We start from the raw sequence: 55,565 nt of genomic DNA, 5'->3' as shown, positions 1-55,565 counted from the left end.
CCGTTCGACCTGACGATGATCCAGATCGGGGCGTACTCCGAATTCTGGACCGACATCCACATGACGCCCGAAGAGGGCATGCGGGCGCATCTCGACCTGCAGGGCGGTCCCGGCGGGGTGATGCTGCCCATCCACTGGGGCACGTTCAACCTGGCACTGCACGCTTGGGCGGAGCCGGGGGAGTGGACGAAGGACGCGGCAGGGGAGGCCGGCCAGGCGGTGGCCCTTCCTCGGCCGGGTGAGCCGTTCGAGCCGACGGGAAAGCTTCCCGTGGAAGCGTGGTGGCGGTCGGTGTCGCAGCCGATCCCGCGACCCTGGCGGCGTCCCCGGACCACTGAGGGTGCGGCCGGGACGAGCAAGAGGGATCTCGACCTCGCCGGCGAGCGGTGACGTCGGTCTGCCGATCCCCTGGGAAACGGGCACCGCTCTCGGCGCCCGAGGGATGAGCGGAGAGGGTCTGTTCGTCGTGCTCGTGCAGCAGGCCCGTTCCGTCCCGGCGTCCCCGAGGCGGGGCACGTCCACGGGCGGACGTGACCGAGCTCGGGACCGCCGGGCGGCAGGGGCGGCGTCGGCGCACTCCGTGGACGACCGGCAGCGGCGACGAGCCGGCGGGGCGGCGCCCGTCGCGGAAGCCGCCGCCGTGCGACCCGGCCGGCAAGCCGTTCGGCGACCAGGTCACCGCGCTGCTGCGCGCTCGGTCCGTGGCGGGACGGGAGCGAGGGCTTCCGCCCCGCCACGGACTCGTCGCTCAGGACCGCTCGCGCCGCCGCCCGTGACCGCCCGCGGCCGTGTCGGCTGCCGGCCCGTGGGACCGAGGGAGACGGGCAGGATCTCGAGGTGGTCGCACCGGGTCCGTCGCGGCCCCTGTCAGATCAGGCCCATGAACTGCAGGGCCAGTGGCTGCATGCCGCTCTGCGGCAGGTTGTGGCCGACTCCCTGGACGCTGATCGCCTCTACGGGGGCGGTGGTGCCGGTGCCGCCGTACCGGGTGCGGGTCCAGGCCGACTTGGGGTGGTCGGTGAGGGCCGGCGTCTGGCTCACCCCGAGAACGTCGGTCCACTGCTTGATCTCCTCACCGAATTCGACGTAGCTCAGTGTGGTGTCCTGCGTGCCGTGCCACACCTGCATGCGCGGGCGGGGCCCGGTGTAACCCGGGTAGGCGGCGCGCACGAGATTGCCCCACTGCTGGGGCGTCTTGGTGATCCTGCCGCCCGAGCAGTCGCTGTTCCACTCCGAGCCGTTCGTGGTGGCGAAGCAGCCGAACGGCACGCCCGAGAACGCCGCGCCGGCCTTGAACACGTCGGGGTAGTCCCCGAGCAGCACGTTCGTCTCCATCGCTCCGGAGGAGAAGCCGGTGGCGTAGACCCGGTTCGGGTCGGCGCCCCGGTGCTGCTGCTCCCACCGCACCATCGACACGATGCCCGCCGGGTCACTGCTGCCGTTGTGGGTCAGGGCGCGCGGTGACGACACGTCGAAGCACTTGCTGCTGCGGGTGACCGACGGGTACACGACGATGAACCCGTGCTGGTCGGCCAGCGAGGCGAACTCGCTGCCCGAGTACATGGCCGGTCCGGAGCCTCCGCAGTAGTGGTTGGCGACCAGGATCGCCGGGTGCGCACCGGCGTTCCGCGGGACGTACTCGTACATCTTCAGGTTGGACGGGTTGTAGCCGAAGCCGGTGACTTCGGTCAGTGCCGCCGCGGCCGGCGTCGCCGCCGAGGCCGGCACGGGCACCGCCGCCGCCGTGGCCGCCGTCAGAAACGCGGCGGCGATTCCGGTCAGCGCCGAACGTAACCTCTTCATGGGTGTCTTGCCTCCCTTTCCTTTTCGACAGGTCCGTGCGCCGGGCCTTGGGCCCGGCCTCTCGGGGTCTACCGGGCCGGGCCGGTCGCCCGGCCGCAGGAACTCCTGGGAACGGTGGCCGCGTTCCCGGTCACCGCGGCCGGTCCGGCGCCGGTGAGCACGCCGACGCCGAGCGGGCCGGCCGCGCCTCTTGCCGGCAGCGCGCGCTGAACGGGGCCCGGGGGGCGCAGCCGTGGCCGGAGGGACATGAGCGAGCTCCTGGCCGACGGGGTCGGTCTCACCCGGCACGGTGGGACGGGATGCCTCAGAACTGTGTGAAGAACTTCCAGACTTCGGCCGGCGCCCAGGTCCTGGAGCCGCTGTCACCGCCGGCGCCGTCCTGTGGCGCGGCGATGTGGCCCTCGTCGAACGCTGCCCACTCCACGGGGTGTCCCGCGGAGCATCCGGAGTAGGTGGTGATGCGGTGGGTCCGGCTGCCCTGTGCGGGCTCGGGCGGGTTCTGGGCGGCGCAGCCGTTGTTGCGGACGAACCGGTCGCGCAGGCCGCGTCCGCCGGAAATGCCCAGGACGTTGTCGCGGATACCGTGGATGCCGAGGTACGCGATGGGCTGGGAGCCGCCGCTGCAGCCGCTGAGCTGCCCACCGGACTGGACCGCGACCGCGCGGAACACCGTCGCCCGGGTGCACGCGAGCGCGTAGGACATGGCGGCGCCGTAACTGAAGCCGACGGAGAACAGCCGGGTGGTGTCGACGCACAGCGCGCCCTCGACCTGGCTGATCATGGCGTCGGTGAACGCCACGTCCTCACCGCCGGAGTTGGCCCAGCCGTTGTTGAGGCCCTGGGGCGCGACGAAGACGGTGCTGTTGTTCGCCAGCCGCTGGAGCCCGTAGTAGGCCCAGGCGCCGTTCTCCACCGTGCGGCCCGTGGCCACGTCGGTGGAGGTGCCGCCCAGCCAGTGGAAACCGAAGACCAACCGGTAGGCGTGGTTCCTGTCGTAGTTGTCCGGCACCTTCAGGATGTAGCTGCGGCTCTTGCCGTTGACCTGGAGGGTGTGGGTGCCGCTCGCCAGCCCGGGGGCCTTGCCGCACCCGGCGGTCGCCGTGGCGGAGTGGGCGGCCGTCAGGGACGTGTGCTGCTCGCCTGCGCCCCCGCGCAGCGCCGCGCCGCCGGTCGCCATGACCAGGGCGAGAAGGGCCGCGACCAGGGCGGGCCATAACTTGGGTTTGGGCATCTTGCACTCCTTCGTCTGTCCGACTTGGTGTGACACAAGGGGTGTTCGCCGGCCCGTGCTCAGCGGTGACGGGCCGCGGCGATCCCGGCCCGTACGGTGTCCTCCGTGGCGTCGCAGGGGTGACCGGCGACGACGGCTCCCTCGTGGAACGTGCCGACGCCGAGGCCGGCGTCGCCGTTGCGACGGTCCCCGCCGCTGCCGAGGATGATCGCTCCCTGCTTCTTCACCGGGTCGTAGCCGCGGGGGAGCGGGCGTCGGCGTGGGGATGCTGCAGGCATACCGAACTCCAAGACTGGTCAGCGGCCTTGCCCGCACGTCAGGAGACACCGGTCGTGCTCGCCGGCGGGAAGCAAGGGCCGTACCGGTACGGACCGTACGGGTGCGGTGGGGGAGCCTTCGCTTGAGTTGCCGCGCGAGAGCCGGAGCGGTCGGCGCCCCGGACCCTTGTGTAATTCGTTCGATATTCCGAACTGTGGTCGTCCATTCGACTCTCTGGATGATAGGCATCCCGTCGCGATCGTCAATGCCTGTCACACGGACGTCGGTAGCCGCAGCGACGCGCGGTCGGTCGTCCGGATGCCGTCGATCGGCCATCAGGCCGGCCGGGCGCAAAGCGAACGCCTGACACGTGGGCGGGCGTGCGCCGGGAGAGGGCGCGCAGCGGCGGCCAGGCGGCGAACCGCTGCTGGAGTGCCGACCGGACGACGCCACCCGTGGCTCGGGCCGTGCTCGCTCGAGCCGCTGGACGGCACGACAACCAAGGCCAACGCCGATACGGATCGTGACATTTAGCGGCAGCGTCGAGGGGAGGGCGAGGCGTCGGAGGCGGTCCCGGCGGGCCGACGGGGACGACCGGACGCTCGGCCGTGCGGATCGTGCGGTCCGGAGAGCGAGGAGCGCTCCGGACCGCACGGTCGTTTTCCGATCGCTCCTGACCAGGCATGATCGTTCCTTTTCCTCGCCACGTCCAGGATCGCGCGGGCTTATCGGTCTGTCGTACGAAGCCTCATACCAGAGCGGGACGCTGAGTGCGGGACTTTGTCAACTGCCCACCGCACATGATGGAGTGCCGACTACTGTGAGTGGTCGTCGGGCGGCATCGGGCCGAATTCCCCGGTTCCCGCGACCGACGGCACTTCCGACCGACGACCCGGCTCGACGGACCAGTACGAGGACACCGATGTCTCACCTCCGCGCATCCGCCGCACGCGCAGACCGCCGTGAGGGCGGGCGGCACGGGCGGCCCGCCCCCCGCACCGCACCGGCGCCGGCCGAGACACCCATACGGCCCCAGCTGCTGCGGCTCGCCGTGCTGCCCCCGACCGCGGTCGCCCTCAGCGCCTGCGCGGTCGTCCTGTTCACCGTGCGCTCCTCCGGCGTCCGGCTGGGACCGGTCCTGTGGGCGGTCCTCGCCGGCGGAGCCGCGGTGACCGGCGCCGCCCTGGTGATCGCCGCCGTGGCCGCGGACCGCGCCGCCCGCTCCGTCGGCGACCGCGTGGCCGCCCTGCGCCGAAGCAGCGCACGCGGCGAGGCCGAGCTGCTCGGCGTCATCGAAGCGCTGCGCCGCGGCGACGCCCCGCCGCCGCGCAGGGCGCGGGGCGGCCCGCCCGCCGACGCCGACGACTTCGAGCTGCTCGCCGCCGACCTGGCCCGCGCCCACGACGGGGCCGTCACCGCCGTCGTGCAGGCAGCACAGCTGTCCAGCCAGACCGGCAGCGAACAGAAACTGGAGGTGTTCGTCAACCTCGCGCGGCGCCTGCAGTCCCTGGTGCACCGTGAGATCTCGATCCTCGACGAGCTGGAGAACGAGATCGAGGACCCCGACCTGCTCAAGGGGCTCTTCCACGTCGACCATCTCGCCACCCGCATCCGCCGCCACGCGGAGAACCTCGCCGTCCTCGGCGGGGCCGTCTCCCGGCGGCAGTGGAGCAACCCGGTCTCCATGACCGAGGTGCTGCGTTCGGCGATCGCCGAGGTGGAGCAGTACTCGCGGGTCAAGCTCGTGCCCCCCGTCGACGGTGAACTGCGCGGCCATGCCGTCGCCGACGTCATCCACCTGCTCGCCGAACTGGTCGAGAACGCCACGGTGTTCTCCGCCCCGCACACCCAGGTGCTGCTGCGGACCAACCTCGTCACCTCGGGGCTGGCCGTCGAGGTCGAGGACCGCGGCCTCGGCCTGCTCGCCGAGGAGGCGAGCCGGATGAACGCGCTGCTCGCCGACCCTGACCAGGTCAACGTCGGCCGTCTGCTCGCCGACGGCCGGATCGGTCTGTTCGTCGTCTCCCAGCTGGCCCGGCGGCACGGCATCCGGGTCCGGCTGCAGAGCAACATCTACGGCGGTGTCCAGGCGGTCCTCGTCGTCCCGCAGGCGCTGCTGGGCTCCGCGCCAGGTCTCCCCGGGGCCGTGTCCCGGGGGACGGACACCGACGGCGGCGGCCTGCCTCTCGTGCCCGTCCCGAGTCCCGTCGCCGCCGGACCGGTCCGGCCCAAGCTGCCCCCGGCCCCCCGGCCCCAGACGGCCGGCACCGCGCCGCACGCCATGACCGGGACGATCGGGGGCGGCCACGCCCCGGCCGCCACACGCGCGCACCTCCCGCAGCACACCGGCGCGGGCCGCCACCCCGCCCCGGCGTACCGGCCCCCGGGGGATCTGTCCGCACCGGTCGGCCGGCAGGGGAGCGGGGACACCGACGGCGCGGGCCGGCCCTCGGCCGCGGCGACCGAAGACGCGCCACCGCCACCGGCACCGGGACCGGCGCAGGTGCAGGTGCGGGACGGCAGCGACGGCGCCGGTCGCCCGTTCGGCGCCGCGCACGTGCCGCACACCAGGCCGCCCGCCCCCTCCGGCGGACCGCCGCCCGCCCATGACACCGCCGACGCCGCCCCCTCGTCCGCCCCCTCGTCCGGCTCCGCGCGAGCCTCCGTGCCGCACGGTGGTCCCGCCACGGGGGCGCCGCTGCCCTCGCGGACGCAGGGCGCTCCGGACCCCGCCGACCCCGGTCCGCGGCCGCCGGACGGGGCGCGCGCGAACGACCGTCGGCCGGCGCCGCTGCCCGTCCGCGAGGCGCACGAGCCGCGGCTCAACCCGGCCGAGGCCGCCCCCGGCATCCGGCAGGGCGACCGGCCCGTCGTCGAGGAACACGCGGGCCTGCCGCCCATCCCGCGCGTCGGCCCGGTGCGCGGCACGATGGGCAGGCCCCGACTGCCCCGCCGCCGGGCTCAGGAGCACCTCGTGCCCCAGCTGCGCGGCGGTCCGGCCCCGCGTCAGGACACCGAGCAGCCCGCCGGACACGACCCCGGCCTGATGGCGGCCTTCCAACGGGGCATCGGCCGGGCCGAGGCCCAGCAGAGCCGGGAACCGGACGCCATGGAGGCGGCCCCGCACCCGTGGCCCGACGACCCGTCGGACACCACGCGACCGGCGTCCCCCTCGTTCCCGTCCCCGGCTCCGTTCCCGTCCCCGGCTCCGGTCCCGAACTCGCCCTCGCCGTCCGCCTCGTCGTCGTGGTCCCCGGGCCCGGAGGCGGTCGCCCGGGGGTACGGCTCCGCCGGTGGCGACGACGACCCGGCCGACGTCTCGGAAGGCGTCCGGCTCCTGTCGCCCCTGCCGTCTTCCGACGTCCCCGGGCCGCCGCACCGGACCGGGATATCCGCCCCGCCTCCCCCGCACGCGGCCGCGCCGCCCGAGGCGTACGGCGCCCGCGACGGCCTGGACCGGCCCGGCCCCGACCGGACCACCGCCCGGCACGACGGGAGCGCACCGGCCGGATGACCACCGCGAGGATCCCCACCCCCACCTCCACCCCCAGCGCTCCCGCAGACCTTCGTACCCCAAGGAGTCGATCCACCATGGCGAGCGATGCGCCGACAGGCCATGCATCCGATCTCGACTGGCTGATGAGCGGCCTCGTGCAGCGCGTACCGCACACCACGAGCGCGGTCCTGCTCTCCTGCGACGGACTCGTGAAGTCGGTCCACGGCCTGGACCCCGACAGCGCCGACCACATGGCCGCGCTGGCCTCCGGCCTGTACTCCCTCGGCCGCAGCGCCGGCGTCCGGTTCGGCGACGGCGGGGACGTACGGCAGGTCGTCGTCGAGCTCGACTCGACGCTGCTCTTCGTCACCACCGCCGGGTCCGGCACGTGTCTCGCGGTGCTCGCCGGGCGCGAGGCCGACGCGGCCGTGCTCGGGTACGAGATGTCGATGCTGGTCAAGAGCGTCCGGCCGTATCTGATGACCGCGCCCCGGCAGCATGCCGAACCGTCGGTGACGGGACTTTGAGCGTGGCGGCGGCCGGCGACGGGCCCTGGCTCGACGACGCGGCCGGACGGCTGGTGCGCCCGTTCACGGTCAGCAACGGCCGGACCAGGCCCAGCGTCGCCCTGGATCTCATGTCACAGGTGAGGGCCACCGGAGCGACCCCCCTCGGCTATCTCGGCCCCGAGCACGCGCAGGCGCTCGACCTGAGCGGCGCGCCTGTGTCGGTCGCCGAGATCGCGGCCTGCCTGAAGCTGCCGGCGGCGGTCACCAAGGTGCTGCTCTCCGACCTCCTCGACTGCGGGGCGCTGACCACCAAGCCCCCCGAGTTCCACCACACCCCCACCGACCGGGCCCTACTGGAGGCAGTGCTCGATGGACTACGACGACAGCTCTGACCGCGACACATATGACGGGCACGGCGACAGCCGTGCCCGTGGAGGACCCGACGACGCCGGCCCCGACCCCTTTCCCACAGCCCTGAAGATCCTGGTCGCGGGCGGGTTCGGGGTGGGCAAGACGACCTTCGTCGGGGCCGTGAGCGAGATCGCGCCCCTCAGCACGGAGGAGCTGCTCACCACCGTCAGCGCCGCCACCGACAACCTCGACGGCATCGAGAACAAGGTCGAGACGACCGTCGCCATGGACTTCGGCCGCATCACCCTCGACCCCCGTCATGTGCTCTACCTGTTCGGCACCCCCGGCCAGGAGCGCTTCTGGTTCATGTGGGACGAGCTGTCCGAGGGCGCCCTCGGCGCGGTCATCCTCGCGGACACCCGCCGGCTGGAGGAGTGCTTCGCCGCCGTCGACTTCTTCGAGGAGCGCGGGCTCGCCTTCATCGTCGCCGTCAACGAGTTCGACGGATCCCACCGCTACGACCCCGAGGAGGTGCGCGCCGCCATCGACCTGGACCCCTCCGTCCCCGTCGTGCGCTGCGACGCGCGGATCTCCGCCTCCGGCGTCCAGACCCTGCTCACCCTCGTCAAACACCTCATCGCCCATGCGCCGGCCGCACCCCAGCCGAGCCGCGGCGCCCACATGTGACGCCCGCACCCGACGCCCCCCGGAGCCGCAGAATGACGCACGCCCACAGCGACGGAGCCCGGCCATGAGCTACGACCCGCCCCGTCCGGCCGGTCGTCTGCTGCTCACGCCGGAGGACAAGGAGGCTCCCGCCCGTGCGCGCCGGCTGCGCGGACTCGGCCTCGGGGAATGGCCGGAGGCCGCCCTGGACGCCTTCGCGGACCGTCTCGCCGAGGTGACCGGAGCGCCGTACGCCATGGTCAACTTCCTGGACGAGGAACGGCAGTTCTTCGCCGGACTGCACACCCCGCAGGGCGGTCGGGCCGCCCGGGGAGGCAAGCCCGAGATGGGGCGTCGGCTGCCCCGCGAGTACGGCTACTGCCCGCACGTCGTGGTGCGGCGCAGAGCGCTGGTCCTGGAGGACGTCGCCGACTACCCGCGCTTCGCGGGCAACCCGGTCGTCGACGAGTACGGCATCCGCAGCTACCTCGGCGCCCCGCTCGTCGACTCGACCGGTATGGCGCTGGGCACCGTGTGCGTCGCCGATCTCGCGCCCCGGCGCTGGGGCAGGGCGGGCCTGGAGACCATCAAGGCGACGGCCGCCGACCTCTCGGGACAGCTGCACCGCCGGGAGCGCGAACAGGCGCTGTGAGCGCGGGAGGCCGCGCCCGGACCGCGGGCGGACCCGGCCGCGTCAGAGGGCCTGCCACATGTTGTCGAAGCCCGCGTCCTCGATGGACCGTCGTTGCCGCACGGCCTCCAGTTCCGCCAGCGCGTCGCCGGCCGACGCCAGCACCGTCACGACCGCGTCGTCCAGCGGCCCCGGAAACCCCTCGGCCGGCTCCTCGCGCAGACCGACGGCCGTGGCCAGCGTGGCGAGGACCGGCTCGTCCGACGCCCAGCGCGCGGTCGCGCGGCGACGCGCGGGCGAGTCCACGGGCACGGCCGGCGCGGACCGGGCGAGCAGCCGGCCGCGCGGCCGGACGACCAGCCCGTCCGCCGCCAGCCGCGCGGCGTAGGCGGCCGCCAGATCGCGGCCCCGCCGCCACAGCCAGTCCTCGACCGACTCGTACGGCTCCGTCCGCACGAACGAGGCCTCGGCCTCGGCCAGAAGGCGGTCCTGCGGCGCCGTCGGCGGGCCGGGCACGATGAGGTCGCCGTCCAGGACGAACGCCCCCGCCCTGACCAGATCGACCGCCTCCGCGCCCGCGAGCGCGAGCGACAGGTCCCCCTGCCCGACATCGCGCACGGGCGGCACGTCCAACGCGACGATCATCAGATCCCGTGCTGTCGTCATCGGGGGCTCCCCATCGGTCGGTGCGAGGCCGCTGCCGCGGACAGGCCGTCAGCCGGCCGGCCCGGTGCGGGTTGCGGTCAAGGGTGACACGGCCCACCGTGGTGTGCGAGAAGCCCGCCCCGGCAGCGAAGCCACCCGTGTGAAGCAGAGCTGTGGCGGCGCTTAAGAAAAGCTCGATGGACCCGGCCGGGTCGAGTGCGGCAGATTGCTCGACGAAACCACACCTCTTCCCGGATGCGGGGGCCCTTCGGCCTGCTCGCGCCCGGGCCCTCACCTCAGGAGCCGTTGCGTTGAAGGCGCTCGTCAAGGAGAAGGCGGAACCCGGGCTGTGGCTCGCGGACGTCCCGGAGCCCGCCGTCGGCCCCGGCGACGTGCTGATCAAGGTGCTGCGCACCGGCATCTGCGGCACCGACCTGCACATCCGGTCCTGGGACGGCTGGGCGCAGCAGACGATCAGCACGCCGCTGGTGCTCGGGCACGAGTTCGTCGGCGAGGTCGTCGACACCGGCCGGGACGTCTCGGACATCGCCGTGGGGGACCGGGTCAGCGGCGAGGGGCACCTCGTGTGCGGCAAGTGCCGCAACTGTCTCGCCGGGCGCCGCCACCTGTGCCGGGCCACCGTCGGTCTCGGCGTCGGGCGCGACGGCGCCTTCGCGGAGTACGTCGCCCTGCCCGCGTCCAACGTGTGGGTGCACCGGGTCCCGGTGGACCTCGACGTGGCGGCGATCTTCGACCCGTTCGGCAACGCCGTGCACACCGCGCTGTCCTTCCCGCTCGTCGGCGAGGACGTCCTGATCACCGGCGCCGGGCCGATCGGGCTGATGGCCGCCGCCGTGGCCCGGCACGCCGGGGCCCGCAACGTCATGGTCACCGACGTCAGCGAGGAGCGGCTGGAGCTGGCCCGCAAGATCGGCGCGAGTCTCGCGCTGAACGTCTCGCAGGCGTCCATCGGCGACGGGCAGCGGGAGCTGGGGCTGCGCGAGGGCTTCGACATCGGCCTGGAGATGTCCGGCAGGCCGGAGGCGATGCGCGACATGATCGCCAACATGACGCACGGCGGCCGGATCGCGATGCTGGGGCTGCCCGCCGAGGAGTTCCCGGTCGACTGGTCCCGGATCGTCACCTCGATGATCACGATCAAGGGCATCTACGGCCGGGAGATGTTCGAGACCTGGTACGCGATGTCGGTGCTGCTGGAGGGCGGCCTCGACCTCGCCCCCGTGATCACCGGCCGGTACGGCCACCGCGACTTCGAGGCGGCCTTCGCCGACGCGGCGAGCGGCCGCGGCGGCAAGGTCATCCTCGACTGGACCGCGTAAGCGACCCGCGTCTTCCGCGCTCACCGCGTCTCCCGCGTTTCCCGCACCTCCTGCGTTTCCTGCATGTCTTAGGAGCTCCTGATGTTCGACTCCGTGCGCGACGATCTGCGCGCCACCCTCGACGAGATCCGCGCCGCCGGGCTGCACAAGCCCGAGCGCGTCATCGGCAGCCCGCAGTCGGCCACCGTCGCCGTCACCGCCGGCGGGCGGCCGGGCGAGGTCCTCAACTTCTGCGCCAACAACTACCTCGGCCTCGCCGACCATCCCGAGGTGATCGCCGCCGCGCACGAGGCCCTCGACCGCTGGGGCTACGGCATGGCGTCCGTGCGCTTCATCTGCGGGACGCAGGAGGTGCACAAGGAGCTGGAGGCGCGGCTCGCGGCCTTCCTCGGCCAGGAGGACACGATCCTGTACTCCTCCTGCTTCGACGCCAACGGAGGCGTCTTCGAGACGCTCCTCGGCCCCGAGGACGCGGTCATCTCCGACGCCCTCAACCACGCCTCCATCATCGACGGCATCCGGCTGTCCAAAGCCCGCCGCTTCCGCTACGCCAACCGCGACCTGGCCGACCTGGAACGGCAGTTGAAGGACGCGTCCGACGCACGTCGCCGGCTGGTCGTCACCGACGGCGTGTTCTCCATGGACGGCTACGTGGCGCCCCTCGCCGAGATCTGCGACCTCGCCGAGCGCTACGACGCGATGGTCATGGTCGACGACTCGCACGCGGTCGGCTTCGTCGGCCCCGGCGGCCGGGGCACGCCCGAGCTGCACGGCGTGATGGACCGCGTCGACATCATCACCGGCACCCTGGGCAAGGCGCTCGGCGGCGCGTCCGGCGGTTATGTCGCCGCCCGCGCGGAGATCGTCGCCCTGCTGCGCCAGCGCTCGCGGCCCTACCTGTTCTCCAACACCCTCGCCCCGGTCATCGCGGCGGCCTCGCTCAAGGTCCTCGACCTGCTGGAGTCGGCCGACGACCTGCGCGTGCGCCTGCGGGAGAACACGGCCCTGTTCCGCCGCCGGATGACGGACGAGGGCTTCGACGTCCTGCCCGGCGACCACGCCATCGCCCCCGTGATGATCGGCGACGCGGCGAAGGCGGGCCGGATGGCCGAGCTGTTGCTGGAGCGCGGGGTGTACGTGATCGGGTTCTCGTACCCGGTGGTCCCGCAGGGGCAGGCGCGCATCCGCGTCCAGCTGTCCGCCGCGCACTCCACGGACGACGTGAACCGGGCCGTGGACGCCTTCGTCGCGGCGCGGGCGGAGCTGGGGGAGACGGAGCCGGCGGCGGTCTGAACCGGCGGCCGTCCGAGCGGCCCGGACATATTGCGATAATCGGTCCCATGATCGAAGCACGGCGGCTCCACATCCTGCGTGCGGTGGCCGACCACCGCACCGTGACGGCGGCTGCCGCCGCGCTGTACCTCACCCCGTCCGCGGTCTCCCAGCAGCTGACGGCCCTGGAGCAGGAGACCGGCCACCGGCTCGTCGAGCGCGGCGCCAAGGGCGTACGGCTCACCCCGGCCGGGGAGATCCTGCTCGCGCACGCCCACGCCGTCCTGGCCCAGCTGGAGCGGGCCGAGGCCGAGCTGGCCGCCTACAGCTCCGGTGCGGCCGGCACGGTCACGGTGGCCGCCTTCGCGACCGGCATCGCGCTGGTCGTGGCGCCCGCGGTGGCCCGGCTCGCCGGGACCGCCCCGGGGATCAGGATCCGCGTCCAGGACGCCGAGGGCGACGCGAGCCTGCCGATGGTGCTCGACCGGCAGGTCGACGTCGCCGTGGCGGTCGAGTACCGCGGCGCCCCGGCCGCCGACGACCCGCGCCTCGCGCACGTCCCGCTCTACGCCGAGCCCTTCGACGCGGTGGTGCCCGTCACGCACCGGCTCGCCGACGCTCCCGAGGTCCCCCTCGCCGAGCTGGCCAAGGACTGCTGGATCGGCCCCTACCCCGGCAACCCCTGCCATGACGTGGTCGTCCTGGCCTGCGAGAGCGCCGGCTTCCAGCCCCGGCTGGAGCACTCCTCGGACGACTTCCGCGCGGTCGTCGCCCTGGCCTCGGCGGACGCGGGCGTGGCGCTCGTGCCGCGTTCGGCGCTGCGCGGCATGGACCTCACCGGCGTGGTGGTGCGCCCCGTCGACGGCGTGGCGCCGACCCGGCGCGTCTTCGCCGCCGTACGCCGGGGCGCCGAGGGGCACCCGCTGATCCGGCCGGTGCTCGAGGCGCTGCGCGAGGCGGCCCGGGTGTGAGACCTGCGCGCCGCTGCCGTCTCATTTGCGGAGGCGGCCGCGGGGCGGCTCGCCGTCCGGCGGCCCGGGACGGCGACGGGCAGGGGCAGGCGTCGGGGGCCTGTCCTTCCCGGACAAGCCCGGCAGCCGCCGTCGCGCCGAACGCGTCGAGTCGAGGGTCCAGCGGGACGCCCGCGTGCGTGTTCGCGGCCGCGCCAGGCCTCCGCCCTGCCCGCGACGGCGGGCAGCCCCGCCGAACGCCTCCACCGCACCGCCGGCCGGACCCGGACGGGCATGATCCCCGGCTGCGCGGCCGACGGGCTGCGCGGCCGGGTGGGTGTCAGTGGCAGCCGCTACCGTGCGGAGCATGCCGGACGCCGAAGACGTACGCCGTATCGCCCTGTCCCTGCCGGACACCACGGAGAAGACCGCCTGGAGCATGCCCACCTTCCGGGTAGCGGGGAAGATGTTCGCCACCCTGCCGGAGGAGGAGACCTCCCTGGCCGTGCGCTGCCCCAAGGAGGAACGCGACGAACTGGCCCTCGCCGAGCCCGGCAAGTTCTGGATCGCCGGCCACGAGGCCCAGTTCGCCTGGGTGAGGGCCCGGCTGTCCGCCCTGGAGGACGAGGACGAACTGCGGGACATCCTCGCCGACTCCTGGCGGCAGGCGGCCCCGCCGCACCTGCTGGAGGCGTACCCGGAACTGGGGCGTCCCCCCGGCGAATGACGGTGTCCCGGCGGCCGGGTGAGGGGAGAAACGGGTGCGCGACCACCGACCCGAGTGCGGTATGGTTTCCCTGCACGTTCGGCCAGGGGAAACCCCAGGTCAGGCGGGCACCGGGACGTGGCGCAGCTTGGTAGCGCACTTGACTGGGGGTCAAGGGGTCGCAGGTTCAAATCCTGTCGTCCCGACTGGAGACAGTCGCACATCAGGGCCGGTTTCGGAGGAATCCGAAACCGGCCCTTGATCATTCTTGGGGACCAGTCGGGGACCGGTGCCCCTGACCGGGGTCAGCGGGTCACGACGATCGGGCTCGGCAGCGAGCGAGGTGCGCGGAGCACGCTGAGGTGTGCGGAGAGCGCCGCCCCGGTGGCCGTGATCTTGTGTACGTCGGGGTGCAGGTAGCGCTGTCCGGCAAGCGGCGACGTGCCTTCACCATCGCTGTCTCTCGCGGTCAAAGTGGGCCCGGAGGCGCACTCCCGCTCCGCTCACCGCCATCTCAGTGAATCTCGGGGCGGCCATCGGCACCGTGGACTGCCGAGAAACCATGATCAGCGAGTATGCGTTCATCGGCCCCTCAGACATCGGGCCTCAATCATTGTGGAGTGGTGATGAGGCGTTTCCGCCTGGCCGTCGTGGGCACGGCCGCGTTTGTGGCGATTGCTGCCGTGAGTGGGTGTTCCAATGGCGGCGGAGGTTCCTCGAACTCGACGACAGTGACGCCGTCAAAGGTCACCCCGACCAGCACGCCGACCGGTGCTCAGGCCATGGTGAAGACTGCCTCGTCCGGCAAGCTCGGCACCATTCTGGTCAGCGGGACGGGCCGCACCCTGTACCTGTTCGAGGCCGACAAGTCGACGACTTCGACCTGTAACGGGGCGTGCGCCGCGGCCTGGCCGCCGCTGCTGACGTCAGGGTCACCGTCGACCGGCGGCTCGGCGCAGTCCAAACTGCTGGGCACGTCGAAGCGGTCCGACGGCAAGACGCAGGTCACCTACAACGGGCACCCGCTCTACCTTTACGCGGGAGACTCCAAGGCGGGCGACACGAACGGCCAGGCTCTCAACCAGTTCGGCGCCGAGTGGTACGTACTCGACGCCGGCGGCAACAAGGTCGACCGGAGCTGACCGGTGACGACCGAATGAACAGGCTGTCGACGTGATGTCGAGGAACGGTCGGCGAGCCCACCGTCGGCCCACTCCATCGCGGGCCGTCGCTGTCGCGCTCGTCGTCGCCCTGCCGGTGGCTACGGCGGTGGCGATCTGGGTGACCGGCCGGCATCACAGCCCTCAGTACACAACGAGTCTCTTCGGCGCTCAGGGCGCCGACGCGGTCACTCTCAAGGCCCGCCTGGGCTCAGCTCTGTTCGGCCTTGCGATCGTCCAACTTCTGCTGGCCCTCTGGATGTACGGGCGGCTCCCCGCCCTCACTGCCGCGCCCCGCCGCGTCCGCACCGTGCACCGCGTGGTGGGATGGGCGGCCTTCCTGCTGTCTGTGCCCATCGCCCTCCACTGCGTCCGCACCTACGGCGTGGAGACCACGAGCACCCGGGTCTTCATGCACTCGGTCGCCGGCTGCGTGTTGTACGGGGCCATCGTCGCCAAGGTGCTGGTGGTACGAAGCCGCCGACTGCAGGGCTGGATGCTCCCAGCCGCCGGAGGCATCCTGTTCGGCGCCATCGGGGTGCTGTGGTACTCGGCCGCGCTGTGGGCCCTCAACGGGTTCGCCGCTCCTGGTCTGTAGCCGACGCCCGGCACCAGCGCACCGCGCCGCATCGCCCAACTCCCCACCCGCTACCCCCACCTCGCCATCCAGCCGGTACGCGGCAACCTGATCCCCGGACTCAGACTCACCCGCCTCGATGCCGGCGAAGGCGACAAGCCGCTCGACGCCCTCGTGGTCTCCTGTGCCGGACTGTGCCGGGTGTCTCAGGCGGACCGTGCCACCCGGCTCATCCCGACCTCCGGCGGCCCAGGATCCGGCGCGGGACAGCGAGGGCGCTCGGCCCGTTGCCCGTCGCCGCGCCGACCGGCGGGCACGGCCCGGTCGATCAGCGCAGCCTGCGCAGCTCGCGCAGCTCTTCCACCTTGGTCAGCCGTGCCACGGCGACGTAGACCAGGCAGAGGGCGAGGACGCCGGCGACGAGGGCGGCGGCGTTCGGAAGGGTTCCGTCGCCGAGCCGGGCCGCGCAGGCCCGGTCGGCCGCCCACCCCGCGGCGGCGGCCAGGCCCGCCGCCGCCAGCAGCTTGGTGTAGGTGCGGCGCAGCGCGCCGTCGTCCAGCCGGCCCCCGGTCCTTCCGCGCAGCACCCGGGCGGTGAGGGCGAGGCCCGCCAGACAGGACACGGTGTAGGCCCCGGCCATGCCGGTCACCGACCAGCGGTCGGGCAGCAGCAGGTGGCAGGCGGTGGCCAGGGTGATGTTCACCGTCGCGATCCAGACCGCCAGGAAGAACGGGGTGCGGGTGTCCTCGAACGCGTAGAAGCCGCGCAGCAGGAGGTACTGCGCGGAGAACGGGATCAGTCCGAGTCCGAAGACCTGGAGCATGTGCCCGAGCGGCTGTGCCGACGCCGCGTCGGCCGCACCGTGCGCGAAGAGCAGGGCGGAGATGCGAGGGCCGAGTGCCAGGAAGAGGAACGCGGCCGGGACGATGACGACGCCGCTCACCCGCAGCCCGCGCGACAGGTCCGCCCGCACGTCCGCGATCCGTCCCTGCGCCACGGCACGGCTCATCCGCGGCAGCAGCGCCGTCACCAGGGAGACGGTGACCACCGACTGCGGCAGCATCCAGATGGTCTGCGCGTACGTGTACGCCGTGTAGCCCGCTCCGGCGTCCGGCAGCTTCTGGTCGACCGCGTTGGCGTAGTTGGTGACCACCGTCAGCGATACGAGGTTCGTCAGCACCAGCAGCAGGGTCCACTTGGCGGCGTGGACGCCCGAACCCAGGCCGGAGCCGCGCCAGTCGAACCGCGGCCGGAGCCGGAAACCGGCGGCCCGCGCGAACGGGACCAGCGCGAGGGCCTGCACCGCGATCCCGGCCGTCGTGCCGACGCCCAGCAGCCTGACCTGGGCGGCGGTGATGTCCTCCACCCGCTCCGGCACGGTCATCAGAGCGAGATAGGCGCCGAACATGCCCAGCAGGACGACGTTGTTGAGGACGGGGGTCCACATCATCGCGCCGAACCGCTCACGGGCGTTGAGGACCTGGCCGTAGATGTTGAACAGGCCGTAGAAGAAGATCTGCGGGAGGAGGAAGCGGGCGAAGACCACGGTGAGCCGGTACGCCTCGTGGGTCTGCGGGGTGTCGCGGATGTACAGCGAGATGATCAGCGGGGCCGCCCACACGGCCAGCGCGGTCCCCACGGCGAGGACGGACACGACGAGGGTGACGAGCCGCTGCTCGTACGCCCGGCCGCCGTCGGGGTGCGTGGCCCTGGCCCGCACCAACTGCGGTACCAGCACGGCGTTGAGGGCCCCGCCGATCAGCAGGATGTAGATGCTGGTCGGCACCGTGTTGGCCGTGTTGTACGTGGTGGCCAGCAGGCCGGTGCCCAGGGCGGCGGCCTGGAGTACCTGACGGATCAGCCCGGTCGCCCGCGAGGCGACCGTGCCCAGCGCCATCAGCGCGGAGGAACGGGCCGCCCCGCCCTTGCGCGCCGTGCGTTCCTCGATCTGCGGTTGTGTCGTCGCCCCCATCCGGTCAACCTACGCCATCGTGATCGGAATCTCCGAACTCCCTTGCTCGGTAAGCCGGTTGGGCGGGGCAGGGAGGGACCGGGCAGGCGCGGGCCGTCACCGGCGGCGGACGCGGCCTCCTCGTGGCGGGCTGATGAACTGCAGTTCCAACGTGGCCGGCGGGGCCGCGAGGCCCGGACCGCCGGCGGCCGCCCAGGCCAGGATCTCCTGGGTGCAGTCGTCGTCCATGGCGAAGCCCACCCAGGTGGCCCGGCCGCCGGCCCGGCGTCCGTCGGCGGAGGGCTGCACGACCACCACGTTCGCCCGGTCGCAGGGTCCGAGACAGTCCGTCGTACGGACCTCGAAGCCGCCGTCCGACGCCGCCGCGCGCAGCCGCTCCAGCTGCCAGGCGTGGTCGAAGCCGGGGTGCTTGCGGGCGACGCCGCAGCAGCAGCCCCGGCACACGACCACGGTGCAGGGCCGGCGGGCGGCCGCGCCGATCGCCGTCCGCCCGCCGGCCGCGCGCTGCGACGGAACCGCGACGCGTTCGGCCCCCCGGCCGGTCGGCCGGTCAGCCATGCCGGTCGGCCACGTCGTCCGCCTGCCGTTCAGCCACGAGGTCCAGCCATGCCGTTCAGGAGGCCGAGAGGCCCACATGGGCCAGGGCCTGGCGCAGCAGGAACCCGTGGCCGCCGGGCATCTCGCTCTGCACCGTCAGTGACGCCGCCTCCTGCGGGCTGAACCACACCAGGTCCAGCGCGTCCTGCCGGGGCCGGCAGTCGCCGGTCACCGGCACGATGTAGGCCAGCGACACCGCGTGCTGCCGGGGGTCGTGGTACGGCGTGACGCCCTGCGTGGGGAAGTACTCGGCCACCGTGAACGGCTGGAGCGAGGTCGGCACGCGGGGCAGGGCCACCGGGCCGAGGTCCTTCTCCAGGTGACGCAACAGGGCGTCCCGGACCCGCTCGTGGTGCAGGACCCGGCCGGAGACCAGGGTCCGGCTGACGTTGCCGTCCGGCCCCATCCGCAACAGCAGGCCGACGCTGGTGACTTCGCCGCTGTCGTCGACGCGCACGGGCACGGCCTCGACGTACAGGATCGGCATACGGGCGCGCGCCATCTCGAGCTCGTCGGCGCTCAGCCAACCCGGAGTGGTTTCGGTCAAGTCAGACATTGCTTGATCATACTTTCAGTGTCCGTCGGGAAGCCGGTAGACCCGGCGGGCGTTGTCGGCTGCGGCCCAGCGGGCCAGGCGCAGCGCGTCGGGCAGGCTCAGCTCGTCGGCGTCCACCCGGTCCTGGAGCAGCTCGCCCAGTCCCCTGCGGAACGCCAGCGCGCCGAGGCCGTAGAACTCGGCCAGACCGTAGGCGTCGGAGCTGTACAGCAGTTTGCGGAACGGTGTGATCTCCAGCGCCTCCTCCAGGACCGCCCGCGCTCGCACGGGACCCACGTGGTGCAGGGTGAGCCCCACGTCCAGATACACCTGCTCGAACACCGCGGCCAGGAAACCCGCCTGCCGCTGGTAGGGCCAGCAGTGCAGGAACAGCACCGGGATCGTGCCCGCGGTGAGGTGCAGCCAGTCCGTGAGATGCGTGGGGTCCACCCGGTGCAGGCGGATGTCGTGGTCGCCGAAGCCGGTGTGCAGCTGGAGCGGCAGGCCCAGGTCGACGGCCGTCCACAGCAGGTGCCGCACCAGCACCGGCTCGTCCAGCCGTCCGCCGCGGGCCAGCCAGCGCCGCGCGGCCCGGGTGACCTCCGCCTCCGCGGGCCTGGCCGGGTCGAGCTCGAAGCCCGTGCGGTACGCGGCCACCGACTTCACCGCGACCACCCCCGGCCGCCGTACCGCGTCCAGCGCCGCCGCCCGGAACGCGTCGGCGTAGCCGTCCGCGTCGACGCCCCGGGCGGCGACGGCCTCGGCGACCGCCTCCAGCCGGACGATCTCGTGGCCGACCGCCGCGCCCCCGCCCGCGGCCAGCTCCGCCACGGTGGTGACGCGGTGCTGCGCGAACCCGGTGTCGACGCAGAACACGCCGGTGCGGGCGGCCGTGAGGAAGCGCCGGTTCACCTCGCGGGGCCCCAGCTCGGCGCGTCGTGCGAGATAGACGTCGGCGGGGGCGTGCCGCTCCAGGTCGAGCAGCGGCGCGCAGTGCCGGCGCACGGCCACGCCCACCGGGGTGTCGAAGGTCGACATGCCGGGCCAGCGGTCGCCCTCGGTGAGCAGGGCCTCGAACCCGGGCCGGTCCAGGGGGTCGACGACGACGCCGTGGCAGTGGTGGTCCACGAGCTCCAGCCCGGCCAGCGCCTCGTGGACCGCTCCGCGGGGCATGTCAGTACTTCCAGCGGTAGGCCGCCGCCACCCGCTCGTCGTCGAGGCCGTCGACGGCGTCGATCTCGCCCTGGCGCACGGCGGTCACCGCGTCGGCGAGGACCGGGCCGAGCGCGGCCCGCAGCACCTCGTCCCCGCGGAAGGCGGCGACGGCCTCGGCGAGCGAAGCCGGCAGCCGCCGCACGCCCCGGGCGGCGGCCTCCTCGGCGTCCAGCCGCACCGGATCCCCTCGCGTCTCCTCGGGCAGGACGGCGCCCGAGGTCAGCCCGGCCAGGCCCGCGGCGATCAGGCTGCCGAGCGCGAGGTAGGGGTTGGCGGCCAGATCGACCGGCTTGACCTCGAGGTTCGCCTGCTTCGCGCGCCGTCCGGCGGTGCCCCGCACCAGGCGCAGCGCGCACTCACGGGTCTCCAGGCCCCAGGCGGTGAACACCCCCGCCCACTGGGAGGGCTTGAGGCGCAGATAGCTGGCCGGGCTGGGCGCGGTCACCGCGGTGAGCGCCGGCAGCCGGGCCAGGACGCCCGCCGCGAAGGCCTCCGCTTCGGCGGTCATCCCGTGCCGCCGTTCGCCGCCCGTGTGCAGGTTCACGCCCTCGCGCCAGGCGGACAGATGGACGTGTCCGCCGTTGCCGACACCCTGCGCGAGGACCGCGGGGGAGAAGGAGACCCGCAGGCCGTGCCGCCGGGCCACCGCGCGGATCGTCTGGCGGACGAGCACACTGCGGTCGGCCGCCGCCACCGGGTCGAGGGCCCCTACCGAGATCTCGAACTGGCCGGGCGCGTACTCGGGATGGATCTGGTCGACGTCTACGCCCTGCGCCGCGCACGCGGCCAGCACTTCGGCGGTGTACTCACTCAGCTCGACCTGCCGGATCGCGCCGTACGCCGGGCCCGTGGCCGCCGGGACGAACTCCCCGTCGGGCGCGGAGTCCAGGCCGACCGCCCACTCGATCTCGAAAGCCGCCTTGAAGCGCAGACCGTGCTCGCGGGCCGCGTCCGCGACGACGTGCCGCAGGAAGGTGCGGGAGCACCCGGGGTGGCGTCCGCCCTCCTGCGTGACGCGGTCGACCGGCGCCCAGGCCCAGCCCGGCTGCCCGGCCAGCACCACCAGCCGTTCCAGGTCGGGGTAGAGGCGCAGGTCGCCGTCCGGGGAGCCCAGCACGTCCGTGGCGACGGCGGCGTCGTTCGCGAGGAACGTGTCGAACACCGGCGACATGCCGACGCCCCAGGCCGTCGCCGAGGCCAGGGCGGTCGTGGGGACCGTCTTCACTCTGCCGATGCCCGCGGTGTCGACGTAGGCCAGGACGACTCCGTGCACGCCTCTCCCGGTCAGCTCCCCGGACAGCGCGTCCGCCCGCTCGACGTCTCCGGGACGTCCGCCCGGGACGGGATCGGCAAGAGTGGTCATACGTCCTCCACAGCGGTGCGACGAGGTGCCCCGCGCACCCGGCGGGCCGGGCGGGCGGGAGCGCGTACCGGACGTACGTCAGGGTTTCACGGCCACCGCTCCGTACTGCGGCACCACCGCGAGCAAGTCGGCCTCCCCGCGCCAGCGCGAGCACGACACCAGGCCCGGTTCCAGCAGCTCCAGGCCGTCGAAGAACGCGGCGATCTCCGCGCCGCTGCGGGCGGTGATCGGGGGCTTGGCGTTCTCGTTCCAGAACTTCATCGCCGGGATCTGGCCCTCGCCGCCCACCTCGCTGTCGTGGGTGGGGTGCGTGAGGACCAGGAAGCTCCCGGAGGGGACGTCGGCCATGACCCGGCGGACGATGTCCCGCGCCGCCTCCACGTCCAGGACGAAGTTCAGGATGCCCAGCATCATCACCGCGACCGGGCGGGTGAAGTCCAGGGTGCCCGAAGCCCGTTCGAGGATCGCGGCCGGATCGTGCACATCGGCGTCGATGTAGTCGGTGACGCCCTCGGCGGTGCCGGTCAGCAGGGTGCGTGCGTGCGCCAGGACGATGGGGTCGTTGTCGACGTAGACGACCCGGGCGTCGGGTGCGACACGCTGCGCGATCTCGTGGGTGTTGTCGGCCGTCGGCAGCCCGGTGCCGATGTCGAGGAACTGCCGCACCCCGCGCTCCCCGGCGAGGTGGCGGACCGCCTGCCCCAGGAACCAGCGGTCCGCGCGGGCGACCTCCCGGATGAGCGGGAACATCCCGGCGACGTGCTCGCCGACACCGCGGTCGACCTCGTAGTTGTCCTTGCCGCCGATCCAGTAGTTCCACACCCGCGCGTTGTGCGCCACGCTGGTGTCCAGCCGTGCCGGCCCGCTCACGTGACCGCCCCTTCCCACGTCCCGGCCCGTGTCGCGGGCCCCTGGCCGTCATTGTGCCGCCGGATGATCACCGCTGTCCCCGGTAGGGTGAAAAACCGCTGATCCCGTACAGGAAGCACGACATGCCCTACACCCACGTCCCCGGTCCGACCGCCCCCGAGCCGTCGGCCGACGCCGTCGACATACGCCTGGTCGTCACCGACATGGACGGCACCCTGCTCGACGACGACAAGCGCGTCCCGGCTGGGCTGTGGGAGGTGCTGGAGCGGCTGCGCGAGCGCGGGGTGCTGTTCAGCCCGGCGAGCGGACGCCAGTACGCGTCCCTCGCCCGGGAGTTCGCCGACGTCGCCGACGGCATGGTGTTCATCGCCGAGAACGGCGCCTACGTGGTGCGCGACGGCGAGGAGCTGAGCTCCGACCCGCTGGACCCGGACGTGGTCGCGCGGGTGGTGGCGACGGCGCGGCGGCTCACGGCCGACGGCGTCGACATGGGCGTCGTCGTCTGCGGCAAGCGGTCGGCGTACGTCGAACGGTCCGACGAGCCCTTCCTGGCCGAGGTCGCCAGGTACTACGTCCGTCACCGGGTCGTCGAGGACGCCGCAGCCGTCGACGACGAGATCGTCAAGGTCGCCCTGTTCGACTTCGGCTCCGCCGAGGAGGGCACCGCCCCGGCGCTCGCGCCCTTCGCGGACACCCACCAGGTCGTGGTCTCCGGCGAGCACTGGGTCGACGTCATGAACCGCACCGCCCACAAGGGCGCGGCCCTGCGCCGGCTCCAGCGGGAGCTGGGCATCACCCCCGCGCAGACCATGGTCTTCGGCGACTACCTCAACGACCTGGAGATGCTGGACGCCGCCGAGTGGTCCTTCGCGATGACGGGCGCCCACCCGGAGGTCGTCCGCCGGGCCCGTCACCTGGCCCCGTCCAACAACGACAACGGCGTGCTGCGCACCGTCGTGCGCCTGCTGGGCCTGCCGGTGGCCGGGATCTGACCCTGCTCGCACCCCCTGTCCCGGCCGAACGGCCGAGAGACCCCGCCCCGCTCCCGGCCGTCGGGCCTAGGCTTCGGGCAGTGGAGGACCGGGGAAGCGGAACGCGGCCCCGGCCGGTGCGGGAGAGGGAGCGCCATGCGCGAAGCGGCCGTCGTCGCCCGGCTGACCCGGGAGATCACCTCGGGGCTCGATGCCGGTGGACCGCCCGGTCGCCTGGCGGACTTCTACCAGGATCTGCACCGCTGGCCGGAGCTCTCCTTCCGGGAGCACCGCACCGCCGCGAAGCTCGCCGGGCGGCTGCGTGCGGCCGGGTACGAGGTGACCGACGGCGTGGCGCGGACCGGCGTGGTCGGGGTCCTGGTGAACGGCGAGGGGCCGGTGGTGTGGCTGCGCGGCGACATGGACGCGCTGCCGGTGCCCGAGGCGACCGGACTGCCCTACGCCTCGGAGGTCGACGGGGTGATGCACGCCTGCGGCCACGATCTGCACGTGACCTGGCTGGCGGCCGCCGCCGAGGCGCTCGCCGCCGCCCGCGAGACGTGGTCCGGGACGCTCGTCGTGGTCGGCCAGCCCGCGGAGGAGGCGGGGGGCGGCGCGGCGGCCATGGTCGCGGACGGAATCCACGAGCGGTTTCCCCGTCCCGACGTCCTGTTCGGCCAGCACGTGGCGCCGGGCCTCGCCGGTTTCTATCCCCACACCCCCGGCCTGACCCTGACCGCCTCGGACGACGTCGACGTGGTCGTGCACGGCGTGGGCGGGCACGGCTCGCGGCCCGAGTCGACCGTCGACCCGGTCGTGACGGCCGCGTACGTCGTGACCCGGCTGCAGACCGTCGTCTCGCGCGAGGTCGCGGCGAACGAGGCCGTGGTGCTCACGGTGGGCCGGTTCCACGCCGGCACCACGTCCAACATCATCCCCGCCGAGGCGCGGCTCGGGCTGAACGTGCGCACCCAGGACGTCCGGGTGCGCGAGCGCGTCCTCGCCGCGATCCGGCGGGTGGTGGAGGCGGAGTGCGCCGCCGCCGGCTGCCCGCTCCCCCCGGACGTGACCGTGGTGGCCGGCTGCCCGAACACCGTCAACGACCCTTCCCTGGACGGTGAGATCGCCGCCGTGCACCGTGAACTCTTCGGGCCGGGAACGGTGTTCGACTTCGGGCAGGCGGTGGGCAGCGAGGACTTCTCCCTCCTCGCCCCGCAGGGCGTGCCGTACGACTACTGGTACGTCACCTCGACCCCGGAGACGGTCTGGGAGACGGCGCGGGGAGAGGAACTGAAGGAGAAGGTGGCCGCGGTGCCGGGCAACCACAGCCCGTTGTTCGCGCCGGACCTCTCGGTGCTGGCGCCGGGCGTGCGCACACTCGTGTCGGCGGCGCTGTCCCGGCTCGCCGACTGAGGCAGGCGCCCGTCGCCCGGTTCCGGGCCCGGGGCGGCCGGCTACGGCCTGAGCGGGTCGTGGCCGATCGTCATCAGACGGTGACGCCGGCGCGTCTCCTCCGCCTCGGGCGCCTCGGGCTCGTTCTCCGCGTCCGCCTGCCCGGCGACGGTGTCCACGACCCGGTACATGACCTGGACGTCGTCCTCGGTCAGGTCGGTGCGCCGTTTCTGCAGGATCGCGAGGACGTGCTGTCCGGTCGCGACGCCCGCCCGATCGGGCAGCGGGTCCGCGTTCTCGTCGGCGTCGCGGACCCGCAGCCAGGCGGCCAGCTCCTGCGAGGTCATGTTCACGGCGCGGTGGAAGTCCTCCCACAGCGCGTCCAGTTCCAGGGCGTCGGTCATGGCAGGCCTCTCTCCCGCTGGGTCCGGCGGGTCACTTCTCGTGCGGCCAGTTCTCCGCCTCGAACATCCAGCGCTGCTTCTCCAGCTCGGCGGTGACGGCGATCAGCAGGTCCTGGGTGACCGGGTCGGCCTCGTCGGTCGCCGTGATGCGCTCGCGCAGCCGGGCGATGGCCGCCCCCAGCGTCTGCGCGATCACCGTGACGACGTCCTCGTCGCGCAGCCAGCCGTCCTTGGGGGAGGGCAGGGTGAAGGCCGAGGCGATCGTCTCCGGGCGGCCGTCCGGCGGCAGTCCCAGCGCCGCGGCGCGCTCGGCGACCGTGTCGGCGAAGGTACGGGCCGTGGTGACGACCTCGTCCAGCTGGAGGTGGATCGAGCGGAAGCGCGGGCCCACGATGTTCCAGTGCGCCTGCTTCCCGATCAGGGAGAGGCCCAGAAGGTCCACGAGGGTGTTCTGCAACGCGTCGAAGGTGACCTGGCGGGCGGGTTCGGGCAGCGGGCTCTTCACGACGGTCATACGGGACTCCTCCTCTTCGCGTCCTGTCCGGCGACACGGAGCAGTTCCGCGCGTTCGTCCTCGCCGGTGCCGCCCCACACCCCCGAGATCTGTGGGGTGCCCAGGGCGTAGGACAGACATGCGGTGCTGACCGGACACCGGGCGCACACGCGTTTGGCCTCGGCGGCCTCCCGCAGCGCTGGCCCGGCCGTGCCCACGGGGAAGAACAGCTCGGGGTCCTCGCCCACACAGGCGGCAGCGCGCAACCACTCCATGAGGGCGCGGGTGCCCCGGGTGAACCGCTGCAAACAGGGGGTTCGCCCGTTCCGCCTCAGGACGGGACGACACGGTCCAGGAACCGCGTCACGTCCGCGAACACCTCGGCCCTGTTCGTCTCGTGGAAGACCTCGTGCCGGGCGCCCGGGTAGATCCGCTCGGTGTGCGTGCCCGCGGTCAGCCGCTCCACGCCGACACGGCTGCCGGCCGGCGGGACCAGCCGGTCGTCGTCGCCGTGCAGCCACAGCACGGGCAGCCGGCCGACGTCCCCCTCCTCGGCCACCCTCGTCAGGGTCCGCTCGAAGGCCTCCAGCGTCGGCCGCTTCATCGGCCCGTGCCAGACCAGCGGATCCGCCGCGTAGGCCGCGCCGACCGCCGGGTCGCGGGAGAGGGCGGCAGGGCTGACGGGGACGTCCGGGATCTCCTCGTGGGCGAGCAGCCGGCCGGGCAGCGCCCAGTCCCCGATCACCGGGCCGGAGAGCACGAGTGCGGCGAGCCGGCCGCCGTGGCGCTGGGCGTACCGGGCCGCGATCAGACCGCCCATCGAGTGCCCGATCACGACCAGGGGGAGACCGGGACGGCCCGGGAGCCCGGGATGGACGGAGCGCGCCAGACCGGCCGCGCTGTGCACGTCGTCGACGACGTCCTCGAAGTCCTCGATGACCACGCGCTCGCCCTCCGACCTGCCGTGCCCCACGTGGTCGGGCGCGAACACGGCCGCGCCGTGCCCCTCGAGGACGCCGGCGAGTTCGGCGTAGCGGCCGCCGTGCTCGCCGTAGCCGTGCACCAGCAGGGCCAGGTACCGGGGGCGCGGGCCGGACCGCTCCAGCACGGCGATCGCGCCGCGGGTCCCGGTGAGGACGTGTCGGGGCATCCGCTCCTCCAGCTGAGTCGGCGAAGTCTTCGAGGATCTTCCCAGGGGGTCGGACCGTGGTCCACAGTCGAAGACCAGCAGCGCTGACCAGGGAGTCCGCGCGGGCGGTCGAGAAATGGACCGGACGCACGAGCCGGGTGGGCCCGGGGCGCTCACCAGGCGAGACGGCCTGGGGGCGGCGGCCGGACGTGCGTAGCATCGACCTCTGCATGAACATGATGACGTTGTGGCACATCACCGGCTGGGGGTTCGCCGCGCTCGCCCTCGCGGCCCTGCTGGTCGGCTTCTCCAAGACGGCCGTCAGCGGCGCCAACACGGTCAGTCTGGCGATCTTCGCGGCGGTCCTGCCCGCCAAGGCCTCCACGGGCGTTCTGCTGCCGATCCTGATCGCGGGCGACGTCCTGGCCGTCCTCACCTACCGGCGGCACGCCCACTGGCCCACGCTGTGGCGGCTGTTCCCGGCGGTCGCGGCCGGCGTGGTCCTCGGCACGCTGTTCCTGGTGTGGGCCGACGACGGGGTGGTGCGCACGTCCATCGGCGCGATCCTGCTGCTGATGGCGGGCGTCACGGTGTGGCGGCGCCGCACGGGCGACGCGACGGACGAACCCGGCGCCGTGGCCACCCGGTCCGGCCGGATCAAGGCCCGCTCCTACGGAGTCCTCGGCGGCTTCACCACGATGGTCGCCAACGCCGGCGGTCCCGTGATGTCGCTGTACCTGCTCTCGGCCGGCTTCCGCAAACTCGGCTTCCTCGGCACCTCCGCCTTCTTCTTCCTGATCGTCAACGTCGCCAAGGTCCCGTTCAGCGCGGGCCTCGGCCTGATCGACGGCCGCTCGCTGCTCCTGGACCTGGCACTCGTCGCGTTCGTCGTCCCCGGCGCCCTGCTGGGCAAGTGGGCGGTGCACCGCATCGACCAGCGGCTGTTCGAGCAGCTGGTGATCGCGGCGACGGTGGTGGGCGCCCTGCAACTGCTTCTGCGCTGAGGAGCGCGACGACGCGGCTGCGCCACCCCGGAGGACGCGGCCCCGCTACTCCCGGTCCGGGTTGCGGCGCAGCAGATAGGTGTCCATGATCCAGCCCTTGCGCTCACGGGCCTCGGCGCGCAGCCGCTCGATGCGGGGCCCCGCCTCGGCGACCGGCCCCGAGACGAGGATCTCGTCCGGGGTGCCTATGTACGCACCCCAGTAGATGTCGATGTCGTCCTCGGCGTACTGCCGGAAGGTCTGGTGGGCGTCGAGCATCACCACGACGTCGTCGACCCCCTCGGGAAAGCCTTCGGCGAGCCGCCGGCCGGTCGTGATCTGCACGGGCCGCGCGACCCGGTTCAGGTTCGTGCGATGCCGGGCGACGAGCGCCGAGACACTGCTGATCCCGGGGACGACGTCGTACTCGAAGGCCACCGAGCCGCGGGCGAGGACCTCCTGGAGGATGCCCAGCGTGCTGTCGTAGAGCGCGGGGTCGCCCCACACGAGGAACGCGCCGCGCTCGTCCTCGCCGAGCTCCTCGGCGATCAGCCGCTCGTAGATGTCGGCGCGCGCGCCGCGCCAGTCGCCGACGGCGGGGGAGTAGGCCGCGCCCCCGGCCCGGCGGTCGCGCTCCGGGTCCCGCGCTTCGACCACCCGCCAGCCGCCCTCGGGCAGGTGCGTGTCCAGCATGTCGTGGCGCAGCCGCGTCAGATCGCTCTTGACCTCGCCCTTGTCCAGGACGAAGAACACGTCCGTGTCGCGCAGCGCGCGCACCGCCTGGAGGGTCAGCTGGTCGGGATCGCCGGCGCCGATACCGATGACATGAATGCTTCGCACGCGACGAGTCTGCCGTACCCCACCGACAGCGACGGCGCCGGGTCAGCGCAGTCGCGGCGCCACGGCCCTCGCGTCCACGGCCGCGCCGGTGCGCTCCACCGACTCCGCCAGCTCCCGCGCCCAGCGCGCCAGCCCGGCGAGATCCATCCCGTACGGACGGTCCTCGCCCGCGCCCGCGGCCCACTCCGCGACGGCCGCCGCGCCGCGCCGCAGCAGTCGCGCCCCGCCCGCGAGGTTGCCCCGGGCCGTGTGCGTGAGGCCCACCGCGAGCTGGGCGAGTCCGCGCCACAGGGCGCGCTCGCCGTCGGGGCGCGACTTCCAGGCGTCCTCGAAGACCTCGTGCGCGTGGAACGGCTTTCCGGCGTCCAGCAGTGCCTGCGCCTCGGCGACCGTGTCCTGCGGGGTGCGCACGACGCCCTCGGGCTGCCGCTCCACCCCGTCCACGCCGTACGGCAGGGGCCGTCCGAGCCCGTCCCGCGGCCGGGCGTTGCGCGCCCGCCCCTCGGCGTCCCGGTCCCGTGCGGCGGCGCTCCGGCCGCCGCCCGTGTCTCCTGTGCTGCCCCGACGGTCCATACGACGATTGTCCCGTGCCCGGGCCGCTTTCGGCGCAGCGCCCGGCGTGGGGTAAAGTGCTGTTCGCGCGATCACACGGCGAACACCGTGGAAAGCGCACCGGGACGTGGCGCAGCTTGGTAGCGCACTTGACTGGGGGTCAAGGGGTCGCAGGTTCAAATCCTGTCGTCCCGACTTTTCGAAGTCGCAGGTGAAGGGCCGTTTCAGAGGAGATCTGAAACGGCCCTTCGCCATGTTCGGGCACCGGCCGGGGCCGACGCACCCAGAGGTGCGGCGACATGTTCGGGAGCCTGCTCACCAGCACATCTTCCGCCCGGGCCGGCCTCCCCTGGCCCGACGTCCGCGGAGGGCCGGCGCTCCCTCCTTCCTTGCGCAGTACGGGTTTCTTACGCAGTACGGGTGAATGAACCGGTGATTCCGTTCGGTTCGGTGTCAGGTCTTTTACGGTTCTGCGTGGATCCGGGGGCCGCGGATGAGGCCTTGCGGGCCGGGGACCGGTCGGAAGGCGTACCAGATGTCAGGGCTGGGGGAGTCGTCGCCGGACGCGCTCATGGTCCGGACGGGACGCTGCCACCGGACCTGGGCGCGGATCCGGGCACGGACGTGGGCGCGGACCTGGGGAGCGGCGGGCGTGGCATGTCTCGTGGGAGCAGCGCTGACGTTCGGCGGGCCGTGGGCCGCCGGAGGCGACGCGGTGCGGATGGCGGCTTTCGGGCCGTCCGCCGGTTGCTGGGGGCTGGCGGCCTCCCTGATGCTCCGCGCGAGGGGAACGACGGGACGGGTGCGGACACGTCTGCTGTTGTTGGGGGGTTCCGCGGTCGTCGGAGGCGTGTACCGGGCAGCGGTCACCGTGCTGCCGGCTCAGCCGCCGGTTTCGGGACGGGACACACGGTCGTTGCTGGGCTCGGTGGTGGTCACCGGAGTCACGCTGACGGTCGGCCTGGGGCTCGCCGGGCTGGTGGTCGCCGCCGATGCCGGCACGGGCCGCCATGTGCTGCTGCGGCGGGTGCTCGACGGGATCGTCACCGCCGGTGCCGTGTTCATGGCGGGATGGGTACTGCTGCGGGGGGCCGGGGACGGCTGGCGGCTGGGGCCGGGACTGGTGGGCGTCCTGTGGGCCGCGGAAGTCGTGTTCCTCAGTTTCCTGTTCTCCCTGCGCCGTCTTGTACGGAGCGACCAGAGAGCCACCCTGTGGGTCGGGATCGCCGGACTGTCCCTCATGCTGGTCGGCGACACCCTGCGCCTGTGGGCGGTCGGCCCGCACGGTCCCCAGGTGATGTTCTGCCGGCTGGTCGACACCTGCGCCACCGCGGGACTGCTGGTCGTCGCCGTCGGCCCCTGGGTGCCCGGCGGGGCCAGTGCCCTGGGCGCCGTTCAGCCGTCGAGGCGATCGGGGATGGAGGGAGCGGCGGCGTTCGTTCCCCTGACGGTCTGCACGGCCACGACGCTGGAATACGTGCTGGCTCCGCCTGCCCGGGACCCGGTGCCGCTGCTGGTCGGCGGAGCGGCGCTGCTGAGCCTCTGGGCTCGCCAGAGGTTGCTGCCGAGAGAGAACACCGGACGCGACGACTGAATCGGCGGACGCCCTCTCTCCGCCCCCCCCCGCCGAGCGCCTGCCCGTCGCGGCCCGTCGCGGGGGGCCGCGCTCGGAACCACCCGTGCCGACCGTCGGCGGCGCGACCGGAGAGGAGCCGGCCGGGGCCGCCCCGAGCCGACCGGGAAACAGCGCTCCCGGCGGACGCCGCGCACCGGGGTCCGGGGGTGACCGGGCGGTAACCGGGGAGGCTAGGCTGAGATCATGCCGTCCCCCCGTCGCACCGCGCGACAGTCCGAGCTGCTGGAACGACTTGTCGCGCTGCTCACGGAGGAGGGGTTCTCGGACTTCACCCTGGACGACCTCGCCGAGCGGCTGCGCTGCTCCAAGACGACCCTCTACCAGCTGGCCCGCAGCAAGCAGGGGCTGGTGGTGGAGGCCGTCAAGCACTACTTCCGCGGAGCGACCGAGGCGGTCGAGAAGCGGGTGGGGCAGACCGTGGACCCCTCGGACCGGGTCCGCGTGTACCTGAGCGCCGTCGCCGAACAGCTGCGCCCGCTCTCGCGCCGGTTCCTCCAGGACGTAGCGGACTTCCCGCCCGCCCGCGAGGTGTACGAGGCCAACACGCGGATGGCCGCGGAGCGGGTGCGCCGGCTGATCGCCGAGGGCGTCTCCGACGGCGCCTTCCGCGAGGTGCACGCCGCGTTCGTCGGAGAGGTCGCCGCCGCGACCATGCGCCAGATCCAGCAGGGCGAGCTCAAGGCGCGCACCGGGCTCACCGACGCGGAGGCGTACGAGCAGCTCGCCTCGCTGATCGTGCACGCCGTCTCCTCCTGACTCCCGCGCGTCCGACCGGCGCATTCCCTCCTGCGCGGGGTGCCGCGGAGCACCCTCGTGGCGTACTGTTGATGATACGTTCGTACACACGCCAGTATCATTCACGGTACTGTCAGCACTTCTACGTGGAGGTCACCATGCCTGCCACTCGCGCCCTGCCGACCGAGGAAGCCGTCGAGCTCATCCAGCTCACGCGCACGCTCGCCGCCAAGGAACTCGCGCCCCGGGTCGCCGACGCGGAGGCGGACGGGGCCTTTCCCCGGGACGTCTTCCGCACCCTCGGGCGCAGCGGCCTGCTCGGGCTGCCCTTCGCCGAGGAGTTCGGCGGCGCGGACCAGCCCTACGAGGTGTACCTCCAGGTGCTGGAGGAGGTCGCCGCCGTCTGGTCGAGCGTCGCCGTGGGCATCTCCGTGCACGCGCTGTCCTGCTTCCCGCTGGCCCGCTTCGGCACCGACGAGCAGCGGCGCAGGTGGCTGCCGGAGATGCTCGGCGGTGACCTCCTGGGCGCGTACTGCCTGTCCGAGCCGCACGCCGGCTCCGACCCTGCGGCGATGCTCACCCGCGCGGTGCGCGACGGCGACTCCTATGTCCTGAACGGCTCCAAGGCCTGGACCACCCACGGCGGTTACGCCGACTTCTACACGGTGATGGCGCGTACGTCCGAGGACCGCACCCACGGCATCTCCTGTTTCCTGGTCCCGGCGGACGCCCCCGGGCTGAGCGCCGACCCGCCGGAGCGGAAGATGGGCCTGACGGGCTCGGCGACCGCGACCATGCGTCTCGACGACGTCCGGGTGCCCGTGGAGCGCCGGATCGGCGAGGAGGGGCAGGGACTGAAGATCGCGCTCGCCTCCCTCGACTGCGGCCGGCTCGGCATCTCGGCCGTCGCCACCGGGCTCGCCCAGGGGGCCCTGGACCACGCGGTGCGCTACGCCCGCGAGCGGGAGACCTTCGGCAAGCCGATCATCGAGCACCAGGGCCTGGCGTTCGTGCTCGCCGACATGAGCGCCGCGATCGAGACGGCGCGGGCCGCCGCGCTGTCCGCCGCCCGCCTGAAGGACATCGGCGTGCCCTTCACACGGGAGGCGTCCATCGCCAAACTCGTGGCCACGGACAACGCCATGAAGGTGACCACGGACGCCGTGCAGGTCCTCGGGGGGTACGGGTACACCCGTGACTTCCCGGTGGAGCGTTACATGCGCGAGGCCAAGGTCATGCAGATCTTCGAAGGAACCAACCAGATCCAGCGCATGATCATCTCCCGTGCGCTGGACCGCGACGAGGGCGGTGTGCTCACCGTCCTCGGCAAGGAGTGATGATGCAGCTCGAGAACACCGCGGCCCTTGTCACCGGCGGTGCGTCCGGCCTCGGCGCGGCCACCGCGAAGGCCCTCGCCGGGCGCGGCGCCCGGGTCTTCGCCCTCGACCTCAAGGACGGCGTCGACAAGGCGCCCGAGGTCGACGGCGTCACCTACGTCCCCGCCGACGTCACCGACCCCGAGCAGGTGGGCGCCGCCGTCGCGACGGCGGCCGGCTCCGGCGTCCCGCTGCGGACGGTCGTCAACTGCGCGGGCATCGGCCCGTCGGCGCGGATCCTGGGCAAGAAGGGCGTCCACGACCTGGGTCTGTACGCCAAGGTGATCCAGATCAACCTGATCGGCACCTTCAACGTGCTCGCCCTCGCCTCCGAGGCCATCGCCGGGACCGAGGCGGACGGGGACGGCCAGCGCGGCGTCATCGTCAACACCGCCTCCATCGCCGCGTACGACGGCCAGGTCGGCCAGGCGGCCTACGCGTCCTCCAAGGGCGGGGTCGTCGGGCTGACGCTGCCCGCCGCGCGCGACCTCGCGCAGTACGGCATCAGGGTGTGCACCATCGCCCCCGGCATCGTGGAGACGCCGATGCTGGCCACGGTGTCGGAGGAGTTCCGGGCCTCGCTCGCGGCCGGCGTGCCCTTCCCGCGCCGGCTGGCCCGCCCCGAGGAGTACGCGCAGCTCGTGCTGTCGATCATCGGCCACGACTACCTCAACGGCGAGACCATCAGGATGGACGGCGCGCTGCGGATGGCCCCCAGGTAGCCCCGGCCCCCGTGCCGGACCGTCGCCCGCGGGCGCCTGCCTAGGATCTGACCAGCAGCTGGAAGTCGAAGGCGTACCGGGACGCGCGGTAGATGTGCGTCCCGTACTCCACCGGCCGGCCGGTGTCGTCGTACGCCGTGCGCTGCATGGTGAGCAGGGCCGCCCCCTCCTTCTCCGTGAGCAGGGCGGCCTCCTCGGCGGTGGCCGAGCGGGCTCCCACGGTCTGGCGGGCGCTGTGCAGGGTGATGCCCGCCGAGCGCAGCAGCCGGTACAGGCCGGTCGTCCCCAGGCGATCGGTGTCGAGGTCCAGCAGGGCAGGCGGCAGGTAGTTGCACAGGAACGCCACGGGCTGTCCGTGCGTGGCGCGCAGCCGCTCCAGCAGGGTGACCTCGCTGCCCTCCGCGATGCCCAGCGCGGCCGCGACGTCCGCGGTCGCCGGCACGCGCTCGTTGCGCAACACGTCCGTGGTGGGCCCCTGACCGGCCGCCTCCAGATCGTCGTACAGGCTGCTCAGCTCCAGCGGCCGCTTCACCTGGCTGTGCACCACCTGCGTGCCCACTCCGCGGCGGCGCACCAGCAGGCCCTTGTCGACGAGCGACTGGATCGCCTGGCGGACCGTCGGACGGGACAGGCCGAGGCGGGTCGACAGGTCGATCTCGTTGCCCAGGAGGTTGCCGGGGGCGAGGGCGCCGTGCTCGATGGCCGCCTCCAGCTGCTGGGCGAGCTGGTAGTAGAGCGGTACCGGGCTGCTGCGGTCCAGCGCGAAGTGCACTGCGTCGAGCGCGGAGCCGGGCACCGCACGGGCGCGCTCGCCGGTCTTCGCCATCGGGGCGCCTCCTCGGTTCGGTGGGGTGGGACGGGGTGCGGGCGGTGAGCGTCAGGCGGGCGCGGCGCCCGGGCCGGCGGCGGACCCGCCGGAGAACTTTCCTCAGGTCCGCGCCCGCGCGAGGGGTACGCCCCTTCGCGGGGGGTAGGGATCGATCTTGATGCGCCCCCTCGTGATCGAATGCAGCGGCCGGACCGGCCCGGCCCTGAGCGACGTCTCGCACGGGGGCTGGGGGATCTGGCGTCTCCCAGGTGTAGGTCCGCGGGACCTTCGGTGTCAATACTTTGTTCTGACATTCGGACCTGACGGTGAACTGATGTCTTAACAAAGTATTGACAGGGGGCCCGTCAAGGGATTGGATCCCGTCCCAGCAGCCCACGGCCCGGGTCCGGGACACCTGAACAGTCGCGGACCCGGCCCATGGCCCCGATCCGAGGAGATCCGAGGAGAAACGGCCCCCCGGATCCACGCGACCACTCCCTCCCTTCCCCGTCGGTTTCCCCGTAGCACAGTGAGGTGCAGGAAAGATGGACAGCTCTTCTCCCTTCCGCTCGCGCAGAATCGCCCCGGTCGTGGCCATGGCCGCGGCGGCGGCCCTGACCCTGGCGGGCTGCTCCAGCAGCTCCGGCGGAAAGAAGTCCGAGGAGAGCGCGGACGGCGCTTCCGCGGGCAGGGCGAGCACCCCGCGGATGACGATCGCCCTGGTGACCCATCAGTCGCCCGGCGACACCTTCTGGGACATCGTCCGCAAGGGCGCCCAGGCCGCCGCGGACAAGGACAACGTCAAGCTGGTGTACTCCGCCGACCCGAGCGCGGGCGGCCAGGCCAACCTGATCCAGAACGCGATCGACCAGAAGGTCGACGGCATCGCGGTCACCCTCGCCAAGCCCGACGCCCTCAAGGCCGTCATCGCCAAGGCGACGGCCGCGAAGATCCCCGTGGTGGGCCTCAACTCCGGTGTGAGCGAGTGGAAGAAGCTCGGCCTGCTGGAGTTCTTCGGCCAGGACGAGACGGTGGCCGGCGAGGCCCTCGGCAACAAGCTGAACTCGCTGGGCTCCAAGAAGGCCGTCTGCGTCATCCAGGAGCAGGGCAACATCGGCCTCACCCAGCGCTGCGACGGCGTGAAGAAGACGTTCTCCGGATCCGTCGAGAACCTCTACGTCAACGGCACCGACATGCCGTCCGTGAAGTCCACGATCACCGCCAAGCTCAGCCAGGACAAGGCCGTCGACCACGTCGTCACCCTCGGCGCCCCCATCGCTCTGACGGCCGCGCAGTCCGTCGCCGACGCGGGCAGCAAGGCCAAGATCGCCACCTTCGACCTCAACAAGGACCTGACCGGCGCCATCAGCAAGGGCACCGTCGAGCTGGCGGTCGACCAGCAGCCCTACCTCCAGGGCTACCTGGCGATCGACTCGCTGTGGCTCTACAAGAACAACGGCAACTACATGGGCGGCGGGGAGCAGCCGGTGCTGACCGGTCCCGCCTTCGTGGAGAAGTCCAACGTCGACGCGGTGGCCGCCTACGCCGCGAAGGGCACCCGGTGATGAGCACGACCCGGCACGCCGAGCCGGCGGTGGGAACACCGCCGGCCCCCGGCCGCAAGGAAAGTGACGGCCGGACCACGCGACGCCCCCTGGCGCTGCGCCTGCTGGCCCGCCCCGAGGTGGGCGTCTTCCTCGGCGCGGTCGCGGTGTACGTCTTCTTCCTGGTCTCGGCGCCGCCGGTGCGCGAGGGCAGCGCGATGGCGAACATCCTCTACCAGTCGTCGACGATCGGGATCATGGCGCTGCCGGTGGCACTGCTGATGATCGGCGGCGAGTTCGACCTGTCGGCCGGCGTCGCGGTGATCGCCTCGGCCCTCACCGCGAGCATGCTCAGCTACCAGCTCACCATGAACGTCTGGGTGGGCGTGGTCGTCGCGCTCCTGGTCTCCCTGGGGATCGGGTTCTTCAACGGCTGGATGGTTGTCAGGACCGGGCTGCCCAGCTTCCTGATCACGTTGGGCACGTTCCTGATCCTCCAGGGCGTGAACCTGGCCGTCACCAAGCTGGTCACCGACAACGTGGCCACCGACGACATCAGCGACATGGACGGCTTCGGCCAGGCGAAGAAGGTCTTCGCCTCGTCCTTCGACGTCGGCGGCGTCCAGGTGAAGATCACGATCGTGTACTGGCTGGTGTTCGCGGCCCTGGCCACCTGGGTGCTGCTGCGCACCAGATACGGCAACTGGGTCTTCGCGGTCGGCGGCAGCAAGGAGTCCGCGCGGGCGGTCGGCGTGCCGGTGACGTTCACGAAGATCTCGCTGTTCATGCTGGTCGGCTTCGGCGCCTGGTTCGTCGGCATGCACCAGCTGTTCACCTTCAACACCGTGCAGTCCGGCGAGGGCGTCGGCCAGGAGCTGATCTACATCTCCGCGGCCGTGATCGGCGGCTGTCTGCTGACCGGCGGCGCCGGTTCGGCGATCGGCCCGGTCTTCGGCGCGTTCATGTTCGGCATGGTGCAGCAGGGCATCGTCTACGCCGGCTGGAACCCCGACTGGTTCAAGGCCTTCCTCGGCGTGATGCTCCTCGGCGCCGTCCTGATCAATCTGTGGGTCAGCCGCACGGCGACCCGGAGGTGACCCCCATGACATCCAGCAACCACAGCGGCGCCCACGGGGCCGTCATCGCGGACACCGCCGCCGGGGGCGAGGCCGGGGCGCTCGTCGAACTGCGGAACGCGGGCAAGTCCTACGGCAACATCCGCGCCCTGCACGGCGTCAGCCTGACCGTCCACCCCGGCCGGGTGACCTGCGTCCTGGGCGACAACGGCGCCGGCAAGTCCACCCTCATCAAGATCGTCTCAGGGCTGCACCAGCACACCGAGGGAGAGTTCTTCGTCGACGGCCTGCCGGTGCGCTTCTCCACCCCGCGCGAGGCCCTCGACAAGGGGATCGCCACTGTCTACCAGGACCTCGCCACCGTCCCGCTGATGCCGGTGTGGAGGAACTTCTTCCTCGGCTCGGAGATGACCAAGGGCGCGTGGCCGCTGCGCCGCCTCGACATCGAGAGGATGAAGAGGACCGCCGACGAGGAACTGCGCAACATGGGCATCGTCCTGGACGACCTGGAACAGCCCATCGGCACCCTCTCCGGCGGCCAGCGCCAGTGCGTCGCGATCGCCCGCGCCGTCTACTTCGGGGCCCGGGTCCTCATCCTCGACGAGCCCACCGCAGCCCTCGGCGTCAAGCAGTCCGGCGTCGTGCTGAAGTACATCGCCGCCGCCCGCGAACGCGGCCTCGGCGTCATCTTCATCACCCACAACCCCCACCACGCCTACATGGTCGGCGATCACTTCAGCGTGCTGCGCCTGGGCACCATGGAGCTCACCGCCTCCCGCGACCGGGTCAGCCTCGAAGAACTCACCAACCACATGGCCGGCGGCACCGAACTCGCCGCCCTCAAGCACGAGTTGTCCCAGGTCCGCGGAGTGGACGTGGACCGGCTCCCGGAGGAGAAGGACCTCACCGCTCCGGTGGCGGCCCCCGGGGAAGGGACGTCCTGAGATGTCCGGCCCGCTGGACCGCATCATGGTGGGGTCCGCCCCCGACTCCTGGGGCGTGTGGTTCCCCGAGGACCCCCGGCAGGTGCCCTGGGAACGCTTCCTCGACGAGGTCGCCGAGGCCGGCTACTCCTGGATCGAACTCGGTCCCTACGGCTACCTGCCGACCGATCCGGCCCGTCTCGCCGACGAGGTGGACCGGCGGGGCCTGAGGGTGTCGGCGGGCACCGTCTTCGCCGGACTGCACCGCGGGCCGTCCGTCTGGGAGGCGACCTGGGCGCAGGTGAGCCAAGTGGCCGCGCTCACCCGGGAGATGGGCGCGAGGCACCTCGTCGTCATCCCGTCCTTCTGGCGGGACGACAGGACGGCCGAGCCCCTGGAGCCGCCGGAGCTGACCGGCGAGCAGTGGGCCCACCTCACCAAGGGCATGGAGCGCCTGGGGCACGAGGTGAAGGAGGCCTACGGCCTGGACCTGGTCGTCCATCCGCATGCCGACACCCACATCGACACCGAGGACCACGTCGAACGCTTCCTGGACTCCACCGACGGCGAACTGGTCAACCTCTGCCTGGACACCGGTCACTACGCCTACTGCGGCGGCGACAGCGTCGAGTTGATCGAGAACTACGGCGAGCGCATCGGCTACCTGCACCTCAAGCAGGTCGACCCGGAGGTCCTCGCCGGCGTGGTGCGCGACCGGCTGCCGTTCGGCCCCGCCGTCCGGCGCAAGGTGATGTGCGAACCGCCCTCCGGGGTACCGGAGCTGGAGCCGGTTCTGGTCGCCGCACAGCGGCTCGGCGTCGAACTGTTCGCGATCGTCGAGCAGGACATGTACCCGTGCGAGCCGGACGAGCCGCTGCCCATCGCCGTGCGTACCCGCAAGTTCCTGCGCTCCTGCGGGGCGTGAGCGGTCGCCGCCCGCGGCGCGTCCCGCCGACGGGCGGCGGCGCGCCCTCGCTCGTATGGTGGGGGTGATGGGCCGCATGCGGCCCGTGCCCCCCGGTGCGGCTGTGGCCTGCGGCGCGAGAACCTCCTCACGCGGGAGCAAGCCCATGACACACCCGTACACGCGACTGCGCGGCGGTGTCCTCGTCGCCGTCGCGGTGGGGGCGCTGATGGCGCCCGCCGCGGCAGGCGCCACGCCGCTGCCGTCCTCGGCCGCCACCGTCGCGGCCGCCGCCGAACCGCCCTCGCCCACCCCGTCCGGGGACGGCGTCGTCACCCTCACCCCGGCCGTGCGACAGCAGGTCGACGACGCCGTCCGGCGGATCATGAAGCAGGCGAACGTGCCCGGCGTGAGCGTCGGCATCTGGACGCCCGACAAGGGGCAGTACGTGAAGTCCTTCGGCGTCCGCGACAAGAGCACCGGTCAGGCCATGGACCCCGGCCTGTTCATGCGGATCGGCAGCGAGACCAAGACGTTCACCGTCACCGCGCTCCTGCAACTGGTGGACCAGGGCAGGGTCGGCCTCGACGACACCATCGGCAAGTACGTCGACGGCGTCCCGAACGGCGACCGGATCACCCTGCGGCAGCTGGCCGGTATGCGCAGCGGACTGTTCAACTACTCCGCCGACGAGGACTTCTTCAAGGCGTTTACCTCCGACCCGAGGCGGCCCTTCACCCCGCAGGAACTGCTCGGCTACTCCTTCAAGCACCCTGTGCTCTTCCCACCGGGCCAGCAGTTCTCCTACTGCAACACCAACCTCATCCTGCTCGGCCTGGTCGTCGAGAAGATGACCGGTCAGCACCTGAACGACTACATCCACGAGCACGTCCTGAACCCCGCCGGTCTCAGCGACACCCTCTTCCCGACCGGCAGCGAGTTCCCCACGCCGCACTCCCAGGGCTACACGGACCAGACCGCGACCGGAAAGGTCGAGGACTCGGCCGACTGGAACCCCTCCTGGGGCTGGGCCGCCGGCGCGATGATCTCCACCCTGGACGACCTGCGGATCTGGGCGCGCACCGTGGCCACGGGCGTGCTGCCCGACGGCGACCGGATGATCAGCCCCGCCACCCAGAGGCAGCGGCTGACGACACCGCCCACGCCCATCCCGGGCGCCGGTTACGGCCTCGGCATCTTCGACGTGCAGGGCTGGATCGGTCACAACGGCTCGCTGCCGGGTTACGAGTCGCTGACCATCTATCTGCCGTCCGCGCAGGCCACCCTGGTCGTCGTGCTGAACACCGACATCAACTACAAGAACAACGAGCCCAGCACCCTGTTCGGCGACGCGATCACGACGATCATCTCCCCGGCCCACGTCTTCGACCTGCCGGCGGAACCCACGGCGAGGTGAGGACGTTCAGACAGGTGCAGGGTGAGTGATGTCGTGCACGGGGAGGGTGAGATGGCGATGAAGGAGCAGGCCGACAGCGCGGAGGAGCGGCGTCGGGACCGGTTCGGGGCGCTGCCCGAGCGGGTGCGCCCGCAGGACATGGTGGAGGAGCGGCCGGCCACGCCGAGAGACCCGGCGCGGGACGCCTACAACCCGGAGGAGTTCATGGTCCGCTACCGAACTCTTGCCCAGTGCTCCACCCTTCAGGGCGGAGGTGTAGGGCATCCTGCCCCTGGCGGCCCGGAGGGCCGCAGATTCATGGCAAGATCGCCTTGTCCGACGACGTAGTTGTCGGATCTACCGCCGGACGGGCGGGATGTCAGGCCTGCGGAGGCCGTGTAAGACCGATCCTCACCGGTCGGCAGTGGCCCGTGAAACAGGAACCCGAGGTGGTACCGCGTAGCGGTACGGACCGGAATCTCCTGCCCTCGGGCAGGGGAGGGCGTCAATGCCTGTGAGGCGACGCGGGCGTCCTGTGCGCCGGTGAAGGCGGCCGGGGAGCTCGTTCCCCGACCGCCCTCGCACCGGGCCCGTCGGCTCAGGAGGCCCGCACCTCCGCGATGGTCACCGGCCGGTGCTCGTGCAGGGACAGCGTGCAGGCCTCCGCGATCCAGCCCGCCTCCAGGGCGTCCTCGATCGTGCAGGGCGAGGGGCGGGAGCCCGCCACGACCTCGGTGAAGGCGGTGAGTTCCGCGCGGTAGGCGGCGGTGAAGCGGTCCATGAAGAAGTCGTGCGGGACGCCGGCCGGAAACGTGACTCCGGGCTCCACCGAACGCAGCGGCAGCTTGTCCTCCAGGCCTACGGCGATCGAGTCCGCGAAACCGTGGAGCTCCATGCGGACGTCGTAACCGCGGGCGTTGTGGCGGGAGTTGGAGACCACCGCGATCGTGCCGTCGTCGAGGGTGAGGACCGCCCCGGTGGTGTCCGCGTCCCCGGCCTCCCTGATGTAGTCGGCGCCCCGGTTGCCGCCGACCGCGTAGACCTCGGTCACCTCGCGGCCCGTCACCCAGCGGATGATGTCGAAGTCGTGGACGGAACAGTCCCGGAAGATGCCGCCGGACGCGGCGACGTAGGCGGCCGGCGGCGGCGCCGGGTCCAGCGTGGTGGAGCGGACGGTGTGCAGTTCGCCCAGCTCGCCCGCCCGCACAGCCGCCCGTGCGGCGACGAAGCCCGCGTCGAAGCGGCGGTTGTAGCCGATCTGGATGGGCACGGTGCTGCCCTGGACGGCCTGGAGCACCGCGACGCCCTCGGTCATCGCCCTGGCGACGGGCTTCTCGCAGAAGACGGGGACGCCGGCCTCCACGGCGGCCAGGATCAGGCCCGGGTGGGCGTCGGTCGCCGCCGCGATCACGATGCCGTCCACCCCGGCCGCCAGCACGGCCTCGGGGGAGTCCGCGACCTCGGCGCCGAACCGCTCGGCAGCGGTCTTGGCGGCTTCCGCGAACGGGTCGGCCACGACGAGCGACTCGACGGCGTCGAGTCCGAAGAGGGTCTCGGCGTGGAAGGCGCCGATGCGGCCGAGGCCGAGGATTCCGATGCGCATGGGACGTGCAGCTCCTTGGAGGTCTTACGGGAAGCGGACGGGCGGGGGAAAGGGCCGGGGAAAGGGCGGGGCGGGGGAAGCGGACGACCTGGGGAAAGAGGACGACCTGGGGGTGGGTGGGGCCGGTGGGCCCGGCTCTGCCCGCGGTCGCGCTGCGCGAACGAGGGCAGTCCGGCCGTGGGCGTGGAGGGCGACGACGTCGACGATCCTGCCGGTCACCTCGCGAGCCGGCACGTCGACGACCGCCCCCGCAGGACGCCTGCCGCCCGCGGCCGCTCGCTGTCGTGGACGCGGACGCCCTCCTCGAGAGACGTGGAGCGCGGGCGGCCGGCGAGGCCGGCGCCGGGGTCGACGAGGGCGCGCACGTCGTCGACGTCGCGGTTCAGCCCCGTCGGCCGGGTCCGGTCTCGGGTGGAGGTGAAGGACGTGGAGGTGAAGGACATCGTCGTCCCTTCGATGACAGCGGTGACAGCGGTGGCGCGGTGCTGTCATTGTTGTCATTACAAATCCGTCGAACAACCAGCAGGCGGCCGTCAAAAACCCCTCAAGCCGACCTTCCAGGAGCCGTCCGTGGGCCACCCCTTCCCTCTCCGTGAGATCGCACGTCAGGCCGGTCTCAGCGAGGCCACCGTGGACCGGGTGCTCAACGGCAGGGGCGGGGTGCGGGACTCCACCGCGCAGGAGGTGCGGCGGGCCATCGCCGATCTGGACCGGCAGCGCACCCAGGTCAGGCTCGTCGGCCGCACCTTCATGATCGACATCGTGATGCAGGCGCCGGAACGGTTCACCACGGCCGTCCGGTCCGCGCTGGAGTCGGAGCTGCCGTCCCTGCACCCGGCCGTGCTGCGTTCCCGCTTCCACTTCCGCGAGACCGGGCCCGTCCGGGAGCTGGTCGCGACCCTGGACCGGATCGTCCGGCGCGGCTCGCAGGGCGTGATCCTCAAGGCGCCGGACGTTCCCGAGGTCACCGCGGCGGTGGGCCGGCTGGTGGCCGCCGGCATCCCGGTCGTCACCCTGGTCACGGACCTGCCCGCGAGTGCGCGTCTCGCCTACGTCGGCATCGACGACCGGGCCGCCGGGGCCACCGCCGCCTACCTCATGGGCCAGTGGCTCGGCGACCGCCCCGGGAACGTGCTCACCAGCCTGAGCAGCGGCTTCTTCCGCAACGAGGAGGAGCGCGAGATGGGCTTCCGCAGCCTGATGCGGGCCCGTCATCCGGAGCGCGCGCTCGTCGAGATCGCCGAGGGACAGGGCCTGGACGCCACCCAGTACGACCTCGTGCGGGCCGCGCTGGAACGTGACCCGGCGATCCGCGCCGTGTACTCCATCGGCGGCGGCAACATCGCCACCCTGCGCGCCTTCGCCGATCTCGGCCGCGACTGCGACGTGTTCGTGGCGCACGACCTCGACCAGGACAACACCGGGCTGCTGCGCGAGCACCGGCTGTCCGCCGTCCTCCATCACGACCTGCGGCACGACGTGCGCGAGGCCTGCCACACCGTGATGCGGGCGCACGGCGCGCTGCCCCCGGCCGGGCCCCGGCTGCCGTCGGCCATCCAGGTGGTCACCCCGTACAACATGCCGCCCCCGGGGGCGGCCGGCTGAAGCGGCCGCCCCCGGGGGCGTGTGGTGAGTGCTCTCGGTCGTCGTGGGTCTCCGTCGGTCCCCGTCGGTCTCCGGTGGTCTCCGCCGGTCTCCCTCGGTCTGCATCCCGCCTCATCCGGCTCCGGCGGTTCTCGCGCCGCGTGGACCGCCCCAGCTGGTGCGGCGCACGACCGCCGGGCGGCTCAGCGGTGCAGCAGTGCATCGGTGCAGCAGTGCAGCAGTGCAGCAGTGCAGCGGTTCAGCGGTGCAGCACGGGTGACGCGCCTGCCGGGACCGCCCGGGCCGCACTGCGGTACACCGTGACGCCCAGGGCCAGCAGCCAGTAGCTGAGGACGGCCCCCATCAGCGCCGTCGTGCCCCAGCCGTTCGCCGCGTAGAAGAATGCGGGGTCGTTGCCGAAGAACAGCGACGGCACGAAGAGGAGGTTGACGCCCGCCAGGACGTATGCGGAACGGCCGGTCCAGCGGGGCAGCACGCCGCTGCGGGTGACCGCGTGGCCTAACGCCGCGAGGAACAGCCCCAGCATGAGGCGGGAGACCGACCCGTACAGGATGTAGGTGCCGCTGACGTCGATCGTCGGGTCGATCGGGTGGTCCACGGCGATGACCGCGCCGGCCTCCAGGCCCATCGAGACCAGGGCGACGGTGGCGTGGACGAGCCCGGTGGAGAGGGATCGAGCCGAGCCATCCGTGTGCGGGGGCGACCCGGGCGACGAGTTCGCGGAAGGCGGTGAAGAACACCACCAGGCAGGCCAGTGCGACGATCCCGAGCAGCAGCCGGGACAGGACGTTCGCGTCCGGCGGCGGGCCGGAGTAGACGAAGTACAGCGGCACCTCGACGATGAGGGCGATCGCGGCGACGAGGGCCGCGAGGCCGGTCGTACGGCGGGCGACGGCTTCGGACATGGGATTCCCCCGATTTCGGTGCGGCGGTTGCGGTGCCGGCGGCCGTGTGCTCGCCGGCCTCTGAAGCGTGCCGCCCGGCAGGGCCCGCCGTCCCTGGGCCTGAGGCCCGAGTCAGGGGTGGCGCCACCGCCACCCCTAAGGGTGCACATCCGCCCAGACGCCGCTGCGCGCGGACCGTGTCATCGCGTCCAGCACGCTCGCGCTGCGGACCGCGTCGGCGAGCGTCGCCCCGTGCGGGGCGCCCTCGGCGACCGAGCGCAGGAAGCGGTACGCCTCGACGACCTTGAGGTCGTCGTAGCCCATGGCGTTCGCCGCGCCCGGCTGGAAGGCGCCGAACTCGCCGTCGCCCGGACCGACGTACACCGTGCTGACGGGCTGGTCCTGGTAGGCCGTGCCGCGGCTGACGCCCAACTCGTTCATCCGCCTGAAGTCCCAGAACACCGAGCCCTTCGTGCCGTGCACCTCGAAGCCGTAGTTGTTCTGCTCGCCGACGGAGACCCGGCAGGCCTCCAGCACCCCCCGTGCGCCGGACGCGAAGCGCAGCAGACAGCTGACGTAGTCCTCGTTCTCGACCGGGCCGAGCACACCGCCGACGGCGCGGGCGTGGCCCGCGGTCGCCCCCGTCGGGCGGGCCCGCTCGGGCACGAAGAGCGCCGTGTCGGCCGTCAGCGCGGTGATGTCGCCGAGCAGGAAGAGGGCCAGGTCGGCGCCGTGCGACGCGAGGTCGCCCAGCACGCCGCTGCCGCCGCGCTCCCGCTCGTACCGCCAGGTCAGGGCGCCGTCCGGATGGGCCGCGTAGTCGCTGAAGAGCCGGATGCGGACATGGGTGATCGCACCGAGTTCGCCGGACGCGATCAGATCGCGGGCCGTCTCGACGGCGGGCGCGTTGCGGTAGTTGAAGCCGACCGCGCCCTGCACGCCCGCCGCGGTCACCGCGTCCGCCACCGCGCGGGCGTCCCCGACCGTGAGACCCACCGGCTTCTCGATCCAGATGTGCTTGCCGGCCTCGGCCATCGCGACGCCGATCTCACGGTGCAGGAAGTTCGGCGCGGTGATGCTGACGGCGCCGACGCGGGGGTCGGCGGCCACCTCCCGCCAGTCCCGGGTGGCCGCGGTGAAGCCGAACCGGTCGGCGGCCTCCTCGGCCCGGCCGGGGACCTCCTCGGCGACGACCACCAGCTCCGGACGCAGGGCGAGCCGCGGGTAGTGGTGGCGGACGCGGGCGTACGCCTGGGTGTGCACCCGGCCCATCCAGCCGAACCCGACGACGGCGACACCGAGCGCGTCCACCATGACGGCTCCTCTCAGCCCTGCGCGGACTTCTTAGACCGGTCCATGTCCTGTCCAGGCCACCCTGCGGGCGCTCCGAACAGGGTGTCAAGGTCTCTGCGGCCGTTTGACAACCGGTCGACGACCTGGAACGGTCCAAGTCATGAGACCACCGACCATCCGTGACGTCGCCGACCGCGCGGGCGTGTCCAAATCGCTGGTCTCCCTCGTGCTGCGCGGCTCCGGGCAGGTGCGCGCGGAGAAGCGGGAGGCCGTGCTGCGCGCCGTGCGCGAACTCGGCTACCGGCCCAACGCGGCGGCGCGCAGCCTCAGCGAGGCGCGCGCCCTCCCGGAGGCGCGCGCCCTCCCGTCCGCCCGGCCGCGCCCCGGCGGCGGGGGGAACCCGCTGGTCGGCGTCCTGCTGCACGACCTGCGCAACCCCTGGTACGTCGACCTCGTGGACGGCCTCAACTCCCTGCTGCACGCGGACGGCCTGCACATGCTGCTCGCCGACGCCCGCCTGAACCGCCGCGTCGGCCAGGACCCGGCCGGCTCCTTCCTCGATCTGGGGGCGGCCGGGCTGGTGGTCGTCGGCACCCTGCCCGACCCGGCGGCGCTGGACGCGGTCGCCGAGCGGATTCCGGTCGTCGTGGCGGGCGCCCGGGAACCCGTCCCGCCGGATGTCGACGTGGTCGCCGGCGACGACGAACAGGGCGCGCGCCTGGCCACCGAGCACCTTCTCGCGCTCGGCCACCGCCGGATCGCGCACATCGCGGGCTACGGCGCGGTCGGCGAGCTGCGTCGGCGCAGCTTCGAGGCGGTGATGCGGGCGCACGGGGCGTGGGGGGCCGTGGTCGAGCCCAGTGACATGACCGAGGAGGGCGGACACCGCGCCGCCGTACGGCTGCTGGCCCGCCCGGACCGGCCCACCGCGGTGTTCGCCGTCAACGACATGGCCTGTGTGGGCGCGCTGTCGGCGGCCGAGGAGCTGGGCCTGCGCGTCCCCGGCGACCTCTCCGTGGTCGGCTACGACAACACCGGCACCTCGCGGCTGCGCCACCTGTGGCTGACCACCGTGGACAACGCCGGCCACGAGGTCGGACGCCGTGCCGCCCGCTGCCTCCTCGACCGGCTCGAGGGACGCGGGGGAGCCGGGCGGGTGCAGCTGGCCGCGCCGCTGCTGGAGATCCGGGGAACGACGGCCCCGGCGGCCGTGCCGCTCACCGACTGATCGCGCAGGCCTTCCGCAGCGTCTCGTGGAGCGGTCACGTCGCGCGGTTGCCCCCGTGCGGTCGCCCTCGCGCGGTCCGGGGGCGTGCCCGCGGACCTGCACGGAGACCCCTCGTGTGTGCCTGCACGGCGACGGCCGCATGCGCCCCCGCCCGTCAGTCGCGTGCCCGTCACTCGCGTGCCCGTCAGTCGCGGCGGGCCACGATCCGGTAGGCGTTCGACACCCGCAGCCGTCGGGACAACGGCCGCACCGCGAACCGGTCGAGCAGGGTGCCCGCCAGCAGCGCCGGGATCCCGGCGACCAGCACAACCGCGCGCAGCGCGCGACGCGCTCCGCTCGGCGGCCTGGGCAGCCAGGGCGCGTCGTCGCGCGGGGCCGCGTGGTCCAGCGCCAGCCAGACGGCGGCCAGCAGGTCCACCGGGTCGTGCGGCTCCGCGTGCTGCTCGGCCACCACCGTGAAGCCCAGGTCCCGCAGCCGTGCGCGCAGATTGGCCACCGGCACGAAGTGCAGATGCTGCGGCTGCAGCCAGGGCAGCCACCAGCGGCCCAGCAGTCGCGCGTAGCGGCTCTCGGGGTCCGGCACCTCGATGAGGAGATGCCCGCCGGGGCGTACCGTCTCGCGTGCGGCGCGCAGTTCGCGGTCGGGGTCGGTGCTGTGCTCCAGGTAGTGGAACATGCTCACCACGTCGTAGCGGCCGGCCAGTTCCGGGGCGAGGCCGGGGAAGTCGCCCCGGTACCCGCGCTTCACCCGGCCCTCCCGCTCGGCGAGTTCGACGCCGTCGGTGAAGTCGAGCCCGTCGAACGCGGTGTGGGGCAGCACCTCGCGCGCGGCCGCGCAGAAGTGGCCGTGTCCGGTGCCGACGTCCAGCCATGTCTTCGGCGCGGGGTCGTGCGGCAGCATCGACTCCGCCCGCCCCCGGTACATCTTCGTCCGGCTCCCGAAGGTGTCGCCGAGCTTCTTCTCGCCCAGCCCGTCGTAGAAGTCCCGGTAGTAGAACTCCAGGCCCCGCTCGCTCAGTCGCGGGTTCTGGAAGGTGTGCCCGCAGCCCTCGCAGCGGTCGAGGACGAACCGGCCGGGCTTGTGCTGGAGCAGGTCGGTGGTGCGCAGCCGGGTGGTCAGCTCCGGCGAGCCGCACCAGGGGCAACTGGTGCGCCGGGGTTCGAAGAGGCGGTCCGGGCCGGCGGCGATGTCCGCCTGGTAGGCGGGCCGCAGCTCGGCGATCCGCGCGGCGCGCTCGGTCTTCTCGCTCATCGGGGCTCCCTGGCCAGTTCGTCGAGTCGGGCCGCGGCGGCCGCGGCGCCGCCCGCGGCGCGGAACGCCGTGCCGATCCGGTCGGCCGCGGCGCGGTGTCCGGGATCGTCGAGGACGGTGTCGACCGCCGCGCCGACCTGACGGGCGGTGACCCGGCCGAAGCGCACCCGCACCCCGGCCCCCGCGTCCACGACCTGGCCGGCCACGACCGGCTGGTCGTCCCGGATGGGGGCCACCACCAGCGGCGTCCGGTGCCACAGCGCCTCGCACACGCTGTTGTGCCCGGCGTGGCAGACGACCGCGTCGACTCCCCTTTCCAGCAGCGCGAGTTGCGGCACGGACGGCACGACCAGCACGTCTTTGTCGTGGCCGTCGTGGCCGTGCGCCGCCAGTGTGCCGCCGGGGTCGACGATCACCGCCTGCACCCGGTCGGCCCGCTCCCGCAACGCGTCCCGGCACACGTCGAGGAACCGGCCGCCGACGTCGGCGTTCGCGGTGCCCAGGGTGACCAGGACGGTGCCGCGGTCCGGGTCGAGCCACTCCCAGGGGAAGCCTGCGGCGGACGGCCGGGAGGTGACCGACGGTCCGACCCAGCAGACCCCGTCGCGGGTGCCGCCCGCCAACTCCGGTGTGCTGAAGGCGAGAACGAGATGCGGGGAGAAGCGGGGGTCGGCGGTCCCGGCCGGATCCCCGATCGCCTCGCGCAGGTCGGTCAGCCGCCTCCGCAGCCACTCGGCGACCTTGGGCAGTCCGGCGAGCGGGTCGGTGAACTCCGCCGACGTGGTCGCCGAGGTCGCCCACGGCAGGCCCAGCCGCTCCGCGACCAGAGCGCCCGCGAAGGCCTGCTGGTCGGCGACGACGACGTCCGGACGGAACGTCTCGACCGCGGCCCGGACACCCGGGGCCATCGCCTCGGCCAGCGGCAGCAGATACCACTCCCACAGGAACTTCAGCGCCTCCGGCCCGCGCAGCTCGGCCGGCCGTTCGCCCCGCGGCGCCCCGGCACAGGCCAGGACCGGCCCGGCCGCGGGGCCTGCCAGCCGGGCGACCAGCTCCGGATCGGGACACGCCCACGCCACCTGGTGGCCGCGCGCGCGGAGTTCGGCGGCGACGCCGACGGCCGGGTTGATGTGACCGGTCAACGGCGGCACCACGAACAGGAATCGGCTCACCCGGCTGCCTCCGCCGCCACCCGTACGGCCGGCCGCCCGGCCTCCTCGACGAGCTGGAGGATGTGCCCGCCGACCGTCCCGGACGCCTCCACCAGGACCGAGTGCTCATGCCCCGGGATCACCACGGTCCGGCAGTCCGGCAGCGCCGACTCCAGCCGGGGCGCGAGCTCGGCGAGGTCGGAGTCGCCGCCGTACACACCGAGCACCGGACAGCGCACCAGGGCTATCTGAGAATCCGTCAGTACACGGCTGGCGGGGATGTCCCGGCCGAGGGTGGTGTCACGGGCCAGCCGGGCCGCTCCCTTGGCCAGACGCGCGGTGTTGTGCCCGCGGTGGGCGGAGATCCAGCGGATCGCGTCGGGCTCGTTGTGGGCGAGCTGGGTGACGACGCGGTCCAGGATGCCGCCGAGCTTCACCGCCCAGGCCGCGGTGGCCGGTTCCGACTCGATGAGGCTGACGCTAGCCGCCCGCTCGGGGCGGCGGGCCGCGAAGCCGAACGCGATCGTGCCGCCGTAGGAGTTGCCGACCAGGTGCACCGGTCCGGTCACCGCCAGCCGGTCGAGCAGTGCCTCCAGGTCGTCGATGTTGTCGTCCAGCGTGTACCCCTCGGCGGGACGCTCGCTGCGGCCGTGCCCGCGCAGGTCGTACATGACGACGTCGAGCCCGGCGGCCGCGAATGCGGGCGCGACGGTGAAGTAGTAGCTCGCCAGGCTGTCGGTGAGCAGACCGTGCACCAGCACCACGGTGGCGGTGGCGGGCCGGCCCACCCGGGGGCCGATCCGCTGGACGTGCAGCCGGACGGCGCCGGTGTCGACCATCGCCATGACTCAGCTCGCCTCCGTGGCCTTCAGGCTGGTCACGACGTACTCGACCAGCCGTCCGACGGTCAGCTCGATGATCTCGTCGAACTCCATGTCCGCCAGGAACTCGGCGAAGTTGACCCGGTCGCCGTAGCGCTCCTGGAGCAGCCCGGCCAGGGTGACCAGATCGATGCTCTCCAGTTCCAGGTCGCGGTTGAAGGTCGTTCCCATGCCGATCTCGACGTCGTCGAGGCCGTACTCGTCCTCCAGGAGCCGCGCCAGCATGGCGGTGAGGTCGGCGAGGACCGACGCCTCGTCGGCGGGGGCGGACGCGGCGGGGGCGAGGGTGGGGATGGCGGGGGTGCGGGGGGTGGGGGATGTCATCGGGCGTCGTACTCCTCAGCGGTCGGGTGTCCTGTCGTCCACGCCACGGCGTAGGCGCGCTCCGGGAGCCGGGGCGGGTTGGCGGCCGGTGCGCAGTGCACGGCGTAGGCGCGTTCCAGGCGGCCCGCGACGGTCAGCCGGTCGCCGGCCGGTGCCGCGTCGAGCACGGCGAAGTCCCGTGGCCGGCCGCCGAATCCGGTGCCCTCCGCCTTGGCGACGGCCTCCTTCGCCGCCCAGAAGCGGGTGAACCACAGAGCCTCGCCTTCGCCGGTGGCCGCCGACAGGCTTTGCAGCAGCCGCAGTTCGTCCGTGCCGAGGGCGGCGGCCATGGCCTGCGGGGTGCGGTCGACGACCTCCTCGACGTCGATCCCCGGTCCGGGGCCCGGCCGGTGCGGCCGCACGATCGCCACGGCCGCCTCCGCGCAGTGGGCCAGCGAGACGTCCAGCGCGGGCAGCTCCCGGCCGTGCACCCCGGTGACGTACGGGCGGCCGGCGTCGTCGTTGCGCACCCGCAGCTCCGCCGGGAAGACCGGGCCCTCGCCCTGGTCCCACAGCCACCGCCGTACCGCGTCCTTGACGGCGATCCTGCCCAGCAGCCACTGCCGGCGCCCGCGCGGCGCGTGCCCCGCGTACTCCGCACGCTCCGCGCCGCCCAGGGAGTTGCGCATGATCAGCTCCCGGGACGCCAGGTCGGGCCACCGCTCGTGCAGCAGCAGCCAGCCGCCGGGCCGCGTCTCGGACAGGGTGTGGCGCTCGGGGAAGCGCTCGACCGGCCGGGTCTGCGGGTCGTTGTCGAAGCGGCGGTCCTGCCAGCCGTACAGCTCCGCCCACACCGTCCCCGCGACCGTCAGCTGGACGTCGGCCTCCAGGACGGCGTCGGTGAGCGAGGTGACCCGCACCAGACAGCCCACCTCCGTGCCCGGCGCGGGATGCGGCCCGTAGAACCGCATCTCCCGCATCCCCACCGGGAACACCACGGTCCGCTCGGCACGGGTCGCCATGATCCAGTAGCCGAGAACCTGGCCGACGTTGTCCAGCAGCGCGCCGGGCGCGGCAGGAGTGGTGAGACGTCCGCGCACATGGCGTTCGCCGATCGCGGTGAGCTCGGTGACCCCCTGGAACGCCGGGCCGTGGAACATCCAGCGCTCGGCGTAGAGCTGGGCGGCGGTGTGGTCCGGGGCGCGTTCGGCGCCGGGGTCGACGGTCCAGGGCGCGGGCGGCGGCGCGGGATGAGCCGCGGCCAGGTGCACCGTGGCACGGGCGCGGGGGCCGAAGGAGACGGCGAGGCGGCCTGGTTCCTTCTGTGTCACGGTCACGGGCACGTCGACGGCCGGGGTGGCGGTCAGCCACTCCTCGAAGCGCGCGCCGTGCACGGCGACCGGCACCGTGCCGGGAGCCGCCTCCAGCGCCGCGTCCACGATGTGCTGCACGATCGTCGTCGCCGGCACGACCGGCCAGCGGTCGGCCACCTCGGGCCAGCCGGGCCGCTGCGGGAAGAAGCAGTGGTCCAGCAGATAGGGCATCGTGTCGGGGGAGACGCGGACGGTCGTGTGCCATGGCCCGGCCGACGGGACCGGGCCCGCGACCGGGCCCGACGACGGGGACGAAGCCTGGGCCGTGGCATGCGCGGGCGTCGGCTTCGTCGTCGTCGGCGGCGGTGTCCGCGTGGACATGAGGAGGGCGGCCGTGTCCGCGGTCTCGCGCAGCAGGGCGCTCAGTTCGGCGGCCATCGGGGAGCTCTCGACGAGCGCGTCCAGCGGCGACGGGGCCCTATCCGCCGCACTGGCAGGCGCGCTCGACTCCGCACGCGGCCCGGTCCCAAGACCGGCCCTCAGCTCGGTGAGCCGTCCGGGGGCCAGGGACACCAGGGCGCCGCCCAGGTCCAGCCGCACCGGCGCGGGGCGTCGGTCCCCGGCCGCCGCCTCGACGGGGCGCAGGGAGGGCGCCACCGCCGAACCCGCCGTCCACAGCGCGGTGGCCACCCGGCGCAACTGGGCCAGGCCGCCGCGGTGGGGCGAGTTGGCGGCGACCACCAGGTGGTCGTGAGCGCCCAGCGTGTCGCCCACGAGGGAGCCGAGCTGACCGGGCCCCACCTGGACGAAGACCCGGTGACCCGCCGTGTGCAGGGCCTCGGTCAGCTGCCGGAATCGCACGGGCTCCAGCAGGTGCCGGACGAAGAGGGCCCGGATCCCCGCCTCGTCGTCGGGGAAGGGCGCGGCGGTCGTGCCCGACCAGAGAGGGGTGTGCGGCGGATGCAGCCGGAACCGGCGGGAGGCCTCCTCGATCGGGGTGAGATGAGGGCGCAGCATCGGCGTGTGGAAGCCCGACCGGAACGGCAGGACCTGGCTGAGGACGCCTTGGGCGCGCCGCGCCCGCACGAACTCCTCCACCGCCGCCTGCGGACCGCACACCATCGACTGACCGGGTGCGTTGTCGTGGGACAGGACCAGGCCAGCCCGGTCCCGGCCCTCCTCGCGCAGAGCGGCCAGGACGCTCTCGGCCGATGCGCCGATCGCGCCGAAGGCCAGACCGGGGACCGTCACCGAGTCCGGGTCGAAGGCGGTCATGAACGCGTCGACCTCGTCCCCGGCGTACAGCCCGGCCGCGGCCATCGCCGTCCACTCGCCCACGCTGTGTCCGGCGACCGCGTCCGGCACGATCCCGCTGCGGCGCAGCGCCGTGTCGAGGAGGCGGCCGACGGCGACCACGCCGAAGCCGTGCCGGCCCACGTCGCCGGTCCGGCTCCCGTCGACGGTGACGGCGCGCAGGCCGAAGTGCTCGGCCACGTCGTCGACCTGCGGAGTGAAGTCCCCCTCCAGGCCGGGGAAGAGGAACGCGAGCCTGCCGTGTCCCGTGCCCAGCAGGGGGTGGGGCCGGAACCAGACGTCGCTGCGGCCGTGCCAGGGCCGTTCCCGGAGGACCGCACGGCGGGCCAGGGCGAGCCGCTTCGCGGTCGGGCCGACGACGCCGAGGCGGGCCGGCCCCGCCTCCGGGTGCGGACGGCCCGGGTCCAGGCCTGCGGCCCGTACGGTGGCGTCGTCGGCGTCGAGGAGCGCCGCCAGACGCGCCGGGGAACCGGCGGCGAGCAGCAGCACCTGCTCGGGCTCGGCGACCCGCAGGGCCGGACGGGCCGGCGTGCCCGCGCGGCTCCCCCGCGAGCCGGGCGCCTCCTCCAGCACCACGTGCGCGTTGATCCCGCCGAACCCGAACGCGTTGACGGCGGCGCGGCGCACGGGCCGGCGCGCGGTGGGCTCCCAGTCGGCCGCCTTCTCCAGGGTGCGGAACCGGGTGCGGGCCAGGGCGGGGTGCGGGTCGTCGCAGTGCAGGGTCGGAAGGAGCGTGCCGTGGTGGACGGCGAGCGCGGCCTTGACCAGACCGGCGACCCCGGCGGCCGGCATGGCGTGCCCGATCATCGACTTGACCGACCCCAGCACCGCGTCGCCGTCGCCGGGCCCGAACACCTCTGCCAGCGTGGTCAGTTCGGCGTTGTCGCCCGCCGGGGTCGCGGTGCCGTGCGCCTCCAGCAGACCGATCGAGTCGCGCTCGGCGGGGTCGAGCCCGGCCGCCCGCCACGCCTGCCGCACGGCCTGTGCCTGGCCGCCCGGATCCGGGTTCACGAGCCCGGCGGCCCGGCCGTCGCTGGCCACGCCGGTGCCCCGGATCACGGCGTAGATCCGGTCGCCCGCGCGCTCGGCGTCGGCCAGCCGCTTGAGGACGACGACGCCCGTCCCCTCGCCGATCAGGATGCCGTCGGCGTCCCGGTGGAAGGGCCGGATGCGCTGGCTGGGCGAGAGCGCGCGCAGCTGGGAGAAGACGCTCCACAGCGTGATGTCGTGGCAGTGGTGGACGCCTCCGGCGAGCATCATGTCGCAGCGCCCGGAGGAGAGTTCGCCCACCGCCTGGTCCACGGCGACCAGCGACGAGGCGCAGGCGGCGTCCACCGTGTACGCGGGCCCGCGCAGGTCGAGCCGGTTGGCGACCCGGGAGGCGGCGAGGTTGGGCACCAGGCCGATCGCCGACTCGGGGCTGTCCGGACCGAGCCGTTCGGTGAACGCCGTGCGTACCCGGTCGAGTTGGTCGCCCGTCAGGTCGGGCAGCAACTCGCCTAATGTGCGCACCAGTTGACCGGCGGTCCGGACCCGCTGGTCGAGCCGGACCAGGCCGGGCGTGAGATAGCCGCCCCGGCCCAGGACCACGCCGACCCGCCCCCGGTCGGGGAGGCGGTCCGCGCCGCCCGCGTCGTCCAGGGCCGCCGAGGCCACGTGCAGGGCGATCAGCTGGTCGGGCTCGGTCCCGGCCACCGAGTTCGGCATGATCCCGAACCGGGTGACCTCCACCTGCGCCAGCCCGTCCACGAACCCGCCCCGGCGGGCGTAGACCCGGTCCGCGACCGCCGGGCCGGACGCGGCGCCCGGCCGGTAGAAGTCGGCGTCCCAGCGACCCTCCGGCACCTCGCCGATCGCGTCCACACCGTCGCGCAGGTTGCGCCAGTAGGCGTCCAGGTCCGGGGCGCCCGGCAGCAGCACCGCCATCCCGACGATGGCCACCGGCACCTGACGTGCCGTCATGACACCTGTGGCGTCGTCGTGTCGAGGTGCGCCCACCGCGACCGTCACCAGCCCGAGGCGGTGTAGACGACGGCGGTGGCGGACTCCTCGCCCCAGGCGAGCTCCCGCAGCAGCGCGGCCGTCCCCTCCTCGGGGTCGATCAGCCGGATGCCGCGCCGGGCGTACTCGCGGGCGAGCTCCGCCCCGACCATGCCCGCGTGTTCGGCCGAGGGCGCCCACGGGCCCCAGTGCACGGTCACCGCACGGCGGCCCGTACGGGCGGCGAAGGCCGCGCCGAGGGACTCCAGCGCGTCGTTGGCGGCTGCGTAGTCCACCTGGCCGCGGTTGCCCGCCACGGCCGAGACCGAACCGAACAGCACGGTGAACGCGGGTGCGGTCGGCAGCTCCTCCAACGCGGTGAGCAGGGCGTGGGCGCCGGTCGCCTTCGTGGCGTACACCCGCCGGAAGGACTCGGCGCTCTTCTCGGCGATGAGCCGGTCCTCGATCACGCCGGCCGCGTGCACCACGCCGTCGAGCCGGCCGTGCTCGGCATGGATCTCCTTGACCGCCTGCAGCACCGCCTCCGGCTCGCGGAAATCGACCGAACGGTAGCGGGCCCGGCTGCCCAGCGCGGTCAGCTCGGCGATCGTGGCCGCGATCTCCCGCTGGGCCAGCAGCAGTTCGGCGGCGCGGTTGATCTCGGCAGGCCGCAGACCGCCGCGGGCGGCGAGCGCGGCCCGCAGCGCGGCCGGGGTGCGGGCGGACG

Annotated in this window: 53 protein-coding genes, 2 tRNA genes and 3 pseudogenes (2 of these 58 running past the window's edge); 30 read left to right on the top strand and 28 right to left on the bottom strand. The window is 73.1% G+C overall.

The annotated features are described in order from the left end of the window. Positions 1 to 390 carry the 3' end of an MBL fold metallo-hydrolase gene (locus tag IE239_RS25345; RefSeq protein WP_190151681.1) on the top strand. It extends 801 nt beyond the left edge of the window, so only the last 390 of its 1,191 coding nucleotides appear in the window; its start codon lies beyond the left edge, outside the window; its stop codon occupies positions 388 to 390. A gap of 140 nt (positions 391 to 530) precedes the next feature. Beyond that, a complete protein-coding gene (locus IE239_RS25340; protein ID WP_190151680.1) occupies positions 531 to 776 on the top strand; it encodes a hypothetical protein in 246 nt (81 codons plus the stop codon). A 97-nt stretch (positions 777 to 873) separates the two neighbouring features. Here IE239_RS25340 and IE239_RS25335 read toward each other — a convergent pair. The 4 genes and pseudogenes from IE239_RS25335 to IE239_RS25320 all read right to left on the bottom strand — a co-directional run. After that, a pseudogene (locus tag IE239_RS25335) lies at positions 874 to 1,803 on the bottom strand (extracellular catalytic domain type 1 short-chain-length polyhydroxyalkanoate depolymerase); the annotation flags it as partial. 68 nt (positions 1,804 to 1,871) lie between these two features. Further along, complete coding sequence (locus IE239_RS25330) at positions 1,872 to 2,051, bottom strand: hypothetical protein (RefSeq protein WP_190151678.1); 180 nt, start codon at positions 2,049 to 2,051, stop codon at positions 1,872 to 1,874. Between the two features lie 56 nt (positions 2,052 to 2,107). Then, positions 2,108 to 3,034, bottom strand: a complete 927-nt coding sequence (locus IE239_RS25325; RefSeq protein ID WP_190151677.1) for a CE1 family esterase — start codon at positions 3,032 to 3,034, stop codon at positions 2,108 to 2,110. A 59-nt stretch (positions 3,035 to 3,093) separates the two neighbouring features. Beyond that, entirely contained in the window at positions 3,094 to 3,312 is a 219-nt protein-coding gene (locus IE239_RS25320) for an arabinofuranosidase catalytic domain-containing protein (protein WP_190151676.1), read from the bottom strand. Between the two features lie 902 nt (positions 3,313 to 4,214). Between IE239_RS25320 and IE239_RS25315 the strand changes: the two genes are divergently transcribed. From IE239_RS25315 to IE239_RS25295, 5 genes are all read left to right on the top strand, one after another. After that, a complete protein-coding gene (locus IE239_RS25315) occupies positions 4,215 to 6,806 on the top strand; it encodes a sensor histidine kinase (RefSeq protein ID WP_190151675.1) in 2,592 nt (863 codons plus the stop codon). A gap of 77 nt (positions 6,807 to 6,883) precedes the next feature. After that, a complete protein-coding gene (locus IE239_RS25310) occupies positions 6,884 to 7,315 on the top strand; it encodes a roadblock/LC7 domain-containing protein (RefSeq protein ID WP_190151674.1) in 432 nt (143 codons plus the stop codon). 2 nt (positions 7,316 to 7,317) lie between these two features. Then, entirely contained in the window at positions 7,318 to 7,689 is a 372-nt protein-coding gene (locus tag IE239_RS25305; protein WP_190151673.1) for a DUF742 domain-containing protein, read from the top strand. Next, a complete protein-coding gene (locus IE239_RS25300) occupies positions 7,667 to 8,335 on the top strand; it encodes a GTP-binding protein (RefSeq protein ID WP_190151672.1) in 669 nt (222 codons plus the stop codon). The genes IE239_RS25305 and IE239_RS25300 overlap by 23 nt, the downstream gene beginning before the upstream one ends. Before the next feature lie 64 nt (positions 8,336 to 8,399). Further along, complete coding sequence (locus IE239_RS25295; RefSeq protein ID WP_190151671.1) at positions 8,400 to 8,966, top strand: GAF domain-containing protein; 567 nt, start codon at positions 8,400 to 8,402, stop codon at positions 8,964 to 8,966. A 42-nt stretch (positions 8,967 to 9,008) separates the two neighbouring features. On the opposite strand, the gene IE239_RS25290 is transcribed toward IE239_RS25295, so the two are convergent. Next, positions 9,009 to 9,611, bottom strand: a complete 603-nt coding sequence (locus tag IE239_RS25290; protein WP_190151670.1) for a GPP34 family phosphoprotein — start codon at positions 9,609 to 9,611, stop codon at positions 9,009 to 9,011. A gap of 290 nt (positions 9,612 to 9,901) precedes the next feature. On the opposite strand from IE239_RS25290, the gene tdh reads away from it, so the two are divergent. The 8 genes and pseudogenes from tdh to IE239_RS43310 form a co-directional block, all read left to right on the top strand. Next, a complete protein-coding gene (tdh, locus tag IE239_RS25285) occupies positions 9,902 to 10,930 on the top strand; it encodes an L-threonine 3-dehydrogenase (RefSeq protein WP_190151669.1) in 1,029 nt (342 codons plus the stop codon). A gap of 81 nt (positions 10,931 to 11,011) precedes the next feature. Beyond that, positions 11,012 to 12,223, top strand: a complete 1,212-nt coding sequence (locus IE239_RS25280) for a glycine C-acetyltransferase (RefSeq protein WP_190151668.1) — start codon at positions 11,012 to 11,014, stop codon at positions 12,221 to 12,223. Between the two features lie 47 nt (positions 12,224 to 12,270). After that, positions 12,271 to 13,173, top strand: coding sequence for a LysR family transcriptional regulator (locus IE239_RS25275; RefSeq protein ID WP_190151667.1), 903 nt, complete (start codon positions 12,271 to 12,273; stop codon positions 13,171 to 13,173). Positions 13,174 to 13,519: 346 nt separating this feature from the next. Further along, complete coding sequence (locus IE239_RS25270) at positions 13,520 to 13,879, top strand: MmcQ/YjbR family DNA-binding protein (protein WP_190151666.1); 360 nt, start codon at positions 13,520 to 13,522, stop codon at positions 13,877 to 13,879. 111 nt (positions 13,880 to 13,990) lie between these two features. Further along, a tRNA-Pro gene (locus IE239_RS25265) sits at positions 13,991 to 14,064 on the top strand. Positions 14,065 to 14,640: 576 nt separating this feature from the next. Then, a complete protein-coding gene (locus IE239_RS25260; protein ID WP_229878299.1) occupies positions 14,641 to 15,000 on the top strand; it encodes a COG4315 family predicted lipoprotein in 360 nt (119 codons plus the stop codon). 34 nt (positions 15,001 to 15,034) lie between these two features. Continuing rightward, positions 15,035 to 15,616, top strand: coding sequence for a DUF6529 family protein (locus tag IE239_RS25255; protein ID WP_190151711.1), 582 nt, complete (start codon positions 15,035 to 15,037; stop codon positions 15,614 to 15,616). A gap of 21 nt (positions 15,617 to 15,637) precedes the next feature. After that, a pseudogene (locus IE239_RS43310) lies at positions 15,638 to 15,820 on the top strand (hypothetical protein); the annotation flags it as partial. 103 nt (positions 15,821 to 15,923) lie between these two features. Here the strand turns inward: IE239_RS43310 and murJ are convergent. From murJ to IE239_RS25220, 6 genes are all read right to left on the bottom strand, one after another. Continuing rightward, complete coding sequence (murJ, locus tag IE239_RS25245) at positions 15,924 to 17,567, bottom strand: murein biosynthesis integral membrane protein MurJ (RefSeq protein ID WP_190151665.1); 1,644 nt, start codon at positions 17,565 to 17,567, stop codon at positions 15,924 to 15,926. 96 nt (positions 17,568 to 17,663) lie between these two features. Continuing rightward, positions 17,664 to 18,125 carry a (2Fe-2S) ferredoxin domain-containing protein gene (locus IE239_RS25240; RefSeq protein WP_229878298.1) on the bottom strand — a complete coding sequence of 154 codons (462 nt, stop codon included), beginning with the start codon at positions 18,123 to 18,125 and terminating at the stop codon, positions 17,664 to 17,666. 55 nt (positions 18,126 to 18,180) lie between these two features. Then, positions 18,181 to 18,720, bottom strand: a complete 540-nt coding sequence (locus tag IE239_RS25235; protein WP_190151664.1) for an NUDIX hydrolase family protein — start codon at positions 18,718 to 18,720, stop codon at positions 18,181 to 18,183. A gap of 15 nt (positions 18,721 to 18,735) precedes the next feature. Beyond that, entirely contained in the window at positions 18,736 to 19,872 is a 1,137-nt protein-coding gene (locus IE239_RS25230) for an amidohydrolase family protein (RefSeq protein ID WP_190151663.1), read from the bottom strand. 1 nt (position 19,873) lies between these two features. After that, positions 19,874 to 21,277, bottom strand: coding sequence for a type I glutamate--ammonia ligase (locus IE239_RS25225; protein ID WP_190151662.1), 1,404 nt, complete (start codon positions 21,275 to 21,277; stop codon positions 19,874 to 19,876). A 78-nt stretch (positions 21,278 to 21,355) separates the two neighbouring features. Continuing rightward, positions 21,356 to 22,147, bottom strand: coding sequence for an SAM-dependent methyltransferase (locus IE239_RS25220; RefSeq protein WP_190151661.1), 792 nt, complete (start codon positions 22,145 to 22,147; stop codon positions 21,356 to 21,358). Positions 22,148 to 22,269: 122 nt separating this feature from the next. On the opposite strand from IE239_RS25220, the gene IE239_RS25215 reads away from it, so the two are divergent. Together IE239_RS25215 and IE239_RS25210 are read left to right on the top strand one after the other, a co-directional pair. Continuing rightward, complete coding sequence (locus IE239_RS25215; protein ID WP_190151660.1) at positions 22,270 to 23,139, top strand: Cof-type HAD-IIB family hydrolase; 870 nt, start codon at positions 22,270 to 22,272, stop codon at positions 23,137 to 23,139. Positions 23,140 to 23,274: 135 nt separating this feature from the next. Beyond that, the gene (locus IE239_RS25210) at positions 23,275 to 24,531 is read left to right on the top strand and encodes an amidohydrolase (RefSeq protein ID WP_190151659.1); all 1,257 of its coding nucleotides are present in this window, start codon (positions 23,275 to 23,277) and stop codon (positions 24,529 to 24,531) included. Positions 24,532 to 24,572: 41 nt separating this feature from the next. Here the strand turns inward: IE239_RS25210 and IE239_RS25205 are convergent, their stop codons facing one another. Genes IE239_RS25205 through IE239_RS25190 form a run of 4 tightly spaced genes read right to left on the bottom strand, consistent with a single transcriptional unit; the run spans position 24,573 to position 26,557 of the window. Next, positions 24,573 to 24,914 carry a DUF3140 domain-containing protein gene (locus tag IE239_RS25205; RefSeq protein WP_190151658.1) on the bottom strand — a complete coding sequence of 114 codons (342 nt, stop codon included), beginning with the start codon at positions 24,912 to 24,914 and terminating at the stop codon, positions 24,573 to 24,575. Between the two features lie 31 nt (positions 24,915 to 24,945). Next, positions 24,946 to 25,428: a Dps family protein gene (locus IE239_RS25200; protein WP_190151657.1), complete on the bottom strand. Its 483-nt coding sequence runs from the start codon at positions 25,426 to 25,428 to the stop codon at positions 24,946 to 24,948. Then, entirely contained in the window at positions 25,425 to 25,682 is a 258-nt protein-coding gene (locus tag IE239_RS25195; protein ID WP_190151656.1) for a WhiB family transcriptional regulator, read from the bottom strand. Before IE239_RS25195 ends, IE239_RS25200 begins: the two co-directional genes overlap by 4 nt. Positions 25,683 to 25,738: 56 nt before the next feature. Beyond that, complete coding sequence (locus tag IE239_RS25190; protein WP_190151655.1) at positions 25,739 to 26,557, bottom strand: alpha/beta hydrolase; 819 nt, start codon at positions 26,555 to 26,557, stop codon at positions 25,739 to 25,741. Between the two features lie 209 nt (positions 26,558 to 26,766). Between IE239_RS25190 and IE239_RS25185 the strand changes: the two genes are divergently transcribed. Then, a complete protein-coding gene (locus tag IE239_RS25185) occupies positions 26,767 to 27,540 on the top strand; it encodes a sulfite exporter TauE/SafE family protein (protein WP_190151654.1) in 774 nt (257 codons plus the stop codon). 45 nt (positions 27,541 to 27,585) lie between these two features. Here IE239_RS25185 and cobF read toward each other — a convergent pair whose 3' ends face one another. Further along, positions 27,586 to 28,359, bottom strand: a complete 774-nt coding sequence (cobF, locus tag IE239_RS25180; RefSeq protein ID WP_190151653.1) for a precorrin-6A synthase (deacetylating) — start codon at positions 28,357 to 28,359, stop codon at positions 27,586 to 27,588. Between the two features lie 42 nt (positions 28,360 to 28,401). Further along, positions 28,402 to 28,932: a DUF309 domain-containing protein gene (locus IE239_RS25175; RefSeq protein ID WP_190151652.1), complete on the bottom strand. Its 531-nt coding sequence runs from the start codon at positions 28,930 to 28,932 to the stop codon at positions 28,402 to 28,404. 100 nt (positions 28,933 to 29,032) lie between these two features. Between IE239_RS25175 and IE239_RS25170 the strand changes: the two genes are divergently transcribed. The 5 genes from IE239_RS25170 to IE239_RS25150 all read left to right on the top strand — a co-directional run bounded on the left by IE239_RS25170 (position 29,033) and on the right by IE239_RS25150 (position 33,380). Next, positions 29,033 to 29,106: transfer RNA gene (locus tag IE239_RS25170), tRNA-Pro, on the top strand. 457 nt (positions 29,107 to 29,563) lie between these two features. After that, positions 29,564 to 30,505 (top strand): hypothetical protein, encoded by a 942-nt coding sequence (locus IE239_RS25165; RefSeq protein WP_229878297.1) that lies wholly within the window; start codon positions 29,564 to 29,566, stop codon positions 30,503 to 30,505. Positions 30,506 to 30,730: 225 nt separating this feature from the next. Then, complete coding sequence (locus IE239_RS25160; RefSeq protein ID WP_190151651.1) at positions 30,731 to 31,303, top strand: TetR/AcrR family transcriptional regulator; 573 nt, start codon at positions 30,731 to 30,733, stop codon at positions 31,301 to 31,303. A gap of 137 nt (positions 31,304 to 31,440) precedes the next feature. Continuing rightward, complete coding sequence (locus tag IE239_RS25155; protein ID WP_190151650.1) at positions 31,441 to 32,619, top strand: acyl-CoA dehydrogenase family protein; 1,179 nt, start codon at positions 31,441 to 31,443, stop codon at positions 32,617 to 32,619. 2 nt (positions 32,620 to 32,621) lie between these two features. After that, positions 32,622 to 33,380, top strand: coding sequence for an SDR family NAD(P)-dependent oxidoreductase (locus tag IE239_RS25150; protein WP_190151649.1), 759 nt, complete (start codon positions 32,622 to 32,624; stop codon positions 33,378 to 33,380). 40 nt (positions 33,381 to 33,420) lie between these two features. On the opposite strand, the gene IE239_RS25145 is transcribed toward IE239_RS25150, so the two are convergent. After that, positions 33,421 to 34,206, bottom strand: a complete 786-nt coding sequence (locus IE239_RS25145) for a GntR family transcriptional regulator (protein ID WP_229878296.1) — start codon at positions 34,204 to 34,206, stop codon at positions 33,421 to 33,423. Between the two features lie 527 nt (positions 34,207 to 34,733). Between IE239_RS25145 and IE239_RS25140 the strand changes: the two genes are divergently transcribed. From IE239_RS25140 to IE239_RS25120, 5 genes are all read left to right on the top strand, one after another. Next, positions 34,734 to 35,753, top strand: a complete 1,020-nt coding sequence (locus IE239_RS25140; RefSeq protein WP_190151648.1) for a sugar ABC transporter substrate-binding protein — start codon at positions 34,734 to 34,736, stop codon at positions 35,751 to 35,753. Beyond that, complete coding sequence (locus IE239_RS25135) at positions 35,753 to 36,829, top strand: ABC transporter permease (RefSeq protein ID WP_190151647.1); 1,077 nt, start codon at positions 35,753 to 35,755, stop codon at positions 36,827 to 36,829. Before IE239_RS25140 ends, IE239_RS25135 begins: the two co-directional genes overlap by 1 nt. Before the next feature lie 5 nt (positions 36,830 to 36,834). Further along, positions 36,835 to 37,752, top strand: a complete 918-nt coding sequence (locus IE239_RS25130; RefSeq protein WP_190151646.1) for an ATP-binding cassette domain-containing protein — start codon at positions 36,835 to 36,837, stop codon at positions 37,750 to 37,752. A gap of 1 nt (position 37,753) precedes the next feature. After that, entirely contained in the window at positions 37,754 to 38,656 is a 903-nt protein-coding gene (locus IE239_RS25125) for a sugar phosphate isomerase/epimerase family protein (RefSeq protein WP_190151645.1), read from the top strand. Positions 38,657 to 38,801: 145 nt separating this feature from the next. Further along, a complete protein-coding gene (locus IE239_RS25120) occupies positions 38,802 to 40,052 on the top strand; it encodes a serine hydrolase domain-containing protein (protein WP_190151644.1) in 1,251 nt (416 codons plus the stop codon). A gap of 577 nt (positions 40,053 to 40,629) precedes the next feature. On the opposite strand, the gene IE239_RS25115 is transcribed toward IE239_RS25120, so the two are convergent. Continuing rightward, positions 40,630 to 41,634 (bottom strand): Gfo/Idh/MocA family protein, encoded by a 1,005-nt coding sequence (locus IE239_RS25115; protein ID WP_190151643.1) that lies wholly within the window; start codon positions 41,632 to 41,634, stop codon positions 40,630 to 40,632. Positions 41,635 to 41,849: 215 nt separating this feature from the next. After that, positions 41,850 to 42,077: a hypothetical protein gene (locus IE239_RS25110; RefSeq protein WP_190151642.1), complete on the bottom strand. Its 228-nt coding sequence runs from the start codon at positions 42,075 to 42,077 to the stop codon at positions 41,850 to 41,852. A 127-nt stretch (positions 42,078 to 42,204) separates the two neighbouring features. Between IE239_RS25110 and IE239_RS25105 the strand changes: the two genes are divergently transcribed. Continuing rightward, positions 42,205 to 43,239, top strand: coding sequence for a LacI family DNA-binding transcriptional regulator (locus IE239_RS25105; protein ID WP_190151641.1), 1,035 nt, complete (start codon positions 42,205 to 42,207; stop codon positions 43,237 to 43,239). A gap of 238 nt (positions 43,240 to 43,477) precedes the next feature. Here the strand turns inward: IE239_RS25105 and IE239_RS25100 are convergent. Both IE239_RS25100 and IE239_RS25095 read right to left on the bottom strand, forming a co-directional pair. Continuing rightward, positions 43,478 to 44,144, bottom strand: a pseudogene (locus IE239_RS25100) (hypothetical protein). A gap of 135 nt (positions 44,145 to 44,279) precedes the next feature. Next, positions 44,280 to 45,437: a Gfo/Idh/MocA family protein gene (locus IE239_RS25095; RefSeq protein WP_190151640.1), complete on the bottom strand. Its 1,158-nt coding sequence runs from the start codon at positions 45,435 to 45,437 to the stop codon at positions 44,280 to 44,282. 139 nt (positions 45,438 to 45,576) lie between these two features. On the opposite strand from IE239_RS25095, the gene IE239_RS25090 reads away from it, so the two are divergent. After that, complete coding sequence (locus IE239_RS25090; protein ID WP_190151639.1) at positions 45,577 to 46,644, top strand: LacI family DNA-binding transcriptional regulator; 1,068 nt, start codon at positions 45,577 to 45,579, stop codon at positions 46,642 to 46,644. A 184-nt stretch (positions 46,645 to 46,828) separates the two neighbouring features. Here IE239_RS25090 and IE239_RS25085 read toward each other — a convergent pair whose 3' ends face one another. The 6 genes in view from IE239_RS25085 to IE239_RS25060 are tightly spaced (at most 44 nt apart) and all read right to left on the bottom strand, a layout consistent with a single transcriptional unit that may run on beyond the window. Then, positions 46,829 to 47,896 carry a class I SAM-dependent methyltransferase gene (locus IE239_RS25085; protein WP_190151638.1) on the bottom strand — a complete coding sequence of 356 codons (1,068 nt, stop codon included), beginning with the start codon at positions 47,894 to 47,896 and terminating at the stop codon, positions 46,829 to 46,831. Next, a complete protein-coding gene (locus IE239_RS25080) occupies positions 47,893 to 49,068 on the bottom strand; it encodes a glycosyltransferase (protein WP_190151637.1) in 1,176 nt (391 codons plus the stop codon). Before IE239_RS25080 ends, IE239_RS25085 begins: the two co-directional genes overlap by 4 nt. Further along, complete coding sequence (locus IE239_RS25075) at positions 49,065 to 49,892, bottom strand: alpha/beta fold hydrolase (protein ID WP_190151636.1); 828 nt, start codon at positions 49,890 to 49,892, stop codon at positions 49,065 to 49,067. Before IE239_RS25075 ends, IE239_RS25080 begins: the two co-directional genes overlap by 4 nt. Before the next feature lie 3 nt (positions 49,893 to 49,895). Next, positions 49,896 to 50,252, bottom strand: coding sequence for an acyl carrier protein (locus IE239_RS25070; RefSeq protein ID WP_190151635.1), 357 nt, complete (start codon positions 50,250 to 50,252; stop codon positions 49,896 to 49,898). Then, a complete protein-coding gene (locus tag IE239_RS25065) occupies positions 50,249 to 54,820 on the bottom strand; it encodes a type I polyketide synthase (protein WP_190151634.1) in 4,572 nt (1,523 codons plus the stop codon). The genes IE239_RS25070 and IE239_RS25065 overlap by 4 nt, the downstream gene beginning before the upstream one ends. A 44-nt stretch (positions 54,821 to 54,864) precedes the next feature. Next, positions 54,865 to 55,565 carry the 3' portion of a type I polyketide synthase gene (locus IE239_RS25060; protein ID WP_190151633.1) on the bottom strand. It continues 6,433 nt past the right edge of the window, so only the last 701 of its 7,134 coding nucleotides appear in the window; the start codon falls outside the window, past its right edge — the gene reads right to left on this strand; the stop codon is at positions 54,865 to 54,867.

The sequence above is a fragment of the Streptomyces humidus genome, from assembly GCF_014649655.1.
Lineage (GTDB): Bacteria > Actinomycetota > Actinomycetes > Streptomycetales > Streptomycetaceae > Streptomyces > Streptomyces humidus.
The sequence above is the reverse complement of the archived record's forward strand: the minus strand, read 5'-3'. Positions and strand labels throughout refer to the sequence as shown.

Coding starts and splice junctions, on each gene's coding strand:
- IE239_RS25295 (WP_190151671.1), top strand. CDS start 8,400: ATGAGCTACGACCCGCCCCGTCCGGCCGGTCGTCTGCTGCTCACGCCG.
- IE239_RS25330 (WP_190151678.1), bottom strand. CDS start 2,051: ATGTCCCTCCGGCCACGGCTGCGCCCCCCGGGCCCCGTTCAGCGCGCG.
- IE239_RS25135 (WP_190151647.1), top strand. CDS start 35,753: ATGAGCACGACCCGGCACGCCGAGCCGGCGGTGGGAACACCGCCGGCC.
- IE239_RS25205 (WP_190151658.1), bottom strand. CDS start 24,914: ATGACCGACGCCCTGGAACTGGACGCGCTGTGGGAGGACTTCCACCGC.
- IE239_RS25310 (WP_190151674.1), top strand. CDS start 6,884: ATGGCGAGCGATGCGCCGACAGGCCATGCATCCGATCTCGACTGGCTG.
- IE239_RS25065 (WP_190151634.1), bottom strand. CDS start 54,820: ATGACGGCACGTCAGGTGCCGGTGGCCATCGTCGGGATGGCGGTGCTG.
- IE239_RS25210 (WP_190151659.1), top strand. CDS start 23,275: ATGCGCGAAGCGGCCGTCGTCGCCCGGCTGACCCGGGAGATCACCTCG.
- IE239_RS25290 (WP_190151670.1), bottom strand. CDS start 9,611: ATGACGACAGCACGGGATCTGATGATCGTCGCGTTGGACGTGCCGCCC.
- IE239_RS25095 (WP_190151640.1), bottom strand. CDS start 45,437: ATGGTGGACGCGCTCGGTGTCGCCGTCGTCGGGTTCGGCTGGATGGGC.
- IE239_RS25110 (WP_190151642.1), bottom strand. CDS start 42,077: ATGTCCTTCACCTCCACGTCCTTCACCTCCACCCGAGACCGGACCCGG.
- IE239_RS25145 (WP_229878296.1), bottom strand. CDS start 34,206: ATGGCGAAGACCGGCGAGCGCGCCCGTGCGGTGCCCGGCTCCGCGCTC.
- IE239_RS25070 (WP_190151635.1), bottom strand. CDS start 50,252: ATGACATCCCCCACCCCCCGCACCCCCGCCATCCCCACCCTCGCCCCC.
- IE239_RS25225 (WP_190151662.1), bottom strand. CDS start 21,277: ATGACCACTCTTGCCGATCCCGTCCCGGGCGGACGTCCCGGAGACGTC.
- IE239_RS25215 (WP_190151660.1), top strand. CDS start 22,270: ATGCCCTACACCCACGTCCCCGGTCCGACCGCCCCCGAGCCGTCGGCC.
- IE239_RS25280 (WP_190151668.1), top strand. CDS start 11,012: ATGTTCGACTCCGTGCGCGACGATCTGCGCGCCACCCTCGACGAGATC.
- IE239_RS25300 (WP_190151672.1), top strand. CDS start 7,667: ATGGACTACGACGACAGCTCTGACCGCGACACATATGACGGGCACGGC.
- IE239_RS25160 (WP_190151651.1), top strand. CDS start 30,731: ATGCCGTCCCCCCGTCGCACCGCGCGACAGTCCGAGCTGCTGGAACGA.
- IE239_RS25190 (WP_190151655.1), bottom strand. CDS start 26,557: ATGCCCCGACACGTCCTCACCGGGACCCGCGGCGCGATCGCCGTGCTG.
- IE239_RS25085 (WP_190151638.1), bottom strand. CDS start 47,896: ATGAGCGAGAAGACCGAGCGCGCCGCGCGGATCGCCGAGCTGCGGCCC.
- IE239_RS25175 (WP_190151652.1), bottom strand. CDS start 28,932: ATGGACCGTCGGGGCAGCACAGGAGACACGGGCGGCGGCCGGAGCGCC.
- IE239_RS25155 (WP_190151650.1), top strand. CDS start 31,441: ATGCCTGCCACTCGCGCCCTGCCGACCGAGGAAGCCGTCGAGCTCATC.
- IE239_RS25315 (WP_190151675.1), top strand. CDS start 4,215: ATGTCTCACCTCCGCGCATCCGCCGCACGCGCAGACCGCCGTGAGGGC.
- IE239_RS25235 (WP_190151664.1), bottom strand. CDS start 18,720: ATGTCTGACTTGACCGAAACCACTCCGGGTTGGCTGAGCGCCGACGAG.
- IE239_RS25200 (WP_190151657.1), bottom strand. CDS start 25,428: ATGACCGTCGTGAAGAGCCCGCTGCCCGAACCCGCCCGCCAGGTCACC.
- IE239_RS25125 (WP_190151645.1), top strand. CDS start 37,754: ATGTCCGGCCCGCTGGACCGCATCATGGTGGGGTCCGCCCCCGACTCC.
- murJ (WP_190151665.1), bottom strand. CDS start 17,567: ATGGGGGCGACGACACAACCGCAGATCGAGGAACGCACGGCGCGCAAG.
- IE239_RS25230 (WP_190151663.1), bottom strand. CDS start 19,872: ATGCCCCGCGGAGCGGTCCACGAGGCGCTGGCCGGGCTGGAGCTCGTG.
- IE239_RS25090 (WP_190151639.1), top strand. CDS start 45,577: ATGAGACCACCGACCATCCGTGACGTCGCCGACCGCGCGGGCGTGTCC.
- IE239_RS25075 (WP_190151636.1), bottom strand. CDS start 49,892: ATGGCGATGGTCGACACCGGCGCCGTCCGGCTGCACGTCCAGCGGATC.
- IE239_RS25130 (WP_190151646.1), top strand. CDS start 36,835: ATGACATCCAGCAACCACAGCGGCGCCCACGGGGCCGTCATCGCGGAC.
- IE239_RS25260 (WP_229878299.1), top strand. CDS start 14,641: ATGGTGAAGACTGCCTCGTCCGGCAAGCTCGGCACCATTCTGGTCAGC.
- IE239_RS25150 (WP_190151649.1), top strand. CDS start 32,622: ATGCAGCTCGAGAACACCGCGGCCCTTGTCACCGGCGGTGCGTCCGGC.
- IE239_RS25195 (WP_190151656.1), bottom strand. CDS start 25,682: ATGGAGTGGTTGCGCGCTGCCGCCTGTGTGGGCGAGGACCCCGAGCTG.
- IE239_RS25120 (WP_190151644.1), top strand. CDS start 38,802: ATGACACACCCGTACACGCGACTGCGCGGCGGTGTCCTCGTCGCCGTC.
- IE239_RS25275 (WP_190151667.1), top strand. CDS start 12,271: ATGATCGAAGCACGGCGGCTCCACATCCTGCGTGCGGTGGCCGACCAC.
- IE239_RS25325 (WP_190151677.1), bottom strand. CDS start 3,034: ATGCCCAAACCCAAGTTATGGCCCGCCCTGGTCGCGGCCCTTCTCGCC.
- IE239_RS25140 (WP_190151648.1), top strand. CDS start 34,734: ATGGACAGCTCTTCTCCCTTCCGCTCGCGCAGAATCGCCCCGGTCGTG.
- IE239_RS25270 (WP_190151666.1), top strand. CDS start 13,520: ATGCCGGACGCCGAAGACGTACGCCGTATCGCCCTGTCCCTGCCGGAC.
- IE239_RS25240 (WP_229878298.1), bottom strand. CDS start 18,125: ATGGCTGACCGGCCGACCGGCCGGGGGGCCGAACGCGTCGCGGTTCCG.
- IE239_RS25115 (WP_190151643.1), bottom strand. CDS start 41,634: ATGCGCATCGGAATCCTCGGCCTCGGCCGCATCGGCGCCTTCCACGCC.
- IE239_RS25255 (WP_190151711.1), top strand. CDS start 15,035: ATGTCGAGGAACGGTCGGCGAGCCCACCGTCGGCCCACTCCATCGCGG.
- IE239_RS25320 (WP_190151676.1), bottom strand. CDS start 3,312: ATGCCTGCAGCATCCCCACGCCGACGCCCGCTCCCCCGCGGCTACGAC.
- IE239_RS25185 (WP_190151654.1), top strand. CDS start 26,767: ATGAACATGATGACGTTGTGGCACATCACCGGCTGGGGGTTCGCCGCG.